At 66.1% G+C, this 55106-nt stretch carries 52 protein-coding genes (1 of these 52 only partly in view); 33 read left to right on the top strand and 19 right to left on the bottom strand.

Features of this window, described 5'->3' with window-relative positions; all coding sequences use genetic code 11:
• The 6 genes from EWH21_RS18065 to EWH21_RS18040 all read left to right on the top strand — a co-directional run.
• Window positions 1–418, top strand: the 3' portion of a protein-coding gene (locus EWH21_RS18065; RefSeq protein ID WP_277698983.1) for a hypothetical protein. 134 nt of this gene lie to the left of the window's left edge; the window shows 418 of its 552 coding nt (coding positions 135–552); its start codon lies off the left edge, out of view; the stop codon is at window positions 416–418.
• Window positions 419–426: 8 nt separating this feature from the next.
• Window positions 427–1716 (top strand): flavohemoglobin expression-modulating QEGLA motif protein, encoded by a 1290-nt coding sequence (locus tag EWH21_RS18060; RefSeq protein WP_277698982.1) that lies wholly within the window; start codon window positions 427–429, stop codon window positions 1714–1716.
• Between the two features lie 42 nt (window positions 1717–1758).
• Window positions 1759–2418: a Bax inhibitor-1 family protein gene (locus tag EWH21_RS18055; protein WP_277698981.1), complete on the top strand. Its 660-nt coding sequence runs from the start codon at window positions 1759–1761 to the stop codon at window positions 2416–2418.
• A 70-nt stretch (window positions 2419–2488) separates the two neighbouring features.
• The gene (locus EWH21_RS18050) at window positions 2489–3235 is read left to right on the top strand and encodes a TIGR00266 family protein (protein WP_037049368.1); all 747 of its coding nucleotides are present in this window, start codon (window positions 2489–2491) and stop codon (window positions 3233–3235) included.
• Window positions 3225–4118, top strand: coding sequence for an alpha/beta fold hydrolase (locus EWH21_RS18045; RefSeq protein WP_277698980.1), 894 nt, complete (start codon window positions 3225–3227; stop codon window positions 4116–4118). The genes EWH21_RS18050 and EWH21_RS18045 overlap by 11 nt, the downstream gene beginning before the upstream one ends.
• Window positions 4115–4438: a hypothetical protein gene (locus EWH21_RS18040; protein ID WP_037049362.1), complete on the top strand. Its 324-nt coding sequence runs from the start codon at window positions 4115–4117 to the stop codon at window positions 4436–4438. Before EWH21_RS18045 ends, EWH21_RS18040 begins: the two co-directional genes overlap by 4 nt.
• A gap of 82 nt (window positions 4439–4520) precedes the next feature.
• On the opposite strand, the gene EWH21_RS18035 is transcribed toward EWH21_RS18040, so the two are convergent.
• The 3 genes from EWH21_RS18035 to EWH21_RS18025 all read right to left on the bottom strand — a co-directional run bounded on the left by EWH21_RS18035 (window position 4521) and on the right by EWH21_RS18025 (window position 6512).
• Window positions 4521–5306 (bottom strand): OmpA family protein, encoded by a 786-nt coding sequence (locus EWH21_RS18035; RefSeq protein ID WP_179554758.1) that lies wholly within the window; start codon window positions 5304–5306, stop codon window positions 4521–4523.
• Between the two features lie 47 nt (window positions 5307–5353).
• Complete coding sequence (locus EWH21_RS18030; RefSeq protein WP_134677073.1) at window positions 5354–5767, bottom strand: DUF4398 domain-containing protein; 414 nt, start codon at window positions 5765–5767, stop codon at window positions 5354–5356.
• Window positions 5768–6152: 385 nt separating this feature from the next.
• Window positions 6153–6512: a hypothetical protein gene (locus EWH21_RS18025; RefSeq protein ID WP_037049353.1), complete on the bottom strand. Its 360-nt coding sequence runs from the start codon at window positions 6510–6512 to the stop codon at window positions 6153–6155.
• Window positions 6513–6658: 146 nt separating this feature from the next.
• Between EWH21_RS18025 and ppc the strand changes: the two genes are divergently transcribed.
• The 7 genes from ppc to EWH21_RS17990 all read left to right on the top strand — a co-directional run bounded on the left by ppc (window position 6659) and on the right by EWH21_RS17990 (window position 14010).
• Entirely contained in the window at window positions 6659–9295 is a 2637-nt protein-coding gene (gene ppc, locus EWH21_RS18020) for a phosphoenolpyruvate carboxylase (RefSeq protein ID WP_277698979.1), read from the top strand.
• A 223-nt stretch (window positions 9296–9518) separates the two neighbouring features.
• On the top strand, window positions 9519–10166 hold the full coding sequence (gene adk, locus EWH21_RS18015) for an adenylate kinase (protein WP_047588432.1): 648 nt from the start codon (window positions 9519–9521) through the stop codon (window positions 10164–10166).
• 186 nt (window positions 10167–10352) lie between these two features.
• Complete coding sequence (locus tag EWH21_RS18010; RefSeq protein WP_277698978.1) at window positions 10353–11126, top strand: HAD family acid phosphatase; 774 nt, start codon at window positions 10353–10355, stop codon at window positions 11124–11126.
• Window positions 11127–11233: 107 nt separating this feature from the next.
• Window positions 11234–11917 carry a tRNA (adenosine(37)-N6)-threonylcarbamoyltransferase complex dimerization subunit type 1 TsaB gene (tsaB, locus tag EWH21_RS18005; RefSeq protein WP_037049346.1) on the top strand — a complete coding sequence of 228 codons (684 nt, stop codon included), beginning with the start codon at window positions 11234–11236 and terminating at the stop codon, window positions 11915–11917.
• A 113-nt stretch (window positions 11918–12030) separates the two neighbouring features.
• Window positions 12031–12375 carry a hypothetical protein gene (locus tag EWH21_RS18000; protein ID WP_037049343.1) on the top strand — a complete coding sequence of 115 codons (345 nt, stop codon included), beginning with the start codon at window positions 12031–12033 and terminating at the stop codon, window positions 12373–12375.
• 51 nt (window positions 12376–12426) lie between these two features.
• Window positions 12427–13296 (top strand): DUF72 domain-containing protein, encoded by an 870-nt coding sequence (locus EWH21_RS17995; protein ID WP_277698977.1) that lies wholly within the window; start codon window positions 12427–12429, stop codon window positions 13294–13296.
• 12 nt (window positions 13297–13308) lie between these two features.
• Window positions 13309–14010 (top strand): extensin family protein, encoded by a 702-nt coding sequence (locus EWH21_RS17990; protein ID WP_277698976.1) that lies wholly within the window; start codon window positions 13309–13311, stop codon window positions 14008–14010.
• A gap of 39 nt (window positions 14011–14049) precedes the next feature.
• Here the strand turns inward: EWH21_RS17990 and EWH21_RS17985 are convergent, their stop codons facing one another.
• Window positions 14050–14817, bottom strand: a complete 768-nt coding sequence (locus tag EWH21_RS17985; RefSeq protein ID WP_277698975.1) for a hypothetical protein — start codon at window positions 14815–14817, stop codon at window positions 14050–14052.
• Between the two features lie 106 nt (window positions 14818–14923).
• On the opposite strand from EWH21_RS17985, the gene EWH21_RS17980 reads away from it, so the two are divergent.
• Entirely contained in the window at window positions 14924–15703 is a 780-nt protein-coding gene (locus EWH21_RS17980; protein ID WP_047588464.1) for a class I SAM-dependent methyltransferase, read from the top strand.
• A gap of 13 nt (window positions 15704–15716) precedes the next feature.
• Here the strand turns inward: EWH21_RS17980 and EWH21_RS17975 are convergent, their stop codons facing one another.
• A complete protein-coding gene (locus tag EWH21_RS17975) occupies window positions 15717–16358 on the bottom strand; it encodes a TetR/AcrR family transcriptional regulator (protein ID WP_152489382.1) in 642 nt (213 codons plus the stop codon).
• Between the two features lie 224 nt (window positions 16359–16582).
• Here EWH21_RS17975 and EWH21_RS17970 point away from each other — a divergent pair, with 224 nt between their 5' ends.
• Both EWH21_RS17970 and EWH21_RS17965 read left to right on the top strand, forming a co-directional pair.
• On the top strand, window positions 16583–17686 hold the full coding sequence (locus EWH21_RS17970) for an efflux RND transporter periplasmic adaptor subunit (RefSeq protein ID WP_037049332.1): 1104 nt from the start codon (window positions 16583–16585) through the stop codon (window positions 17684–17686).
• A 5-nt stretch (window positions 17687–17691) separates the two neighbouring features.
• Complete coding sequence (locus tag EWH21_RS17965) at window positions 17692–20766, top strand: efflux RND transporter permease subunit (RefSeq protein WP_150606070.1); 3075 nt, start codon at window positions 17692–17694, stop codon at window positions 20764–20766.
• A gap of 104 nt (window positions 20767–20870) precedes the next feature.
• On the opposite strand, the gene bfr is transcribed toward EWH21_RS17965, so the two are convergent.
• The 3 genes from bfr to EWH21_RS17950 all read right to left on the bottom strand — a co-directional run bounded on the left by bfr (window position 20871) and on the right by EWH21_RS17950 (window position 24063).
• A complete protein-coding gene (gene bfr, locus EWH21_RS17960; RefSeq protein WP_037049325.1) occupies window positions 20871–21341 on the bottom strand; it encodes a bacterioferritin in 471 nt (156 codons plus the stop codon).
• 269 nt (window positions 21342–21610) lie between these two features.
• Entirely contained in the window at window positions 21611–23140 is a 1530-nt protein-coding gene (gene glpD / locus EWH21_RS17955; protein ID WP_152489380.1) for a glycerol-3-phosphate dehydrogenase, read from the bottom strand.
• Window positions 23141–23304: 164 nt separating this feature from the next.
• Window positions 23305–24063, bottom strand: a complete 759-nt coding sequence (locus tag EWH21_RS17950; protein ID WP_047588448.1) for a DeoR family transcriptional regulator — start codon at window positions 24061–24063, stop codon at window positions 23305–23307.
• 99 nt (window positions 24064–24162) lie between these two features.
• Here EWH21_RS17950 and ybaK point away from each other — a divergent pair, with 99 nt between their 5' ends.
• From ybaK to EWH21_RS17935, 3 genes are all read left to right on the top strand, one after another.
• A complete protein-coding gene (gene ybaK / locus EWH21_RS17945; protein WP_037049318.1) occupies window positions 24163–24633 on the top strand; it encodes a Cys-tRNA(Pro) deacylase in 471 nt (156 codons plus the stop codon).
• Between the two features lie 65 nt (window positions 24634–24698).
• Window positions 24699–26186: a glycerol kinase GlpK gene (glpK, locus tag EWH21_RS17940; protein ID WP_277698974.1), complete on the top strand. Its 1488-nt coding sequence runs from the start codon at window positions 24699–24701 to the stop codon at window positions 26184–26186.
• Window positions 26187–26355: 169 nt separating this feature from the next.
• On the top strand, window positions 26356–27162 hold the full coding sequence (locus EWH21_RS17935; RefSeq protein ID WP_152489377.1) for a PhzF family phenazine biosynthesis protein: 807 nt from the start codon (window positions 26356–26358) through the stop codon (window positions 27160–27162).
• A gap of 1 nt (window position 27163) precedes the next feature.
• Here EWH21_RS17935 and EWH21_RS17930 read toward each other — a convergent pair whose 3' ends face one another.
• Together EWH21_RS17930 and argF are read right to left on the bottom strand one after the other, a co-directional pair.
• Window positions 27164–28270, bottom strand: a complete 1107-nt coding sequence (locus EWH21_RS17930; protein WP_277698973.1) for an ABC transporter ATP-binding protein — start codon at window positions 28268–28270, stop codon at window positions 27164–27166.
• Entirely contained in the window at window positions 28267–29187 is a 921-nt protein-coding gene (argF, locus tag EWH21_RS17925) for an ornithine carbamoyltransferase (RefSeq protein ID WP_277698972.1), read from the bottom strand. Before argF ends, EWH21_RS17930 begins: the two co-directional genes overlap by 4 nt.
• Window positions 29188–29523: 336 nt before the next feature.
• Between argF and EWH21_RS17920 the strand changes: the two genes are divergently transcribed.
• The 3 genes from EWH21_RS17920 (at window position 29524) to grxD (ending at window position 32682) form a co-directional block, all read left to right on the top strand.
• Entirely contained in the window at window positions 29524–29955 is a 432-nt protein-coding gene (locus EWH21_RS17920) for a hypothetical protein (RefSeq protein ID WP_047588458.1), read from the top strand.
• Window positions 29956–30098: 143 nt separating this feature from the next.
• A complete protein-coding gene (locus EWH21_RS17915; protein WP_277698971.1) occupies window positions 30099–32204 on the top strand; it encodes a molybdopterin oxidoreductase family protein in 2106 nt (701 codons plus the stop codon).
• 151 nt (window positions 32205–32355) lie between these two features.
• Window positions 32356–32682, top strand: coding sequence for a Grx4 family monothiol glutaredoxin (gene grxD / locus EWH21_RS17910; protein WP_074682640.1), 327 nt, complete (start codon window positions 32356–32358; stop codon window positions 32680–32682).
• Window positions 32683–32753: 71 nt separating this feature from the next.
• Here the strand turns inward: grxD and EWH21_RS17905 are convergent, their stop codons facing one another.
• The 3 genes from EWH21_RS17905 to EWH21_RS17895 all read right to left on the bottom strand — a co-directional run bounded on the left by EWH21_RS17905 (window position 32754) and on the right by EWH21_RS17895 (window position 35942).
• Window positions 32754–33092 carry a YdbL family protein gene (locus EWH21_RS17905; protein ID WP_277698970.1) on the bottom strand — a complete coding sequence of 113 codons (339 nt, stop codon included), beginning with the start codon at window positions 33090–33092 and terminating at the stop codon, window positions 32754–32756.
• A 92-nt stretch (window positions 33093–33184) separates the two neighbouring features.
• Entirely contained in the window at window positions 33185–33376 is a 192-nt protein-coding gene (locus tag EWH21_RS17900; RefSeq protein WP_037049298.1) for a YnbE family lipoprotein, read from the bottom strand.
• Window positions 33377–33380: 4 nt separating this feature from the next.
• Window positions 33381–35942, bottom strand: coding sequence for a YdbH domain-containing protein (locus EWH21_RS17895; RefSeq protein ID WP_277698969.1), 2562 nt, complete (start codon window positions 35940–35942; stop codon window positions 33381–33383).
• Between the two features lie 134 nt (window positions 35943–36076).
• Here EWH21_RS17895 and EWH21_RS17890 point away from each other — a divergent pair, with 134 nt between their 5' ends.
• Window positions 36077–36448: an XRE family transcriptional regulator gene (locus tag EWH21_RS17890; RefSeq protein ID WP_037049292.1), complete on the top strand. Its 372-nt coding sequence runs from the start codon at window positions 36077–36079 to the stop codon at window positions 36446–36448.
• Between the two features lie 73 nt (window positions 36449–36521).
• A complete protein-coding gene (locus EWH21_RS17885; protein WP_277698968.1) occupies window positions 36522–37274 on the top strand; it encodes an RES family NAD+ phosphorylase in 753 nt (250 codons plus the stop codon).
• Between the two features lie 143 nt (window positions 37275–37417).
• Here EWH21_RS17885 and EWH21_RS17880 read toward each other — a convergent pair whose 3' ends face one another.
• Window positions 37418–37714 carry a hypothetical protein gene (locus EWH21_RS17880; RefSeq protein ID WP_152489372.1) on the bottom strand — a complete coding sequence of 99 codons (297 nt, stop codon included), beginning with the start codon at window positions 37712–37714 and terminating at the stop codon, window positions 37418–37420.
• Between EWH21_RS17880 and EWH21_RS17875 the strand changes: the two genes are divergently transcribed.
• Window positions 37713–37964, top strand: coding sequence for a hypothetical protein (locus tag EWH21_RS17875; protein WP_037049286.1), 252 nt, complete (start codon window positions 37713–37715; stop codon window positions 37962–37964). The genes EWH21_RS17880 and EWH21_RS17875 overlap by 2 nt on opposite strands.
• A 180-nt stretch (window positions 37965–38144) precedes the next feature.
• Window positions 38145–39506: a DNA recombination protein RmuC gene (gene rmuC, locus EWH21_RS17870; RefSeq protein WP_167494366.1), complete on the top strand. Its 1362-nt coding sequence runs from the start codon at window positions 38145–38147 to the stop codon at window positions 39504–39506.
• 57 nt (window positions 39507–39563) lie between these two features.
• Here rmuC and EWH21_RS17865 read toward each other — a convergent pair whose 3' ends face one another.
• Both EWH21_RS17865 and EWH21_RS17860 read right to left on the bottom strand, forming a co-directional pair.
• On the bottom strand, window positions 39564–40454 hold the full coding sequence (locus EWH21_RS17865) for a metal-dependent hydrolase (protein WP_277698967.1): 891 nt from the start codon (window positions 40452–40454) through the stop codon (window positions 39564–39566).
• Complete coding sequence (locus EWH21_RS17860; protein ID WP_277698966.1) at window positions 40451–41368, bottom strand: alpha/beta fold hydrolase; 918 nt, start codon at window positions 41366–41368, stop codon at window positions 40451–40453. Before EWH21_RS17860 ends, EWH21_RS17865 begins: the two co-directional genes overlap by 4 nt.
• A 293-nt stretch (window positions 41369–41661) precedes the next feature.
• On the opposite strand from EWH21_RS17860, the gene EWH21_RS17855 reads away from it, so the two are divergent.
• Window positions 41662–42474: a MerR family transcriptional regulator gene (locus EWH21_RS17855; protein ID WP_037049265.1), complete on the top strand. Its 813-nt coding sequence runs from the start codon at window positions 41662–41664 to the stop codon at window positions 42472–42474.
• Between the two features lie 19 nt (window positions 42475–42493).
• Here EWH21_RS17855 and EWH21_RS17850 read toward each other — a convergent pair whose 3' ends face one another.
• Window positions 42494–45982 carry a PAS domain-containing hybrid sensor histidine kinase/response regulator gene (locus EWH21_RS17850; protein WP_277698965.1) on the bottom strand — a complete coding sequence of 1163 codons (3489 nt, stop codon included), beginning with the start codon at window positions 45980–45982 and terminating at the stop codon, window positions 42494–42496.
• Between the two features lie 205 nt (window positions 45983–46187).
• Here EWH21_RS17850 and EWH21_RS17845 point away from each other — a divergent pair, with 205 nt between their 5' ends.
• A complete protein-coding gene (locus EWH21_RS17845; RefSeq protein WP_152489368.1) occupies window positions 46188–46757 on the top strand; it encodes a GNAT family protein in 570 nt (189 codons plus the stop codon).
• 6 nt (window positions 46758–46763) lie between these two features.
• Window positions 46764–47588, top strand: a complete 825-nt coding sequence (locus tag EWH21_RS17840) for an AraC family transcriptional regulator (RefSeq protein WP_150606047.1) — start codon at window positions 46764–46766, stop codon at window positions 47586–47588.
• A 109-nt stretch (window positions 47589–47697) separates the two neighbouring features.
• Here the strand turns inward: EWH21_RS17840 and EWH21_RS17835 are convergent, their stop codons facing one another.
• A complete protein-coding gene (locus tag EWH21_RS17835) occupies window positions 47698–49035 on the bottom strand; it encodes an imelysin family protein (RefSeq protein ID WP_277698964.1) in 1338 nt (445 codons plus the stop codon).
• A 190-nt stretch (window positions 49036–49225) separates the two neighbouring features.
• Here EWH21_RS17835 and EWH21_RS17830 point away from each other — a divergent pair, with 190 nt between their 5' ends.
• Complete coding sequence (locus EWH21_RS17830) at window positions 49226–49798, top strand: LemA family protein (protein WP_037049251.1); 573 nt, start codon at window positions 49226–49228, stop codon at window positions 49796–49798.
• A gap of 10 nt (window positions 49799–49808) precedes the next feature.
• Window positions 49809–50714 (top strand): GIDE domain-containing protein, encoded by a 906-nt coding sequence (locus EWH21_RS17825; RefSeq protein ID WP_277698963.1) that lies wholly within the window; start codon window positions 49809–49811, stop codon window positions 50712–50714.
• Between the two features lie 84 nt (window positions 50715–50798).
• On the opposite strand, the gene EWH21_RS17820 is transcribed toward EWH21_RS17825, so the two are convergent.
• Window positions 50799–52853 carry a GGDEF domain-containing phosphodiesterase gene (locus EWH21_RS17820; RefSeq protein ID WP_037049246.1) on the bottom strand — a complete coding sequence of 685 codons (2055 nt, stop codon included), beginning with the start codon at window positions 52851–52853 and terminating at the stop codon, window positions 50799–50801.
• Window positions 52854–53156: 303 nt separating this feature from the next.
• Here EWH21_RS17820 and EWH21_RS17815 point away from each other — a divergent pair, with 303 nt between their 5' ends.
• Window positions 53157–54452 carry an ammonium transporter gene (locus tag EWH21_RS17815; protein ID WP_277698962.1) on the top strand — a complete coding sequence of 432 codons (1296 nt, stop codon included), beginning with the start codon at window positions 53157–53159 and terminating at the stop codon, window positions 54450–54452.
• A gap of 2 nt (window positions 54453–54454) precedes the next feature.
• Window positions 54455–55099: a hypothetical protein gene (locus EWH21_RS17810; RefSeq protein ID WP_037049242.1), complete on the top strand. Its 645-nt coding sequence runs from the start codon at window positions 54455–54457 to the stop codon at window positions 55097–55099.
• The last annotated feature ends 7 nt before the right edge of the window (window positions 55100–55106 follow it).

The raw sequence follows: 55106 nt of genomic DNA, 5'->3' as shown, positions 1-55106 counted from the left end.
GTGGGGCGATCAGCTGTTCCTGGAGATCACCCGGGCCGGCTCCAACCTGTACGAGGCGCGCATCTACGAAGGCAGCCCGGACAACCTCGACAGTCTCGAGGAGTTCGGCTTCACCGTCGCCCACCACGGCCGCCGCTGGTACCTTTCGGCCGGTCTGCCGAAGAGCCTGGGCGCCAATTTCGCCATCGCCGGCTTCGAGCTGACCAGGGACAACGAGCTGGTGGTGTATAACCTCGACACCGAACGTATTCTTCAGGACATGGACAAGGGCCTGCTGGAAGGCCAGATGGTCTCCATGCCCGAAGCCGATGGTGCCTTGATCACCAGCCCGCTGGACCGGGTGTTCGCTTACCTCGACGATCCGGCCAATGCCGATCTGTTCGTCGAGATCGCGCGCTATCAGCGGGTTGCCGAGTAGGGAGTGCAATGAACAGCCAGCAGAAACTGGACGACTATCAACTCGGTATCCGCGCCCTGAGCGACCGCATCGTCGAGGCGCAGACACCGATCCGCGTGCTCGACGCGGTGAAGTGGGACGACGGTATCCGCGACGGTTTCCTCAAGGCCAAGGGCAAGCAGCCGCCGGCCATCGATCGTGCCTATTACCTGGGCCGTCCGCTGGGCTTCGATGCCGCGGCCAAGCGCCTGGAGTTCCAGAACATCGAGCGTGACATCACCCGCCAGCTGGGGCAGTTCAGCCCGGTGGGGCAGATCATGCGGCGCATGTGCCGCGAGTACCGCATGGTCATCCGCATGCTCGAGGCGCGTGGCACCGAGGATTTCGGCCTGATCAGCCAGGAACTCTACGGTTCGGCCTCCGATGCCTTCCACGCCGGTGATCCGACGCTGGCCGACCTCGGCCTGATGCTCTCCGACTACCTCAACAACATCGACGCCCGTGGCGACCTGGAAGACGAAGCCAAGACGCTGGGCGCCGGTGATGCGGTGAACATGCTGCAGCAGCGCCTGGCCGAGGTGTTCGGTGACGACACGGTGCGGGTGCTGGAGTCCGACGGGATTCTCGCCGACGCCGCCGCCGGCGCCGACTACATCAAGATCCGCAGCGATGCGCGCTTCAACGAGCGTGACGTCAAGGCGCTGGAGGTGCACGAAGGGCTGGTGCACGTAGGCACCACCCTCAACGGCCTGAACCAGCCGATCTGCACCTTCCTGGCCAAGGGGCCGCCCTCGTCGACGGTGACGCAGGAAGGCCTGGCGATTCTCATGGAGGTGATCGCCTTCGCCTCCTACCCGACCCGCCTGCGCAAGCTGACCAACCGCACCCGCGCCATTCACATGGCGGAGGAGGGCTCGGATTTCCTCCAGGTCTTCGAATTCTTCCGCGAGCAGGGCTACGGCCTGGAAGGCAGCTACAGCAACGCCAGCCGGGTGTTTCGTGGCTCCCTGCCGAGCGGCCTGCCGTTCACCAAGGACCTGTCCTACCTGAAGGGCTTCATCCTCATCTACAACTACATCCAGTTGGCGGTGCGCAAGGGCAAGCTGGAGCAGATCCCGCTGTTGTTCTGCGGCAAGACCACCCTGGAAGACATGCGCACCCTGCGCAAGCTGGTCGACGAGGGCCTGGTGCTGCCGCCCAAGTACCTGCCGCAGCAGTTCCAGGACATGAATGCACTGTCGGCCTGGATGTGCTTCTCCAACTTCCTCAACCACCTGAGCATGGACCGCATCGAAGCGGACTACGCCAACATCCTCTAGGTGCCGGACGGGCGCCGCATTTCTCTGTACAGGGAGTACAACATGGAACATTCGGTTTTCGAGCGGCAAGTGCAGCTCACGGATCGCACCATCAGTCCTGCGGTCTACAACCTGGTTATCGGCTTGACCCTGCTCTGGGGCTTCGCGGTCAACTGGTGGATGGTGGGAGCGATCAGCGTCGAGTGGATACGCAGTATCAATATCTGGGTCTTCTTCGGCGGATACTTTGCGTCCTGCATGCTGGGCGTCTACCTGTTCTCCAGCTCCAGCAATCCCCTGGTGAGTTTCGTCGGCTACAACCTGGTCGTGGCGCCGTTCGGCCTGATCATCAACCTGGTCGTCAGCCGTTACGACGCGAACCTCGTTCAGCAGGCGATTCGTCTGACGGCTCTGGTTACCGTGGGCATGATGGCCCTGGGCACCTTGTTTCCCGCATTCTTCCAGCGCATTGCCTCAGCGCTGACGATCGCGCTGCTGCTGGTGATCGTCGTGGAACTGGTGGAAGTCCTGGTGTTCGGTATCCGTCATGGCATCCTCGACTGGATCGTGGTGCTGATCTTCTGCGGCTACATCGGCTACGACTGGGGCCGCGCCAATCAGATTCCCAAGACGCTGGACAACGCGATAGACAGTGCAGCCGCGCTGTACATGGACATCATCAACCTGTTCCTGCGCATTCTGCGGATCCTGGGACGCAAATGAAGGGTGCCGTGCCTGGCGGTTGTCCTGCGTCCGTCACCCGCCTTGATATGAACGATCCAGAGGTCCAGTAATGCCCAGCCATCAACTCGACTACGAAATCCTCGGCAGTTCCGCACAGTCGGTGGAGATCATCCTCGATCCGGGGGAAACGGTGATCGCCGAGGCCGGGGCGATGAACTACATGACCGAGGGCGTGCGCTTCGACACCCGCATGGGCGACGGCTCGTCCAGCGGCCTGCTGGGCAAGCTGTGGAGTGCCGGCAAGCGCATGCTCACCGGTGAGTCGCTGTTCATGACCCACTTCAGCAATGCCGGCAAGGGGCAGGCACGGGTCGCCTTCGCGGCTCCTTACCCCGGTACCGTGGTGCCGATCGAGCTGGCGCGGATCGGCGGCACGCTGATCTGCCAGAAGGACGCCTTTCTCTGCGCCGCCCATGGCACCCGCGTCGGCATCAGCTTTGCCAAGCGCATCGGCGCGGGCTTCTTCGGCGGCGAGGGCTTCATCCTGCAGAAGCTCGAAGGCGACGGCCTGGCCTTCGTGCATGCGGGCGGCACGGTGATCCGCAAGGAGCTGAACAACGAAACCCTGCGTCTCGACACCGGCTGCCTGGTGGCCTTCAGCGACGGTATCGACTACGACATCGGCCTGGCCGGCGGCCTCAAGAGCATGCTGTTCGGTGGCGAGGGCATCCTCCTGACCACCCTCAAGGGCACGGGCAGCGTGTGGATCCAGAGCCTGCCGTTCTCGCGTCTGGCCGAGCGCGTCTACACGGCCACCGTGCAGGCCCGTGAGGAGGTTCGCGCGGGTGGCAAGTAGACTCGGGCGCTGGGCCCTGCTGCTGGTCAGCCTGTGGCTGGCCGGTTGCAGCGGGTTGCTGTTCTATCCCGAGCCGGGATTGCCGATCACGCCCGAGCGCGCCGGCCTGGCGTATCGCGACATCGAACTGCAGGCCGCCGATGGCACCCGCCTGCACGCCTGGTGGTTGCCGGCCAAGGCGGGCACGCCGGTCAAGGGCACGGTGCTGCATCTGCATGGCAACGGCGGCAACCTGGCCTGGCACCTGGGCGGCGTGCACTGGCTGCCGGAGCAGGGCTATCAGGTGCTGATGCTGGATTACCGTGGCTACGGGCTTTCCGCAGGCAAGCCCAGCCTGCCTGCGGTGTACCAGGATATCGACGCGGCGTTCGCCTGGCTCGAGCAGGCACCAGAAGTCCGGGGCCAGCCCCTGTTCGTGCTGGGGCAGAGCCTCGGCGGGGCGTTGGCCGTGCACTATCTGGCTGAGCACCCCGAGCGCCGGTCAGCCGTGCGGGCCATGGCCCTCGATGGCGTGCCGGCGAGCTATCGCGATGTCGCGCGCCATGCGCTGAGCACGTCCTGGCTGACCTGGCCACTGCAGGTGCCGCTGTCGTGGCTGGTGCCGGATGCCGACAGCGCCATTCATGGCATCGACAAGCTCGAGGGTTTGCCGCTGCTGATCTACCACAGTGTTGACGACACGATCGTGCCGCTTTCCAATGGCCGGCGTTTGTATCAAGCTGCGCGCCCGCCACGTGCTTTCCAGGCGACCCGCGGCGCGCACGTGCAAACCTTCGCCGAACCGGCCTGGCGCGCGTCGTTGCTGGCGTTCTTCGAGACGCCGCTGGCCACGCTCGAACGCCTGGAAACGGCTACCGAATCCGCAACAGAGAGTCCGCAATGACCGAACGCAACCCCATCCCGCTGATCATCACCGCCATCGGCAGCATCGTCGGCACCGTCGCCGTGCTCTGGTACTACGGCTACGTGCATTTCGCCAAACCCGAAGATGCCCTGTTGCTGTCCGACTTCACCATGCTCAAGACCATCCCCGGCGAGGACTACAAGGTGTCGCTGAAGCCGGCCAACCAGGTCGCGCAGTGCATCGACGGGGTGCTGGTGCTGTTCGATCTGGAGCAGAAGGGCCTGACCGGCGTGCTGGTGGACAACAAGAAGCAGGCCGTACGCTGCATGGGCGAGGAAACGCCCGCGCTGCAGCAGTAAGGGCTGGCAGAGCCCTGCGACAAGCGAACCCCGGAAAACAAGAAACCCGCCAACAGGCGGGTTTCTTCATGGCGCTCGGCGATCAGGCGTCGCTGGAGGAGCGGGGCGCGACCGGCTGGTTGTCGTTGGAGATGGTCACCTCCACACGGCGGTTCTGCGCTCGGCCGGAGTCGCTGCCGTTGTCCGCGACGGGGTACTCCTTGCCGTAGCCCTGGGCGACGATGCGTGACGGTGCGACACCGGCGCGGATCAGCGCGCGACGGACCGACTCGGCGCGTCGTTCCGACAGGCCCTGGTTGTAGCTGGCGGAGCCGACGCTGTCGGTATAGCCCTCGACGATCACCTGGCGTTCCGGGTTCTTCTGAAGGAAGCGTGCCAGCTCGGTGACGTTGGGCAGGGCACTGCTCTTCAGCTCGGCCTTGTTGAAGTCGAACAGGACGTCACCGAAGGTCACCAGGGTGCCGCGTTCGGTCTGCTTGGCATCGAGGCTGTTCTGCAGCTTGCGAATCTGCGCGTCGCGAGCGTCCAGCAACGCTTGGGCGCGGCGTGCCGATGCGTTCTTCAGTTCGGCTTCGGCGCTGCGCAGGACGATGGTCTGCTTGGCCACCTCGACGCGCTGATTGGTCAGGTAGGCCAGTTGGTCGACCTTCTTCTCGTCTTCCTTCTCCATGTAGGCCTTGTCGGCCTTGTTCAGCCATTCCTGGGCTTCCTTGGTTTCCAGCGCCGCGACCTTGTTGGCCTGCGGGTCGCTCTGCAGCGAAGAGAAATTGCTGCGGGCCGACTCGAGGTTGGCGTTGGGCTGGTGCGAGCAGGCGGCGAGGCCGACGCTCATGGCCAGGAGGGCGGGGATCATCACGTGTTTACGCATGGCGATTCATCCTTATATCTGTCAGCGAATGGGCGAGGTGCGGGCGCTCACTGAGCGTTGCGCATGCCTTCCTCGCGTAGTTCCTGAACACCCTGGCGGGCATCCTGCACGGCACGTTCGGCCTTGGCGGCCTGGGCCTTGCGCTCGGCGAGGCGAGCGTCCCATTCGGCCTGCTCGGCCAGGCGACGGGCTTTCTCGTACTCTTCCTCGTGCATGGCGAATTCGGCTTGCTTGAGCTTGTCCTGCGCGGCTTTCATTTCCACCGGGGCGAACTCGGTACCGCCGGCGCTGATCGCCGAGTTCACGGCGGACTCCGTGACGGCGTACTGCTCACTGGGCGGGTTGCCGGCGCAACCAGCGAGCACGAGGCTGCTGCCCAGGACCAGGGCAGCCAGTTTGATTCCGCGCAGGCTGGTGTTTGGACGCTTCTCGGTATGGGTCTTCATGGCGGCTAACTCCATTTGAAACACTCCTATGAATGACGATATCCGTGACAAGTGGCGCATCGAGGAGCCGTCCCGCGGGAGGCTGGCGTGCCTCGATGACCTGAAATTGGGACCCGCGTGTTTTTTGAATGGTTCAGAAAAAATGACAGTTTGCTCACGATTCGCCTGATGCGGGGGCGTCATTTGGCCAGCTTTCAGCAGTGGTTTCGGGCGCCGGGGCGGCGCGCTGCAACCCCCGTCAGTACTGTGCGGAGGCCGTTTCTACTGGGTTTATGAGGAAGGCTGTGCTGGCTTGACGTGGATCCGTCGATTTTTTGCGCGGTGTCGGTTGAAGCGGCGTAATAGAAAAACGCCTCGAGGGATGCGAGATGATCGGCGAAGTGAGCGATATATTGAACGCTCAGGTGCCGTGGCGGGCCTGCGGGTTCTGCTCGTCCATCTCCGTGATCTCGCGCAGGTACTTGCGCGACAGCGCCAGGAAGCGCGGTGTCGGGCCGACGTCCTCGTAGAGCGGATCGCCCTGTTCGTCCAGGGCCACGACCTTGCTGCCGCGCACGTAGGGCAGGCTGGCTTCCAGTTCCTCCAGGGCCGCGCCGATCAGCTCGCCAAGCAGTTCTTCGCTGTGGTGCTTGGGGTACATCTCGGTGAGCGCAGCCAGGCGGGCGGCCGCTTCGACATCCAGGTGAATCTGGTAGCGGGTCGTCGTCAGGCGGCCCTGGGCATTCTGTTCCCAATGTTCTGCCAGCTCTCGGATTCTCATGCTGTCACTCCTCGCGAACGGGGCAGGCGACCCCTGTGTACAAGCCTAGACCCAGCGCTGTCGCGCGCCCTGCTGCGCGTCGCACCCTTGTAAGAAGTTGGCGCGCTGGGCACTCTGTTGACATCGGTCAGGAGAAGGAGTGCGACATGGCAGAAATCGATGCGCGTCTGCGTGAGGAGGTGCACCTGCTTGGCGAGCTGCTGGGCAAGACCATCAGCACCCAGCTGGGCGACGAGTTCCTCGACAAGATCGAACGCATTCGCAAGGGCGCCAAGGCCGGTCGTCGCGGGACCGCCACCGACACCGAACAGCTGGCCAGCACCCTCGGTCAGCTCGGCGACGATGAGCTGCTGCCGGTGGCGCGCGCCTTCAACCAGTTCCTCAACCTGGCCAATATCGCCGAGCAGCAGCACCGCGTGCGCCGGCGTCGCGCCGACGAACCCGAACCCTTCGAGTTGCGCGTGCTCGACGAGCTGCTCGAACGTCTGCTCGCCAGCGGGCAGGGCGCGGAGGAGCTGGCGCGCCAGCTCGGCCGCCTGGACATCGAACTGGTGCTCACCGCCCACCCCACCGAGGTGGCGCGGCGCACCCTGATCCAGAAGTACGACGCCATCGCCGCGCAACTGACGGCGCTGGATCACAGCGACCTGCTGCCGGCGGAGCGCCAGGCTATCGTCGAGCGCCTGCAGCGGCTGATCGCCGAGGCCTGGCATACCGAGGAGATTCGCCGCAGCCGCCCCAGCCCGGTGGATGAAGCCAAGTGGGGCTTCGCCGTGATCGAGCATTCGCTGTGGCAGGCGGTACCGCAGTTTCTGCGGCGCGCCGACAACAGCCTGCGCGCCGCTACCGGCCTGCGCCTGCCGCTGGAGGCCGCGCCGGTTCGCTTCGCCTCCTGGATGGGCGGTGACCGCGACGGCAACCCCAATGTCACCGCGCGGGTAACGCGCGAGGTGCTGCTGCTGGCGCGCTGGATGGCCGCTGACCTGTACCTGCGCGATATCGACCAGCTGGCCGCCGAGTTGTCCATGCAGCAGGCCAGCGCCGAGCTGCGTGCTCAGGTCGGCGACAACGCCGAGCCGTATCGCGCGTTGCTCAAGCAGTTGCGCGAGCGCCTGCGCGAGACACGCCGCTGGGCGCAGCAGGCGCTCGACGCCGACATCGCGCCGAGCAGCGCAGTGCTGCGCGACAATCATGATCTGCTGGCGCCCCTGCAACTGTGCTACCAGTCGCTGCATGCCTGTGGCATGGGCGTGATCGCCGACGGGCCGTTGCTCGATTGCCTGCGCCGGGCGGCGACCTTCGGCCTGTTCCTGGTGCGCCTGGACGTGCGCCAGGATGCCGCGCGCCATGCTGCGGCGCTATCGGAGATCACCGACTACCTGGGGCTGGGCAAGTACGCCGAATGGGACGAGGAGGCGCGCCTGGCGTTCCTCCAGCGCGAGCTGGAAAACCGCCGGCCGTTGCTGCCCGTCGACTATCGCCCGGCGGCGGACACCGCCGAGGTGCTCGCCACCTGCCGCGAGGTGGCGGCCGCACCAGCGGCATCGCTGGGCTCCTACGTGATCTCCATGGCCGGTGCGGCTTCCGATGTCCTCGCCGTGCAGTTGCTGCTCAAGGAGGCCGGGTTGCGCCGGCCGATGCGTGTGGTGCCACTTTTCGAAACCCTGGCCGACCTCGATCACGCCGGCCCGGCGATCGACCGCCTGCTGGGCCTGCCAGGCTACCGGGCGCGCCTGCACGGGCCGCAGGAGGTGATGATCGGCTATTCCGACTCGGCCAAGGATGCCGGTACTACCGCGGCGGCCTGGGCGCAGTACCGCGCCCAGGAAGAACTGGTGCGCCTGTGCCAGGCGCATCAGGTCGAGTTGCTGCTGTTCCATGGTCGCGGTGGCACCGTGGGCCGTGGCGGTGGCCCTGCGCATGCGGCGATCCTGTCGCAACCGCCGGGCTCGGTGGCCGGGCGTTTCCGCACCACCGAACAGGGCGAGATGATTCGCTTCAAGTTCGGCCTGCCGGACATCGCCGAGCAGAACCTCAACCTCTACCTGGCGGCGGTGCTGGAAGCCACGCTGCTGCCACCACCTGCGCCCGAGCCCAGCTGGCGGGCGATGATGGACCGTCTCGCCAGTGCCGGTGTGCAGGCTTACCGTGGCGTGGTGCGCGAGCACCCGCAGTTCGTCGAGTACTTCCGCCAGGCCACGCCGGAGCAGGAGCTGGGCCGGCTGCCGCTGGGCAGCCGGCCGGCCAAGCGGCGCGCGGGCGGCGTGGAGAGCCTGCGGGCGATTCCGTGGATCTTCGCCTGGACTCAGACGCGCCTGATGCTGCCGGCCTGGCTGGGCTGGGAGCAGGCGCTGGGGCAGGCCCTGGCGGGGGGCGATGGCGAGCTGCTCAAGCACATGCGCGAGCACTGGCCGTTCTTCCGCACGCGCATCGACATGCTGGAGATGGTCCTGAGCAAGGCCGACGCCAGCATCGCGGCACTGTACGACGAGCGGCTGGTCGAGCCGGCCTTGCAGCCGCTGGGTGGGCAATTACGCGACCTATTGTCGCAGGCGTGCTCCGCCGTGCTGGAACTGACCGGCCAGTCTCGCCTGCTTGCGCACAGTCCCGAGACGCTGGAGTCGATCAGCGTGCGCAATACCTATCTCGATCCGCTGCACCTGCTGCAGGCCGAGTTGCTGGCCCGCTGCCGGCTCCGCGAGCAGGCGCCGGAGAGCCCTCTCGAGCAGGCGTTGCTGGTCAGCGTGGCGGGTATCGCGGCGGGTCTGCGCAACACCGGCTGAGGCCGTCGCAGGGGCATGAGGCGCGTGTCGCGCCGCCCCTGCCGGCTGTCGGCACTGCATCGGGCGGAGGGTTTTTATCCGACTTTAGGCGGCTTGTGCGCCTGGGGAGTGCTGTGTATCTTGAGCAGCCTTTTGGCCGCTACAGCTGCCGCACACCATTCAAGAGATTGGCCCCACGAGGCGAGTCCGACCGATTACTAGATAAATCTTGAGGAGCACATCGATGCGCGTGATTCTGCTGGGGGCGCCCGGTGCCGGCAAAGGTACCCAGGCTCGCTACATCACCGAGAAGTTCGGTATTCCGCAAATCTCCACTGGCGACATGCTGCGTGCTGCGGTCAAGGCCGGCACCGAGCTCGGCCTGAAGGCCAAGAGCGTGATGGACGCCGGCGGTCTGGTCTCCGACGACCTGATCATCAACCTGGTCAAGGAGCGCATCGCTCAGGCCGATTGCGCCAACGGCTTCCTGTTCGACGGCTTCCCGCGCACCATTCCGCAGGCCGAAGCCCTGCGTGATGCCGGCGTGGCGCTGGACCACGTGGTGGAAATCGCCGTGGACGACGAGGAAATCGTCAAGCGTCTGTCCGGTCGTCGCGTACACCCGGCTTCCGGCCGCGTCTACCACACCGAATACAACCCGCCGAAAGAGGCCGGCAAGGACGACCTCACCGGTGAGGAGCTGGTGCAGCGCGAAGACGACAAGGAAGAGACCGTGCGTCATCGCCTGTCCGTCTACCATTCGCAGACCAAGCCGCTGGTGGACTTCTACCAGAACCTCTCTGCCGAGACCGGCACGCCGAAGTACACCCACATTCCGGGTGTCGGCAGCGTCGAGCAGATCACCGCGAAGACCCTGGCCGCGCTGGACTGAGTCCACCCCGCCAGTCGTCCTCCTGCCAAGGCCCCGAAAGGGGCCTTGGTCGTTTCTGCAACATGGTATGTTCGGGTCGCTCTCAAGCATGGCCCGCACTACAGGGCCGACTAGTATCGACCGTGCAGCCTCGGGCGGGCGCCTGGGGCGTGTCGACAGGTGAACCAATAAGGAAGAGGGTATTCAATGACCGATAAACGTATCTGGCTGGGCCTTGCCGCATCGCTGCTGGCCGCTCCGCTGGCATTCGCCGATTCCGCAGCACCGAGCAAGACCGACTGTTCCGTTGCCGAGTTCCGCATGGGCCTGCGCTTCCAGCAGCAGTCGGCGGAAATCCAGGCGCTGCAGTTGCAGGCCTACAACATCGCCACGGAGAAACTCGACAAGGCCGTGGCTGCGGCGAAAGACCCCGCCAAGCTGGCCATCGTCACCGACCTCGACGAAACGGTGATCGACAACAGCGCGCTGCTGGCGCGGGACCTGGCCAACTGTCATCAGTACGACGCCTGGGACACCTGGCTGCCCTGGGAGCGTGACGGCACACCGGCGCTGATCCCCGGCGCGAAGAAATTCCTCGAACACGCCGACAAGCTCGGGGTGACCATTCGCTACGTGTCCGACCGCTCCGACGAGCAGAAGAAGTACACCCTGGCCACCCTCAGCAAACTGGGGCTGCCGCAGGTCTCGGCGGACAGCGTGCTGCTGCTGGGCCCGCCGAAGGTCGAGCGCCGCGCCATCGTCAGCGCCGATCACCAGATCGTGCTGCTGCTCGGCGATACCCTGCATGACTTCGATGCCCGTTTCCGCAAGACCCCGCTCGATGCGCAACGCAAGACCGTCGCCGAAGAGGCGGGCAAGTGGGGCACCGAGTGGATCGTCTTCCCCAACGCCGGTTACGGCACCTGGTCCAAGGCGCCGCTCGAGGGCTGGGACGCCGAGACAGTCATCGAGCCCTGGTAAGGCTCCCGTCGGTCGCCCGGCGCAGGCCGGGCACCGTCATGAAACTGGAAAAAAAATCCTCGAGCCGGTCTAATGCCGGCTCTTTTTTCTTCAGCCGTCCGAACCCAATGACCACTCTCCTGGCCCTGGATACCGCCACCGAAGCCTGTTCCGTCGCGCTGCTGCACGACGGTCGCGTGCTCAGCCACTACGAAGTCGCTCCGCGCCTGCATGCCCAGCGCCTGCTGCCGATGATCCAGCAACTGCTGGGAGACGCCGGCATCAGCGCCGCGGCACTGGATGCCATTGCCTTCGGTCGTGGCCCCGGCGCCTTCACCGGGGTGCGTATCGCCATCGGCGTGGTGCAGGGGCTGGCCTTCGCGCTCGAGCGTCCGGTCGTACCGGTGTCCAACCTGGCCGTACTGGCTCAGCGCGCCCTGCGTGAGCGTGGAGTGACACAGGTCGCGGCGGCCATCGATGCGCGGATGGACGAGGTGTACTGGGGCTGCTACCAGGCGCAGGAAGGCGAGATGCGTCTGCTTGGCCAGGAAGCGGTGCTGCCGCCGGAGCAGGCCGAGGCGCCGCGTGGCAGCGCTGGCGAGTGGTTCGGCGCTGGCACCGGCTGGGGCACCTTCGCCGCGCGCATCGCGCTGCAACCGAGTGGCATGGATGGCAGCCTGCTGCCGCATGCCGAGGACCTGCTCGCGCTGGCCCGCTTTGCCTGGAGTCGTGGCGAGGCGCTGCCTGCCGATCAGGCGCAGCCGGTGTACCTGCGTGACCAGGTCGCCACACCCAAGGCGCCGCCGGCGTGACAGCCGGTCGGATGCGCGGCGTCGACGGGCGGATGGTATTTGCCAAGGTCGATACACGCCGCTACATTGCCAACACAATGCCCTGTTCAGCCGAGCCTACCGAGCAGTCCTAGATGCGGATCGACGGTTACCTACCTTCCTACTCGCCAGATCGCGGCCCCCGTTCGGGGACTGCAGTCACGCCCTATCGCGAGGCGCAGCGGGAAGTCGAGGCTCAGCGTGAGCAGCCGGCCGCTCCGGCCAGCAGCCAGGGGCTGGAGCAGACCCCGCAGATTCGCCGGGTCCAGGCCAGCAGCAGTAACGGCGACAGCCTGCCCGCGCGCTCCCAGGACCTGGGCTATCAACAACCTGCGCTGAGTGGTCGTGCCGCTCAGGCGCTGGCCAGCTACAGCACCACCGCCGCCTACGCGAGCGAGTCCGATGCGCAGGAAGTACTCGGTCTCGACCTCTACGCGTAACTCCGTTTCACCGCGTTTTCCGCGCCTCTGCCAGGTGGCTTGCATCGACCGATGACTGCTGCGCTTCCTTACTACCTCGGTTGCCCGTCCTGGAGCGAAGCGGCCTGGCGCGCCACGCTCTACCCTGACGACACGCGGCCGGCCGAGTTTCTCGCGCGCTATGTCCAGGTGTTCAATGCGGTGGAGGGCAATACCACCTTCTATGCCCGGCCCAGCGAGCAGACGGTGGTGCGCTGGGCGCAGCAGATGCCGGAGCATTTCCGCTTCTGTGCCAAGCTGCCGCGAGAGATCAGCCACAGCGACGACCTCTGCCAGCAGCTGGATGAGGTGGCGCAGTTTCGCCAATTGCTGGCGCCGCTCGGCGCACGGGTGCAGCCCTACTGGTTGCAGCTGCCGGCCAGCTTCGCTCCTTCGCGACTGGCGGAGCTGGCGTCGTTCATCGAGCACTGGGGGGACCTGCCGCTGGCGATCGAGGTGCGTCACCCGGAGTTCTTCGCCAAGGGCGATGCCGAACGGCTGCTCAATCGCCTGCTGCACGAGCGCGGCATCGAGCGCGTCTGCCTGGATTCGCGTGCGCTGTTCAGCTGTGAGTCGCAAGCGCCTGCGGTGTTGCACGCCCAGGCCAAGAAGCCGCGCCTGCCCACCCGGCCCACGGCCTTCAGCCAGAGCCCGCAGCTGCGTTTCATCGGCCACCCCGAGCTGCTGGCCAATGATCCTTTCATGCTTCCCTGGCTGGACAAGGTCGCCGGCTGGATCGAACAGGGGCTGCGCCCCTACGTGTTCGCGCATACGTCGGACAACCGCCTGGCCCCCGAACTGGCCCGGCGTTTCCATCAGCAGTTGATGCAGCGTCTGCCCGGGTTGCCCGAACTGCCCGTGTTGCAGGTGGAGCCGGAGCTGGAACAGCTCGGCCTGCTCTGACGGAGAATGTCGATGCTGATACGCAAGGTCGGCTGGCTGTTGCTCGTGTCCGTGCTGCTGGGCGCGGCGCTGCTGCTTGCCCTGTGGCGCGGCTGGCTGGACGTCGCGCCGCGTTTCAACCCCTGGGCACCGCTGGATGTGCGGGACGCGCCGAACCTGCTGACCGGCTTCAAGGTCTGGCGTCTGAGCGAAGATCGCGCGCTGTGCGATCTGGCCCTGGCGACCGCCGGCCTGCGTTTCACCCGCCTGCCTGACAGCACGCCGCAACCCGGTTGTCCGGTACGCAATGCCGTGCGCGTCCAGGGCGGCCGCGTCGGCCTGAGCAGCAGCTTCATGGCCACCTGTCCGCTGGCGGTGAGCTTCGCGCTGTTCGAGCGCCATGGTCTGCAGCCAGCAGCGCAACGCGTGTTCGGCCAGCCGGTAAGCCGTGTCGAGCATGTCGGTAGCTTCGCCTGTCGCAGCATCGCCGGCAGCCAGCGGCCGAGCCAGCATTCCTATGCCAATGCCCTGGACCTGGTCGGTTTTCGTCTGCGCGATGGCCGGCGCATCAGCGTGCTGCACGACTGGTCGGGGGAGGGCGACAACGCGCGTTTCCTGCGCCTGGTACAGGACGCCGCCTGCGAGCGCTTCAACATCACCCTGGGGCCGGACTACAACGCGGCGCACCGTGACCACTTCCACCTGGACATGGGCATGTGGCGGATGTGCCGCTAGGGCGTCGCGTCTGGCTGTTGCAGGGCAGGGTTTACACCGCTAGCGCTTGGCCAGCAGCAGGTCGGCCGCCTGCCCGTTGCGTCCGTCGCTGAACTCGAACCGTCCCAGTTGGGCGATCTGGTCGTAGGCACCCAGGGCGATGCTGACGTCGCGCGCCTGCAAGTCGATGGCGCTGACGCCCGCTTCGTCGAGTGTCTGCAGGTGCTGGCGGCCCTGGGCGTCGAAGCGCAGCAGGCGCAACTGGTCGAACACGGCATCGGCCGCGTCGATGCGGCCATCGCCGTTGTCGTCGAAGCGCGCCAGCTCGGCGAAACCGTTGGCGGCGCCATGCTGGTCGCCGAACAGTTCGCGGCCGTCGTCGATGCGGCCATTGCCGTTGCGATCCAGCGCCAGCAGCGCATCGTCGCCGCTGGGCATGCTGACCGAGTCCGTGCGGCCATCGGCATCCAGGTCGAAGCGTGTCGGGCGGAGCAGGCCGTTGGTGGAGAAGCCGTTGCCGGCCAGGTCCAGCACCAGGGGGTCGACCTGCTGGGGCGTCTGCTCGAGCGTGACGTCGAGTTCCAGCGAGCGCTGGTCGACCACCGCCTGGCTGAGGGAGGCGGCGCTGGCGGATACCGCCGGCGGCTCGACGGTGTCGTTCAGCTCGCGGGCGATCTTGCCGGGCTTCTGTTTGTCCTCGATGCCCAGGGTACGGCGCAGAATCTGGTAATCGAGGGATTCGCGCGCCGCCTTGTCCAGGTCATCGTCGTGCGGGCGTGGGCTCGCCGGACTGCTGAGCGGGCGTGGAGCGGATAGAGCGTCGAACATGATCACACTCGATGCGGCTGTCGGCGGCCGGGTCTGGCAGAATGCCGCTTCTTCGCTATCGGCCTGCGGGCCGATGACTTGAGTGATTTCTGAGCAGACAGAACCAATGACCGACGAGCGGCACAACGCCAGTATCCACATGCAAGCCTTGCATCCCCAGTACGCCGAAGCGGCCGCCCGGTGGGCCGCGCGCCTTGGCCTGGCGCAGCAGGGGGACACCGAGTTCGCCCTGCAGCTCGGCGATGACGGGCTGCAGCTGGTCGAGCTGGGCGACAAGGCGCCCGGGCCGGTGCGGGTGGACTTCGTCGAGGGGGCGGCGGCGCATCGGCGCCAGTTCGGGGGTGGCAGCGGGCAGATGATTGCCAAGGCGGTGGGCGTGCAGTCGGGAATTCGCCCGCGAATCCTCGATGCAACCGCTGGCCTGGGGCGCGACGCCTTCGTGCTGGCCAGCCTGGGCTGCGAGATGACGCTGATCGAGCGTCAGCCGCTGGTCGCCGCGTTGCTGGAAGACGGTCTGCAGCGCGCCGCGCTGAATCTGGATGTCGCCCCCATCGCCGCGCGGATGCGCCTGCTCAACGGCAATGCCATCGAGCTGATGCAGCACTGGCAGGGCGAGGCCCCGCAGGTGATCTACCTCGATCCGATGTTCCCGCATCGCGACAAGAGCGCGCTGGTGAAGAAGGAGATGCGGCTGTTCCGCCCCTTCGTCGGCGACGACCTGGATGCCCCGGCGTTGCTGCAGGCGGCGCTGGCGCTGGCCAGTCACCGGGTGGTGGTCAAGCGACCGCGCAAGGCGCCGGCGATCGAGGGCAGCAAGCCCGGCTACGTGCTCGAGGGCAAGTCCAGCCGCTACGACATCTATCCGAAGAAGAAGCTGGAAGCCTGAGCCCCGGGCCTGTCTAGCGGTCGGCGCGATAGGCGCGCAGGAACAGCTGAACCGAGTCCTGCACGTGGTGCTCTGCCGCTGCCCCCTGCAGCGGGTCGCCACAGCCGATCAGCAGGCGGAAGTGCGCGCCGCCCTTGAGCAGGCTGAAGAAGTGGTCGGCGGCCCGGTGCGGGTCGTCCAGCTGCAGCAGGCCGCGCTCGGAGGCCTTGCGCAGCAGCAGCTCCATCTCCTCCTGGACCCGCTGCGGTCCGGCCTCGTAAAACATCCGCGACAGCTTCGAGCCCTGGCTGGCCAGGCTGACCATCATGCGGTGCATCTCCACGGACTCGCTGCTGTTGATCAGGGCCAGGAAGCCACGGGCGATGCCCAGCAACTGGCTTTCCAGCGGCACGTCATCCGGGAGCTCGAACAGCAGCTCGGGCAACTGCTCCTCGCACTTGGCCTTGATCGCGGCGGAGAACAGCGTCTCCTTGTCGGTGAAGTGGCTGTACACCGTGAGCTTGGACACGCCGGCCTCGGCGGCGATGGTGTCCATGCTGCTGCCATCGTAGCCGTTGCGCAGGAACAGGTTCTTCGCCGCGTCGAGAATGGCGCGGCGTTTGGCGGGGTCCTTGGGTCGACCGGGACCGGAAGGTTGTAACAACTTGTCAGGCATTGGCTGATTTTAATACTGGACTGGCGAGTTTGCTATTTTTACTATACCCGGCAGTACAAATATTCCAAAGGACTCTTCCTGGCGCGTCGACGAGGCGATCAGGGCGGGGCGAGGGCAGATGACGCCGCGGCGCTGAACGCGCTTCCAGTCTGCCTCCGCGTCGCACTGGCGCTGCTGGCCACTCCAGGGGGCAGCCCTCAAACCTTCTCCGAAAGGTCTTGCACATGTCCCGCCACGTCGTTCCTCTCGTTTCGTCTCTGGGTCTTGTCTTGCTGTTGTCTGCCTGTGGCAATGGTCAGCAGGTCGAACAGCCCATTCGTCCTGCCATGGTCGTTCAGCCGCAGCCAGCGACTGCCCTGGTCGACAGCTACCCGGGCGAGGTGCGGGCGCGCTACGAGCCGGAGCTGGCCTTCCGCATCGCCGGCAAGGTGGCCAAGCGCATGGTCGACGTCGGCGACCGGGTGAAGAAGGACCAGCCCCTGGCCGAGCTCGACCCGCAGGACGTCCGCCTGCAGCTGGAGGCCACGCGCGCCCAGGTGGCGGCGGCCGAGGCCAACCTGCAGACCGTGCGTGCCGAGCGCGAGCGCTACAAGGCGTTGCTCGAGCGCAACCTGGTCAGCCGTTCGCAGTTCGACAACGTCGAGAACCAGTACCGCGCCGGTGCCGCGCGGCTGAATCAGGTCAAGGCCGAATACGACGTGGCCCGCAACCAGACCGATTACGCCGTGCTGCGCGCCTCGCAGGACGGCGTGATCGCGCGTCGCTCGGTCGAGGTCGGGCAGGTGGTCGCAGCCGGCCAGACGGTCTTCACCCTGGCTGCCGACGGTGAACGCGAGGTGTCGATCAGCCTGCCGGAACAGAGCTTCGGCCGTTTCGCGATCGGCCAGGCGGTGGAAGTGGAGCTGTGGTCGCAGCCCGATCAGCGTTTCCCGGGACGTATCCGTGAGATGGCGCCGGCCGCCGATCCGCAGTCGCGGACCTTCGCCGCGCGCGTCGCCTTCGTCGAGGGCAAGGTGCCGGCCGAGCTGGGCCAGAGTGCGCGGGTGTTCATCGCCAGCAACGGCGTAGTGCCGCTGTCGGTGCCGCTGTCGGCGCTCAGTGCCGAGCAGGACCAGCCCTTCGTCTGGGTCGTCGATCCCAAGGAGCACAAGCTGCAGCGTCGCCCGGTGCGGATCGGCGCCTATGGCGACGAGCGTGTGCCGGTGCTGGAGGGGCTGAACGCTTCCGATTGGATCGTGGCCGCCGGCGTTCAGGTTCTGCGCGAGGGGCTCAGGGTGCGCCCGGTGGACCGTGACAATCGCAACGTCGAACTGGCCGCCAAGGAGTAAGCCGCATGAGCTTCAACCTGTCGGCCTGGGCGCTGCGTCATCGTCAGATCGTCCTCTACATCATGTTGTTGTTCGCCATCGTCGGGGCGATTTCCTACACCAAGCTGGGGCAGAGCGAGGACCCGCCGTTCACCTTCAAGGCCATGGTGATCCGCACCATCTGGCCGGGTGCCACGGCTGAAGAGGTTTCCCGTCAGGTCACCGAACGCATCGAAAAGAAGCTGATGGAGACCGGCGAGTACGAGCGCATTACCAGCTTCTCCCGTCCGGGGGAGTCCCAGGTCACCTTCATGGCGCGTGACTCCATGCATAGCGCGGAGATTCCGGACCTCTGGTACCAGGTGCGCAAGAAGGTCAGCGATATCCGCCACACGCTGCCGCCAGGCATCCAGGGGCCGTTCTTCAACGATGAGTTCGGCACCACCTTCGGCAATATCTATGCCCTGACCGGCAGCGGGTTCGACTACGCCGTGCTCAAGGACTATGCCGACCGCATCCAGCTGCAACTGCAGCGGGTCAAGGATGTCGGCAAGGTCGAGCTGGTCGGCCTGCAGGACGAGAAGATCTGGATCGAGCTGTCCAACACCAAGCTGGCGACGCTGGGCCTGCCGCTGTCCGCCGTGCAGCAGGCCCTCGAGGCGCAGAACGCGGTGACGGCCGCCGGTTTCTTCGAAACCGCCAGCGAGCGCATCCAGCTGCGCGTGACCGGGCGCTTCGAGTCGGTGCAGGAGATCCGCGACTTCCCCATTCGCGTCGCTGACCGCACCTTCCGCATCTCCGATGTGGCCGAGGTCAAGCGCGGTTTCAACGACCCACCCGCACCGCGCATGCGTTTCATGGGCGAGGACGCCATCGGCATCGCCGTGTCGATGAAGGACGGCGGCGACATCCTGGTCCTCGGCAAGGCGCTGGAAACCGAGTTCGCCCGCCTGCAGCAGACCCTGCCGCTGGGCATGGAGCTGAGCAAGGTGTCGGACCAGCCGGCGGCGGTGAAGACCGGCGTGGGCGAGTTCGTCAAGGTGCTGGTGGAAGCGCTGGTGATCGTGCTGGCGGTCAGCTTCTTCTCGCTGGGCCTGCGCACCGGTCTGGTGGTGGCGCTGGTGATTCCGCTGGTGCTGGCGATGACCTTCGCCGCCATGTACTACCTGGGCATCGGCCTGCACAAGATTTCCCTGGGGGCGCTGGTGCTGGGCCTCGGCCTGCTGGTGGACGACGCGATCATCGCCGTGGAGATGATGGCGATCAAGATGGAGCAGGGCTTCGACCGGCTCAAGGCGGCCAGTTTCGCCTGGACCAGCACGGCGTTCCCGATGCTGACCGGCACCCTGATCACCGCTGCCGGCTTCCTGCCCATCGCCACTGCCCAGTCCGGCACCGGCGAGTACACCCGCTCGATCTTCCAGGTGGTGGCCATCTCGCTGATCGCCTCGTGGATCGCCGCCGTGATGTTCGTGCCCTACCTGGGCGACAAGCTGCTGCCCGACCTGGCCAAGCTGCATGCGGCGAAGCATGGCGGCAGCGCTGCCGGCCACGATCCCTACGCGACGCCGTTCTATCGCCGCGTACGGGCCACGGTGCAGTGGTGCGTGCGTCACCGCATCACGGTGATCATGCTGACCATCGCCCTGTTCGTCGGCTCGGTGGTGATATTCCGCTTCGTGCCGCAGCAGTTCTTCCCGGCGTCCGGTCGCCTGGAGCTGATGGTCGACATCAAGCTGGAGGAGGGGGCGTCCCTCAGCGCCACCGAGGCCGAGGTGCACCGCCTGGAGAAACTGCTCAAGGAACAGACCGGCATCGACAACTACGTCGCCTATGTCGGCACCGGTTCCCCGCGCTTCTACCTGCCGCTGGACCAGCAGTTGCCGGCCGCAAGCTTCGCCCAATTCGTGGTGCTGGCATCGAGCATCGAGGAGCGCGAACGCCTGCGCACCTGGCTGATCCAGGTGATGAACGACGAGTTCCCGACCCTGCGCAGCCGGGTCAGCCGCCTGGAGAACGGCCCGCCGGTCGGCTATCCGATCCAGTTCCGCGTCAGTGGCGAGCACATCGACGAGGTACGCGCCCTGGCCCGCCAGGTCGCGGACAAGGTGCGCGAGAACCCGCATGTGGTCAACGTGCACCTGGACTGGGAAGAGCCGAGCAAGGTGGTGATCCTCAACATCGACCAGGACCGCGCTCGGGCGCTGGGGGTCAACACCGCCGAGCTGTCGCGTTTCCTGCAGGGCTCGCTGTCGGGTACCAGCGTCAGCCAGTACCGCGAGGACAATGAGCTGATCGAGATTCTCCAGCGTGGCACGCCGCAGGAGCGCAAGGCCCTGAGCCTGCTGCCGAGCCTGGCGGTTCCCACCGACAGCGGCCGCAGCGTGGCCCTGTCGCAGGTCGCCACCCTGGAGTACGGCTTCGAGGAAGGCATCATCTGGCACCGCAACCGCCTGCCCAACGTCACCGTGCGCGCCGACATCTATGGCAAGCAGCAACCGGCGACCCTGACCCAGCAGATTCTGCCGACCCTGGAGCCGATCCGCGCCGAGCTGCCCGACGGCTACCTGCTGGAGGTCGGCGGAACGGTGGAGGATTCGCAGCGTGGGCAGAAGTCGGTGAACGCCGGCGTGCCGCTGTTCATCGTGGTGGTGCTGACCCTGCTGATGCTGCAGCTGAAGAGCTTCTCGCGTTCGGCGATGGTGTTCCTCACCGCGCCGCTGGGGCTGATCGGGGTGACCCTGTTCCTGCTGATCTTCCAGCAGCCGTTCGGCTTCGTCGCCATGCTCGGCACCATTGCCCTGGCCGGGATGATCATGCGCAACTCGGTGATTCTGGTGGATCAGATCGAGCAGGACGTCGAGCATGGCCTGGACCGCTGGCACGCCATCATCGAGGCGACGGTGAGGCGCTTCCGCCCCATCGTGCTGACGGCCCTGGCGGCGGTGCTGGCGATGATTCCGCTGTCGCGCAGCGTGTTCTTCGGGCCGATGGCCGTGGCCATCATGGGCGGTCTGGTGGTGGCCACCGCGCTGACCCTGCTGTTCCTGCCGGCACTTTACGCGGCCTGGTTCCGGGTCAAGGAAAGCGAAGCGCGCTGATCTTCGGGCGGCGCTGCCGCGCCCCCTGCGAGGTCGCTCCAGCACGGGCGAGCGGCCACAAAAAACGGGAGCCTTGGCTCCCGTTTCTGTCTTGCCGATGAGGCTTATTCGTCCATCTGCGATTGCAGGTAGTTCTGCAGGCCGACGGCGTCGATCAGGCTGAGCTGGGTTTCCAGCCAGTCGATGTGATCTTCCTCGGAGCAGAGAATCTCTTCCAGCAGTTCACGGCTGGCGTAGTCGCCGATGCTCTCGCAGTAGGCGATGGCGGCCTTGAGGTCACCGTGCGCCTTGTGCTCGATCTTCAGGTCGCATTCGAGCATTTCCTTGGTGTTTTCACCGATCAGGATCTTGCCCAGGTCCTGCAGGTTGGGAATGCCCTCGAGGAACAGGATGCGCTTGATCAGCTTGTCGGCGTGCTTCATCTCGTCGATGGACTCGTGATACTCGTGCTCGCCGAGCTTCTTCAAGCCCCAGTCCTCATACATGCGGGCATGCAGGAAGTACTGGTTGATGGCGACCAGTTCGTTACCGAGAATCTTGTTCAGGTGTTGAATGACCTTCTTGTCGCCTTTCATGTTCGCTCCTGCTGTTTCAATGACCGTGACAGCCTCGAATTTTCTGCCGCGTTTCCATGTCTGTCAAACCTAAGTTCTTGAAACATAAGTAAAAATAAAACTGAATACGAATGTTTTCATTCCGCATCATGGCGCCAAGTTATTGAATTAACGCAATAAAAAAGTTGCGCCAAGTTGTCGCGTTGTTCGTACACCGGGTAACGAGCGCAAGATATTTTTTCTCGCCCAATAAAAAGCCCCGCAGAGCGGGGCATGAGGCACGCAGAATCTCAGGCGGCGTTGGCCGAATGCGGGTCGTGGCTGTGCAGGTACTCCTGCAGGCGGGTCTGTTGCGCCGGGGTCATGAACAGGCCGAGCTTGCTGCGGCGCCAGAGAATGTCGGCACTGCTGCGTGCCCACTCTTCGCGGCGCAGGTAATCCACTTCGCGGGTGTAGAGCCCGGCGCCGAGGTGGTCACCGAGATCGGTCAGATTGTGCACGCCGTCGAGCAGGCGCCAGGTGCGGCTGCCGTAGCTGCAGGCCCAGCGTCGTGCCAGGCTGGTGGGGAGCCAGCCATAGCGGGCGCACAGCGCGTCGACCAGGGCCTCGAGGTTGTCCATGTCTTCACCGCCCGGCAGTGGCGCGTTCGCGGTCCAGGCGCTGCCGAGGTTGGCGAAGAAGGGGGCCAGTTGCTGCATGGCGGATTCCGCCAGCTTGCGATAGGTGGTCAGCTTGCCGCCGAACACCGAGAGCAGCGGCGCCTCGCCTGGCGCGCCGGACAACGACAGGGTGTAGTCGCGGGTGATCGCCGACGGCTCGTCGGATTCGTCATCGCACAGCGGGCGCACGCCCGCGAAGCTGTGCAGCACGTCGCTGCGGCTCAGCGGCTGCTTGAAGTGATCGTTGACCACCTTGAGCAGGTAATCGGTTTCCTCGGCGCTGATCGCGACCTGGGCGGGGTCGCCCTGGTATTCGCGGTCGGTGGTGCCGATCAGGGTGAAACGCTCCAGGTAGGGGATGGCGAAGACGATGCGGCGGTCTTCGTTCTGCAGGATGTAGGCCTGCTCGCCGTCATAGAGCCTTGGCACGACGATATGGCTGCCCTGGATCAGACGGATGCCATAGGGCGACTGCTGCTTGAGGTCCTCGCGGATGAAGCGCGCGACCCAGGGGCCGGCGGCGTTAACCAGGCCACGGGCGCGAATCGAGAACAGGCTGCCATCGGCCCGTTCCAGGTGGATGTGCCACAGCCCCTTGCTGCGCCGGGCGCTGACGCAGCGGGTGCGCGGATGAACGTGCGCGCCGTTCTCCCGTGCAGCCATGGCATTGAGCACCACCAGGCGGGCATCGTCCACCCAGCAGTCGGAGTATTCGAAACCGCGGGTGATTTCCTGTTTGAGCGGGCTACCGGCGCCGAAGCGCAGGCCACGCGACGCCGGCAGGCGCTCGCGCTTGCCCAGGTGGTCATAGAGGAACAGGCCGGCGCGGATCATCCAGGCCGGGCGCAGGTGCGGGCGATGCGGCAGAACGAAGCGCATCGGCTTGACGATGTGCGGGGCCTTGGCCAGCAGCACTTCGCGCTCGGCCAGGGCTTCGCGCACCAGGCGAAATTCGTAGTGCTCCAGGTAGCGCAGGCCGCCGTGGATGAGCTTGCTGCTGGCCGAGGAGGTGTGGCTGGCCAGGTCGTCCTTTTCGCAAAGGAACACGGACAGGCCTCGACCGGCGGCATCGGCGGCGATGCCTACACCATTGATACCACCGCCAACGATGGCGAGGTCATAGACTTCCGCTACGGGGCTGGCGAACTGGTCGTGGGGCATCTGGCACGCTCGGCTATTGGATTCGAATGTGTGAATGTTCACTTTCGAAAATATGCTAGACGAAGATGTGCAGTTCCGCTACCCCGGCGCGCGATCACGCGCCGAGTGGTCATGCAGGATCCACCAAGTGGCCGGGCGGGCAGCTCAACGCCGGGGCGTGGCCATCAGACCAGGTCGAGCTGGACCTTGTGGCTGTGCAGCAGGCGGGTGATGGCGGCCGAGGGCGCGCTATCGGTGAAGACGCGGTCGACCAGGGCGATCGAGCCCAGGCGCACCACGGCGTTGCGCCCGAACTTGCTGGAGTCGACGGCGAGCAGGACCTGTCGCGCGTTGTCGATGATGGCCTGGGAGACGCGGACTTCCTGGTAGTCGAAGTCGAGCAGGCTGCCGTCGTCGTCAATGCCGCTGATGCCGACGATGGCGTAGTCGACCTTGAACTGCTGGATGAAATCCACCGCCGCCTGGCCGACGATGCCGCCGTCGCTGCGTACCGTGCCGCCGGTCACCAGCACCTCGAAGTCGGCCTTGGCACTGAGCAGGGTGGCGACATGCAGGTTGTTGGTGATGACTTTCAGGCCCTTGTGGTTCTGCAGTTCACGGGCGATGGCTTCGGTGGTGGTACCGATGTTGATGAACAGCGAGGCGTGGTCCGGGATCTGTGCGGCCACGGCCTCGGCGATGCGTTGCTTCTCGTCGCGCATCTGCCCGGCGCGCATGCCGTAGGCGGTGTTCTGGATGCTCGAGGACTCGCAGGCCGCGCCGCCATGCGTGCGACGCAGCAGGCCATGCTCGGCCAGTTGGTTGATATCGCGGCGAATGGTCTGCGGGGTGACGGCGAACGCCTGGGCCAGTTCGTCGATGCTGACGTAGCCGCGTTCGCGGGCGAGGTTGAGGATGTCGTGCTGGCGGGGAGCGAGATTCATGAGCGCTTCCTTTGAGGGTCACTCATTATAGGCTGTAGCTATGGGGGTTTTGGGCCTGTTAATGTAGGGCATCTTCACATTGCGTTTTCACATTCGAACATGACTCCAGCAATCGACCTGTTGAAAAAAGCCAAGGCCGAGCACCAGGTGCACAGCTATCAGCATGATCCCAAAGCGCCGTCCTACGGCCTGGAGGCGGCAGAGAAGCTTGGCCTGGCCCCGGCGCGGGTGTTCAAGACGCTGCTCGCTGCCACCGAAAAGGGTGAGTTGCTGGTCGCCGTGGTGCCAGTGGCTGGCAGCCTGGATCTCAAGGCACTGGCCGCTGCGGCGGGCGCGAAGAAGGCCGACATGGCCGACCCGGCTGCCGCGCAGCGCGCCACGGGCTACCTGGTGGGCGGGATCAGCCCGCTGGGACAGAAGAAGCGCCTGCGTACCTTCATCGACGAGTCGGCCCGGCAGCACGCCACTGTTCACGTCAGCGCCGGTCGGCGCGGGCTGGAGCTGGAGCTATCGGCTGATACCCTGGCACAGCACACGCAAGGGCAGTTCGCGGCCATCGGCAAGGCTTGAGCGCGCCGGACGCCCCCGCTGTGGTCAACAGCGACACCATTCACGATAACAACAAGGAATCTTGCATGCCCCAGTACCTGCTAGCCATCGACCAGGGTACCACCAGCTCTCGCGCCATCATCTTCAGTGCCGAGGGGTTGCCGGTTGCGCGTGCCCAGCAGGAGTTCAGGCAGTACTTTCCGCAGGACGGCTGGGTCGAGCATGACGGCGAGGAAATCTGGTCGTCCACCCTCGACGTCTGCCGCAAGGCCATCGCGGAAAGTGGTCTGGACAGTGCGGAGATCGCCGCCATCGGCATCACCAACCAGCGCGAGACCACGCTGGTGTGGGAGGCCGAGACCGGCAAGCCGATCCATCCGGCCATCGTCTGGCAGGACCGGCGCACCGCCGACTACTGTGCGGGGCTGAAGGGCGAGGGGCATGAGGCGATGGTCGCGGCCAAGACCGGCCTGTTGATCGATCCGTATTTCTCGGCCACCAAGTTGCGCTGGATTCTGCACAACGTGCCCGGCGCCCGTGAGCGCGCGCAGCGCGGCGAACTGCGCTTCGGCACCGTCGACAGCTACCTGCTGTGGCACCTGACTGGCGGCAAGGTGCACCGTACCGACGCCAGCAACGCCTCGCGCACGCTGATGTTCAACATTCACCAGCAGTGCTGGGACGAGGAACTGCTCGCGCTGTTCGATATCCCCGCCAGCCTGCTGCCGGAAGTGCTCGACTGCGCCGCCGACTTTGGCCACACCGACAGCCAGCTGCTCGGTGCCAGCATTCCGGTGCTGGGCATGGCCGGCGACCAGCAGGCGGCGTTGATCGGCCAGGCCTGCTTCGAACCCGGTATGGTCAAGAGCACCTATGGCACCGGCTGCTTCATGATCCAGAACACCGGCGAGCAGCCGGTCAGCTCGAAGAATCGCCTGCTCACCACGGTGGGCTACCGCCTCGATGGCAAGGTGACATACGCGGTGGAGGGCAGCATCTTCGTTGCGGGGGCCGCCGTGCAGTGGCTGCGCGATGGCATCAAGCTGATCAGCCATGCGCGCGACAGCGAGGCCCTCGCCGAGGCCACCGGCGATGCCTGCGGTGTCTATCTGGTGCCGGCGTTCACCGGCCTGGGCGCGCCTTACTGGGACCCGAAGGCGCGTGGCGCCATCTTCGGCCTGACCCGCGATACCGGGATCAAGGAGATCGTCACCGCCGGCCTGCAGTCGGTGTGTTACCAGACCTGCGACCTGCTCGAAGCCATGCGCCAGGACGGTGCTGCGGCGCCCAGTGCGCTGCGTGTCGACGGGGGCATGGTGGAGAACAACTGGGTCATGCAGTTCCTTGCCGACATCCTCGGGGTCAGCGTCGAGCGTCCCGAAGTGACCGAGACCACGGCGCTGGGGGTGGCCTATCTGGCCGGCCTGAAACTGGGTATCTACAGCGACCTGCAGGCCATCGCCAGTCACTGGCACCGTCAGCAGCGCTTCGAGCCGCGCATGAGCGAGGAGCAGCGCGCACGACTCTATGCCGGCTGGCTGGATGCGGTGAAGCGGGTGCGCAGCGAGGGCTGAACGTCGAGCCAGATTGGTAGGGGCGGCTTCAGCCGCAACTCACTCAGGCTTCGCGGCTGAAGCCGCTCCTGCCGGCAGGCAATGAGCATCTGGAAAACGCCAACTGTACCTGTTGCGCGGCGTGGCATGCAGGCATGCTGGCCGCTCCCGTACGGTCAGGAAGATCCTCATGCCCCTCGCGTTTCATCAGGTCGACGCCTTTACCGACCAACCCTTCGCCGGCAATCCGGCCATGGTCTATCGCCTCGATGCCTGGCTCGACGACGGCCTGATGCAGCGCATCGCCGCCGAGCACAACCTGGCGGAAACCGCCTTCATGGTGAGGCAGGGGAGTGCCTGGCACATCCGCTGGTTCACGCCTGCCAGCGAGGTGCCGCTCTGTGGCCACGCCACGCTGGCCGCCGCCAAGGTGCTGTTCGATATCTACCAGGAACCCGCCGAGGTGCTGCACTTCACCTGCCTGTCCGGCGACCTGCAGGTGGCGAGGCGGGGCGGGCGCCTGGAGCTGGATTTCCCGGTGCGTCGTGCCGAGTCCGTCATGCCGGTGCTGCGCGACGAGGCTGCGCGGGCCCTGGGGCTCGAGGTGGAGCAGGTGCTGGCCTTGTTCAACGCCGACGGCAGTGTGCAGGAGCTGATGGTGGTGCTGGCCTCGGAGGCCGATGTGCGTGCGTTGCAGCCGGATCTGCGGGCCCTGGCCACGCTGCCGGGGCTTGGCGTGCTGGTCACCGCCGGTGGGCAGCAGCATGATTTCGTCTCGCGCTACTTCGCACCGAGCATCGGCATCGACGAGGACCCGGTGACCGGTTCGACGCACTGCATCCTCATGCCCTACTGGGTCGAACGCCTGGGGCGCACGACGCTGAACGCCTTCCAGTGTTCGGCGCGGGGCGGAGAGCTGCTCTGTCGCCTGGACGGCGAGCGGGTGAAGATCGCCGGCCACGCCCGGCACATCGCCAGCGGTCAGCTGCTGCTCTGACTCAGTCGCTGCTGACCCGGCGCACGCCCGGTGAGTCGCTCAGCTGCAACTGCGCCGCGACACTGCCCAGAGCGGGGAAGGCCACCAGGTGGTCGGCGGCGATGCGGATACCCACCTCGTCGCCCTGCTGGTGATCGGCGTGGCTGGGGAATATCGACTCCAGCTGGCTGCCGGTCGGCAGTTGCAGGCGATACAGGGTGGCGGCGCCGAGGAAGGTCTTGCCGACGATGCGCGCCTTCAGCTCGCTGCCCTCGTCCGGCACGATGTCGTCGGGGCGCAGCAGCACATCCACCGCGCTGCCGTTGGCCCAGGTATAGGCACGGTTGCCACGGATCAGGCCCAGTTCGGTCTGCACCGCCTCGGGGCTGAGCAACTGGCCACGGATGAAGTAACCCTGGCCGATGAAGCTGGCCACGAAGGGGGTCAGCGGCTCGTGGTAGAGGTTGAAGGGCGTATCCCACTGTTCCAGGCGGCCATCCTTGAACACGCCGACGTGGTCGCTGACGGCGAAGGCTTCCTCCTGGTCGTGGGTCACCAGAATCGCGCTGGTACCACGGGCCTTGAGAATCTCGCGGACCTCATGGCTGAGGCGCCGGCGCAGTTCACCGTCGAGGTTGGAGAAGGGTTCGTCGAGCAGCAGCAGCTGCGGCTCCGGCGCCAGGGCGCGGGCCAGGGCGACGCGTTGCTGCTGGCCACCGGACAGCTCGTGCGGGTAGCGCCTGGCCAGGTGGCCGAGCTTGACCAGTTCCAGCAGCTCGTGCGTCACGCGCTCGGCGTCGGGTTGCTTGCGGATGCCGAAGGCGATGTTCTCCGCGACGCTCAGGTGCGGGAACAAGGCGTAGTCCTGGAACACCATGCCGATGCGGCGTTTTTCCGGTGCCAGGGTAAAGCCGGCGCGCGAGATCACGGTGCCGGCCAGCTCGATCTCACCTTCGAGCACCGGTTCGAATCCGGCGATGGCGCGCAGGGTGGTGGTCTTGCCGCAGCCGGAGGGGCCGAGCAGGCAGCCGATGTCACCGGCATTGAGGTGCAGGTCGAGGTCCTGCACCACCTTGTGGGCGTGGTAGCCGCAGTTCAGCCCGCGCAGCTGCAGCAGAGGCTGGCTCATGCGTGGTGATAGGCCGGTTCGACCAGCATTTCCAGCAGCGCCTTCTGCGCATGCAGGCGGTTCTCGGCCTGGTCCCAGGCGACCGAACGCTTGTCGTCGAGCATGTCGATGCTGATTTCCTCGCCGCGGTGCGCCGGCAGGCAGTGCATGAACAGCACGTTGTCGGCCGCGTCGTCGAGCAGGGCAGGGGTGACCTGGAAGGGGCGGAACAGCGCCATGCGCTGCTCGGCCTCGTCTTCCTGGCCCATCGAGGCCCACACGTCGGTGCTGACCAGGTGAGCGCCGGCCACGGCTTCGCGCGGGTCACGCACGACCTGCACACGGTCGCCGGCCAGGGCGAGGAAGCGGGCGTCCGGTTCGTAGCCCTGCGGGCAGGCGACCCGCAACTGGAAGTCGAACTGGATCGCCGCCTCGATATAGGAGTTGCACATGTTGTTGCCGTCGCCGATCCAGGCCACCGTCTTGCCGGCGATGCTGCCGCGATGCTCGAGGTAGGTCTGCATGTCGGCGAGCAGCTGGCAGGGGTGCAGGTCATCGGACAGGCCGTTGATCACCGGCACCTTCGACTTGGCGGCGAATTCGATCAGGTTGCTGTGGGCGAAGGTGCGGATCATCACCGCGTCGAGCATGCTCGACATGACGATGGCGGCATCGCCGATCGGCTCGCCACGGCCCAGCTGGGTGTCGCGCGGGGAGAGGAAGATGGCCTGGCCGCCGAGCTGGATCATGCCGGCTTCGAACGAGAGGCGGGTACGGGTCGAGGCCTTCTCGAAGATCATGCCCAGTACGCGATTCTTCAGCGGCTCGAAGAGTACGCCGCGATTGCGCAGGTCCTTCAGCTCGATGCCTCGGCGGACCAGCCCCACCAGTTCGTCCGGTGTGTAATCCATCATCGAGATAAAGTGTCTGACGCTCATCGTTAACTACCTTTTCACTACAGTTCGCAAGCCCGCTGCCGGTACTGATTCCGGCAAAAACAGCAGTGCTTGCGGCAGGAGGCCGCAGGGTGCGACGAAACAGGGGGAAGGCGCGATCTTATAAGGAAATGACGAGCAGGCGCAAATTGCGCCCGGATAACTGACAAATTCATGTTTTGTAAGCCTTTTCCCAAAGCTACGTGCGAGATGTCACAAAACTGACATCGGCGCTTGCGCCGCTCTAGATCGGGGACCTAGGATGCCGCCGCCTTTCCAAGGCAATGCATTGCCCCCGTAATTGGGGTACCCATGGAAAATTGTGCAAAGGAGTTTTGCATGAAACACGTAGCCTACGCCGCAGCCTTCTCCGCTCTCGCCCTGCTGACTGGCTGTGCCAGCCAGAACGTTAGCCAACCGACTCTGCCACTGGGTGGTGGTGTCGAGACTAACCTGAAGGCAGACGTCAAGGTCGGCGAGTCCATCTCGGGTCAATCTTCGGTGAACATCCTGTTCGGTGTTCTGAAGCTGGGTGGTGACACTCAGTTCGCCGACGGCGTGACCTACGGTGGTGGCGAAGGTGGTTTCGCACTGGGTCTGGACCCGGTCGCTTCCGCCAAGTCCGCAGCTGCTTACAAGGCAGTCAAGGCCTCGGGTGCTGACGTGATCGTCGCCCCGCGTTACGAAGTGAACGTTCAGGATTACTTCGTATTCAAGACCGTTAACGTCAGCGTTACCGGCAAGAAAGGCACCGTTACCTCCATCCGTTAATCGGATCGGTACGCGCCTGAATCGGCAGGCTTGATGCCTGCCGATTCATGAGACGAACGCTGCTGGCGTCGTCTTCCCTCCCGGCCCATAGTTCCCTCCTGCGACCTGACCGGTCGTCTCGGATCAGAACAAGAGGCCAGGCCATGACCAAGTCCCTCCATTACCGTGCATGCCACCTGTGCGAAGCCATCTGTGGTCTCGCCATCGAAACCGAAACCCAGCCTGACGGCAGCACGCAGATTCGCTCGATCAAGGGCGACGCCCAGGACAGCTTCAGCCGTGGCCATATCTGCCCCAAGGCCGTGGCGCTGCAGGACATCCAGAACGACCCCGACCGCATTCGTCAGCCCATGCGCCGTATCGGCGAGCAGTGGCAGGCCATTGCCTGGGACGAAGCGTTCGAGCTGGTGGCCGAACGCCTGAGCGCGATCCAGGCTGCCCACGGGCAGAATGCCGTGGCCGTGTACCAGGGCAATCCCAGCGTGCACAACTACGGGTTGATGACGCACAGCAATTACTTCCTCGGTCTGCTGAAGACCCGCAACCGCTTCTCCGCCACCTCGGTGGACCAGTTGCCGCATCACCTGACCAGCCACCTGATGTACGGCCATGGTCTGCTGATCCCGATTCCCGATATCGATCACACCGACTTCATGCTGATCCTCGGCGGCAACCCGCTGGCGTCCAACGGCAGCATCATGACCGTGCCGGATGTGGAGAAGCGCCTCAAGGCCATCCAGGCCCGTGGCGGCAAGCTGGTGGTAGTCGACCCACGGCGCAGTGAAACCGCGGCGATTGCCGACCAGCACCTGTTCGTGCGTCCGGGCAGTGACGCGGCGCTGCTGCTGGCACTGCTCAACACCCTGTTCGAGGAGGGCCTGACCCGCACCAGCCACCTGGCGGTCGAGGGGCTGGAGCCGGTGCGTGCCGCCATTGCCGGTTTCGATGCCGAGCGCATGAGCGCCCGCTGCGGTGTGCCGGCGCCGACCATTCGCCAGCTGGCGCGGGACTTCGCCGCAGCCGACACGGCGGTGTGCTACGGCCGCATGGGCGTGTCCACCCAGGCATTCGGCACCCTGTGTCAGTGGCTGGTGCAGCTGATCAATCTGGTTACCGGCAATCTCGATCGCAGCGGTGGCGTACTCTGCACCACGCCTGCGGTGGACCTGGTGGCGAGCACCTCGGGCGGCCATTTCGACCGCTGGCAGAGTCGGGTGTCCGGGCTGCCGGAGTACGGCGGCGAGCTGCCGGTCTCGGCCCTGGCCGAGGAGATGCTCACTCCGGGCGAAGGCCAGGTGCGTGCGCTGGTGACCGTGGCCGGCAACCCGGTGTTGTCCACGCCCAATGGCCGGCAGCTGGAGCAGGCGCTGGACGGCCTGGACTTCATGCTCGCGGTGGATTTCTACATCAACGAGACCACCCGTTACGCCGACCTCATCCTGCCGCCCACGGCGCCGCTGGAGCACGACCACTACGACACCACCTTCAACGTCTTCGCCGTGCGCAACGTCACGCGCTTCAACGAGGCGATCCTGGCCAAGCCGGAAGGCGCGCTGCACGACTGGGAAATCTTCGTTGGCCTGGCCAAGGCGTTCGCGGCGCGCAACGGCCTGGAGCTGAAGCCGAGCATGGCGCCGGAGCAGATGATCGACATGGGCCTGCGCTTCGGCCCCTACGGTGATCGCAGCGAGCGCAAGCTCAGCCTGGCGGCGTTGCGTGACCAGCCGCATGGTGTCGACCTGGGGCCGCTGCAACCGAACCTGGCGGCGCGCCTGAAGACCCCGAACAAGACAGTGCAGGCCGCACCCGCGCAACTGCTGGCGGACCTGACGCGCTTTGCCGAGCAGGCGCAACCGGCGGACCAGTTGCTGTTGATTGGCCGGCGCCATGTGCGCAGCAACAATTCCTGGATGCACAACTACCACCGCCTGGTGAAGGGCAAGCCGCGTCACCAGTTGCTGATGAACCCGCAGGACCTGGCCAGTCGTGGTCTGGCCGACGGTCAGCGGGTGCAGGTGCGCTCGCGCGTCGGCAGCATCGAAGTGGAGGTGGCGGCCAGCGACGAGGTCATGGCCGGCGTGGTCAGCCTGCCGCATGGCTGGGGGCATGCCCGCCCCGGTGTGCAGATGGACATTGCCCGTGCCCAGCCCGGGGCCAGTGCCAACGACCTGACCGACGAGCGCCAGCTCGATGCGCTGTCAGGCAATGCCGTGCTCAATGGCGTGCCGGTGGAGGTGGTGGCCGCGTAGCGCGGATGCGACGCGGGGTCGTACCGAATACGCCGCCGAATGGCCTGCTGGCCAGGCGGCGATGGCAAGGCCGAGCATTGTGCTCGGCTTTTCGCTACAATCGCGCCACCGTGGCGACCGTCGGGTCGCGAAGTCTATGCTGAGGTGCCCCATGGATATCATCGAAACCATCAAAGAGCAGATCGCCAACAACACCGTTCTGCTGTACATGAAAGGCTCGCCCAACGCCCCGCAGTGTGGCTTCTCCGCCCGTGCTGCCCAGGTCGTGATGGGCTGCGGCGAGAAGTTCGCCTACGTCGACATCCTGCAGAATCCGGAAATCCGTGCGAACCTGCCGAAGTACGCCAACTGGCCGACTTTCCCGCAGCTGTGGGTCGGTGGCGAGCTGGTCGGCGGCAGCGACATCCTCACCGAGATGTACGAGAAGGGCGAGCTGCAGACCCTGATCAAGGATGCCGTGGGCAAAGCCGACGCCTGATCGCTGCTCCGGCAGACAAAAAAGAACCCGCCTCGGCGGGTTCTTTGCTTTTCGGCGTGCGGCAGGCGCCTCTACTTCTTCACCCACTGCCCGCCAAGCTGGATGAACTGGCCTGCGGGCGTGCGGTCGATGGCCTTCTTGCCGGCGATCGCTTCCACGTCGCTCAGGCTGATGCCGTTGTCCTGCGCTACCTTCTGGTATTCGGCGCGGCGCGCCTGGTTGATCAGGCGGGCGATCTCGTCGGCCTGGCCGCCGGGTTGGACCACGCCCAGGTAGCCGTTGGGTTGCTCGCCCAGCTGGCCGCTGGCCTTGGCGTCACTCAGGGCGCTCATCGCCTGGTTCAGGGTCAGGGCATAGGCCGGCAGGCTCAGGGTCAACGCCAGCAGCAGGGTCGAAAGGTATCGGATCATCATGTTTCTCCTTGAGGAAACGCTGCGCTATCGGGTTTCCGTCATTTCCGTTCGGGCGGCTATCCAGGGGCCTCGGGTACGTGTGGACAGCCTCAGAACAGGCCGCTGTCTTCGTTGAAGACGTTGTCCAGTGCCTTGTCCACCTTGATATAGATTTCGTGCTCGACCTTGACGTTCAGGTTGATGTTGATCGGCTCGTTGGGCATGGCCAGCTGCACCGTCGGCGTGCAGGCCTGGCACAACAGCCCCAGGCTCAGGACTGCGAGGAGGCGGTATAGGGGCATGGCGCTACTCCTTGGGCTCTTGAGGGACACGCTGGCGCATCCATCGTTGAATTCGTTGCTGGATGATGTCGTTGACCTTGTCGGTCAGTTGCAAGCTGGCCAGCAGGCTGGGAACGTCTTCCTGCAGGTTGATGTTGAAATTGATCGGCCGGCCCTGCTCGATGGCCGGGTTCTGCCCGTGCAGACGCAGACCCAGCTGCAGTGTGCCGGAGGTCGTGTAGTCGACGCTACCGTCGAGCAGATCGTAGTGGAAGTCTTCCAGCGCGTCGGTGACCAGTTTCATGCCCGGGTTGGCCTGGCCCATGGCGCGGATGCGCGGCGAGTGAAAGCGTAGCTGCCCGCCCGGCGCGCGCGCCTCGATCCTGCCTTGCTCCACGCTGATGCCCTGGCCAATGCGCAGCGGCAGGCTGCCGTCGATCAGGCCGTTGCCCTCCAGGCCCTCCGCCGGGTACACGCGAAACAGCGCCTGCAGGTCCAGGCCTTCGAGGCGCAGCGGCAGCAGCTGACTTGGCTTGTCCAGCGCCCAGCTCGCCGGCGCCAGGCTCAGACTGCCGCCAAGAATGCCCAGTTCGGCGCGGCGATGTTCCAGGGTGCCGGCCAGCGGCTGGCGGAGGCTGGCCTGGTAGCTGGCTTGCAGGTGCAGCGGGCCGAGAGGGATGCCGGGGTTGATCTGTTCGGCGCTGAGGTTGGCCAGCTCCAGCGTCAGGCGGTCGCCGTTCACGCGCAGCTGCGGCTGTGCATCGACGCCGCCGAACGTGCTGCGGTCATAGATGCCGGCCAGGTTGCGGCCGTTCAGATTGGCCAGCAGCACCGGCGCTTTGCCCTTGGCCAGGCGCAGTGTGGCGTCGCCCTGGATACGGCCGTTGTCGAGCGTCAGCAGGCCCGGCCAGTTGGCCAGGGTCTGGGCCAGCGGATTGCCGGCGCGCAGGAAGAGTTCATCGAGTCTGGCCGCGAGGCTCAGTCCATCGGCCTGGTTGCGCAGGTTCAGCGCCATGCTCAGGCCCGAGTCCGCCAGCAGCGCACCGTCGAGCGCCTGGCTCGCCTCGCTGGCGTCGAGGCGGCCTTGCCACTGCCAACCCTGCGCCTGCAGTGGCGGGTATTGCAGGCGTCGTGCGCGTAGCGCCAGCGGCCCGGACAGACGTGTGGAGCCTGGCGTGCCACTCAGCTCGATGCCATCGAGCGTGGCCTGGACGTGCTGCAGGTCGAGTTCATCCACGCGCAGGCGCTGGACAGTCAGGCCTGTGTTCCTGTCGAGGGTGAACTGCCATTGCTGCGCCGTGGCATGGCCGCTCAGGTTGAGGTTCAGGTGCAGGTCATCGAGGCGGCTGCCGGCCAGCGTCAGGCGCTTGCTGCGCGCATCGAGCTGCAGCTGGCCGACGTTGAGCGCCCAGTTCTCTGCGGCCTGGCGCAGGCCGAGCGTGGCGTCGGCCTGCAGTTCGAGTGGCCCCTGGGCGGCGAGCGTGAGACGCAGGGCCAGTTCATCGTCCGTGGCGCTGTCCATGGGCGCTATCCCCAGCTGCAGCTGCTCGGGGCGCAGGCCGGCCGGGACGTTCTGCAGCCAGGCCGCTTCGCGGCTGTCCAGCTGCAGCTCGCCGTGCGCCTGATACGCCTGCCAGCGGCCGCCGGTATTGCGCAGGTCGAGCGCCAGCGTACCGCTGATCGGGCCCACGCCGGGGAGCGGCCAGGGCTGCGGCAGGCGCGCATCGATCCGCAGCCAGCCGGGGGCTGTCAGCAGTGCGTCGAGCTGCCGGGCCTCGCTAGGCAACTGCAGTTGCCATTGCGCGCTGACGCCGGCCTGCTGTGGCGTGCTGGGCAGCTGCGGGCTGGCGGCTGGCAGCCACTCGCTCAGCCAGGTGCTGACCCAGGCCAGGTCGGGCAGGGGCGCGACCTCCAGGTCGCCGCTCCAGCGCATGGTGGCATCGGCCTGGGGCCTGAGGTCACTGCGCAGATCCAGTTGCGGCTGATCGTCCAGGCGCATGCTCATCTGCAGCTGGCGGCTGCTGTCCGGCGCGCTGCCCAGCCCCTGCAACTGTGCCTGCAGCGTGGCGCTGTGGCCTGCCCGCAGCAGTTGCAGTTGCACCTGTAGCGCATCGTCCAGCCGTTGCAGGGTGAGATGCCCGTCCAGGGTGCAGCGACCGCTTGCGCAGGGCAGCTGCGCCGCCATCTCGCGCACGCTGATCTGGCGTGGCAGCCAGGGCAGGGCGTCGAGCAGGTCGCGCAGGGTGCGGGCGGGCTCGTTAGTGTCCGGGCTGTCCTGCTGTGCCTGTGGCGCCTGCCAGTCGGCCTGCAGCCCCTGCACCAGCAGGCGGTAGCGCGGCGCCTCGCTGGCCAGCCAGTCGAGCTGCACCTGATCGGCCTGCAGCTGGAGTTCGCTGTCCTGGCGCCGGGTCAGGCTGACGTCGCTGAAGCGTACCCCGCGCCAGGACAGGCTCAGGCGCTGCCAGTCGAGCTCGACATGCTGCTCCGCGAGCAGTTGCTGCACGCGGTAGCCGGCGTAGCAGGCCAGTAGCGACAGCAGCGCCAGTATCGCTGCGCAGGTGCTCGCCCAGAAACGCCGGCGGCTCATGAGTTCTCCTTGCTCGATGCACTGTCGCCGACGTTAACCGATGCTCCCCTGGGTGCCAAGCCGCTTTCCGTGCTATGGTGTGTTCATGGCTTTTCACATATTTTTTGTTGAAAACAAGCTGAAGGGAGGATGTGATGAGTGCATTGATTCGCAGCCAGCCTGATGCCGATGCGGTGCTGGCCAAGGCGTTGCTCAATACCCGTGAGCAGCTGGGCCTGACCCAGCAGGAGCTGGCCGATATCGTCGGTGTGCACCGCAGCGCCATCAGTCGCTGGGGGGAGCAGGGTGGCTTGCGTCCGCAGAGCAAGACCGGTGAGCTGGCGTTGTTGCTGATCCGCGCCTACCGTGCGTTGTTCGCCCTGTTTGGCGGCAACCTGCAGGACATGCGGCACTTCCTGCGTACCGAGAACCGTCATCTGGCTGGCGTGCCACTGCAACAGATGGGGCAGGTACAGGGCCTGGTGCGTGTCGTCGAGTACCTGGACGCCATTCGCGGCAAGGTCTGAGCCGCCACTCGCAGCCTGCTGCGCGCCGGCCGTGCCGCGTCGAGTACAGGCTCTACTCTCGGGAGTGATCGCCATGGACATCTGGCAACAATGCGCGGGCGAACGGCAGGTTCGCCCGCTACGCGGCAAGCTGCTGCGCATGGTGGAAAGCCAGGCGCAGGTGGCCACCTCGCAACTGGTGGACAACCTGGCGGAGCAGGCGCTGCTCGAAGACCTGCTGGAGAACAGCAAGCCGCCGCTGCCCGAGGCTGCCGAGCCGCTGCACTATCTGCTCAAGACGCCGTTCCGTTATCCACCGCTGCGCTGGGGCTCGCGCTTCGGCACGGTGCACGAGCCGAGTCTGTTCTACGCCGCGCAGCATCTGCAGACGGCGATGGCCGAGGCGGCGTACTACCGTTTCGTGCTGTGGAACGGCATGTTCAGCCCGCCGCCCAGTGGGCGCATCCTCTCCGAGCACTCGACCTTCGAGGCGCGTTATCGCGTCGAGCGCGGTATCCAGTTGCAGTTGCCGCCCTTCGATGCGCATGCCGCGCAGCTCGCGCATCCCAGCGACTACAGCGTCGCCCAGCGGCTGGGCGCGGCGATGCGCGCGGCGGACATCCAGGCGTTCGAGTACCGCTCGGCGCGTTGCCCCGCAGGTGGCAGCAATGTCGCGCTCTATGTGCCGCAGGCGTTCGCCGAGAAACGGCCACGCAATCTCACGGCCTGGTTGTGCGAAACCACGGGCGACTACGTGGCGTTCAAGCCCGCTCAGGTTCCCGGACAGCCGCGACTGTTTCGCTGGGAGCAGTTTCTGGTGCAAGGGCAGTTGCCACACCCCGCATGAATGCTGCCGCAGCGCTGGCGATGCCCCGAAACAGAGCGCTGCGCGGATATGTCGCACGGAGTTGTGCACAATGCTGAGGCAGCCTGTCATCTCACTGTCAGAACCGCCGCTAAACGTTTGATTTTTCGTAGTTGATTTTTAAGTCAATGAAAAATATGCATTTTTTTCATTGGTGAAAAAATCGTCAGTTTGACCGGAGCGCCCATGGCATCGGGCCTGACGGCGCTTTCGCCCAAGTTGTGCACGGAGTTATCCACAGGTTCTGTGGATTGTGTGGCGGGGCTGGCGGAGTCGCCCGAAACAATCGCCTGACGGGACTTTACCTTGGCAAAAAAAGGAGTAGAGTGGCGCGCCCCGGCAGTTACCCCCGTTTTTCTTATGCCTCGCGCTTTACCGTCGTCATCCTCCGCAGCCCGTCCAAGCTCTTCTCGTCTGCCCATGCGCGTCGCGCTGTGGCTGCTCGACAATCCGCGTCTGGGCAAGACGCCCAGCGTCAAGCGCATCGCCGGCAACCTGCTCAAGCAGCCTGCTCGCAAAGGCTGCGTGCAGGCGCAGAGTCGCCTGGGTCAGCTGCTCTGCCGTGACTGCGGCAACACCCGTGACCGCCGCATCGGCTACGAGCTGCTGCGCCAGGCCGCCCGCGCGGGTGATCGCGGTGCCCAGCAGGAACTGCAGCGTCTGTCGCGCTGACCGCGTACTGGCCCCGTGTGAATCGTCCGCTGGGTATACTGCTCGGCGGTCAAACATGGAGCGTCTATGCCAATCGATCCCCTCTCTCTTGCCATCGGTGCCGTCGCGGCGCTGGTGCCGCTCCTGGCCGGCATCTGGTCACTGCAACGCCGGCTGGCCCGCGAACAGAGCGAACAGGCGCTGTTGCAGGAACGCCTGGAACACGCACAACTCGGCCAGGCCGGTGTGCTCGCGCAGCTCGATGCCTGCCGGGCCGAGCTGGCCGAGGTCAGTGAGATCAAGGTCGATCAGCAGACCGAACTGGCTGGCCTGCGTCGCGAGAACGAGTTGCTGCAGCAGGAGCGGCAGATCTCGCGCGAGGCCGCACAATCCTGGAACCAGCAACGTGAGCGCAACGAAGCCGAACTGCGCCGGCTGACCGCCGAGTGCGCGGCGCTGGCCGCCGAGCTGCAGGAGAATCGCGACAACCAGCAGCAGCGGCTCGATGACCTGCAGGGGGCACGCAACGAGCTGCGCGCGCAGTTCGCCGAGCTGGCCACGGCGATCTTTGACGAGCGTGAGCAGCGCTTTGCCGAGACCAGCCAGCAACGCCTCGGGCAGTTGCTCGATCCGCTCAAGGAGCGCATCCAGGCGTTCGAGAAGCGTGTCGATGAGAGCTATCAGCAGGAGGCGCGCGAGCGCTTCTCCCTGGGCAAGGAGCTGGAGCGCCTGCAGCAGCTCAACCAGCGCCTGGGCGACGAGGCGACCAACCTGACGCGAGCGCTGAAAGGGCAGAAGACCCAGGGCAACTGGGGCGAGCTGGTGCTCGAACGTGTGCTGGAGCATGCCGGCCTGGAGAAGGGCCGCGAGTACCAGACCCAGGTCAGCCTGAAGGGCGCCGGTGGAGAGCGTTTCCAGCCCGATGTGCTGATTCGCCTGCCGGGCGACAGGCAGGTGGTGGTCGATGCCAAGGTCAGCCTCAGCGCCTACCAGCACTATGTCGCAGCCGCTGACGAGGCGGTACGCCAGCAGGCGCTCAAGCAGCATCTCGTCTCTTTGCGCAGTCACCTGAAGGGCCTTTCCGGCAAGGACTACCAGCGTCTCGAAGGCCTGCACAGCCTGGACTTCGTCCTGCTCTTCGTGCCGATCGAGGCGGCCTTCGCGGCTGCTTTGCAGGCCGAGCCGGACCTGTTCCAGGAGGCGTTCGAGCAACAGGTGGTGATCGTCAGTCCGACCACCCTGCTGGCCACCCTGCGGGTCATCGACAGCCTCTGGCGCCAGGAGCGCCAGGGCCAGAACGCCCGCGAGATCGCCGAGCGCGCCGGCCAGCTGTACGACAAGTTCGTGGCCTTCGTCGCCGACCTGGACGAGATGGGCAGCCGCCTCCAGCAGCTGGACAAGGCCTATGCCAGCGCCCGCAACAAGCTGGTCGAAGGGCGTGGCAACCTGGTTGGCCGGGTGGAGAACCTCAAGCTGCTGGGCGCACGCGCCAGCAAGAGCCTGCCGGGCGAACTGCTCGAGCGTTCCGCCGATCTGCCGGCGCTGGATGAGCTGGGCGAGTGAGCGGCGTTCGGCGCTGATCCAGGCCGCCGCACCGTTGCACTTGCACTGCCCAGGCGTTCACGCGGCGCCTTTCTCCGCAGCTGCGCGCAGGGCCGCCGGCGAGCTGGCCAGATAGTCCAGCGCGGCCTGCAGGTCGCCCTCGATGCGCGGGTGAAAGCGCGGATCGAAGTAGCGCAGCACGGAACGTCCGACGCTGGCGGTGCTCGGCAGCAGGCCGCGCTTGCCCAGGTCGTGCCACATGCGCAGGAACCCCGGGCGATAACGCGTGGCCGGGTCCTGGCGCATCATCACCTTCATCGCATCGCTGAACAGGTAGAGCAGCGCCGGAGAGGCGATCAGCATGAACAGCCAGCGCATCGCCAGGCTGCCGCCCAGGTGGACGTGCAGGTCGTGGGCGACGCAGCGGTGTTCCACTTCCTCGGCGCCGTGCCAGCGCAGCAGGTCGAGCATCACCGGGTCGGCGTGATCGAGCCCACGGCTGTTGACCACCCAGTCTCCCAGCACGCAGGTGAAGTGTTCCACCGCCGCGATCAGGCCGACGCGCTGGCGCAACCACCAGGCCTGCAGACGCCGGCTCAGGCGGTTTTCTCCCAGGGGGTAGTCGCACAGCAGCTTGTCGAACAGCCAGTCGACCTTGCGTGTGAAGGGGCGCGGATCGATGCCGTGGCGGCGCAGGTAAGGGGTCAGCGCGCTGCCGTGGGCACGGGCGTGCTGCGCCTCCTGCAGCACGAACCCGCGCACGTCCTCGCGCAGCCCGGGGTCGCTGACCTGCGGCAGGGCCTTGTTGTACACCTTGCAGAACCAGAACTCGCCGGCCGGCAGCAACAGGTGCAGGCCGTTCATGATGTGCGAGGCCTCCGGCTCGTTCGGCACCCAGTGCAGGGGCGTGTCGCTGAAATCGAAGCGTACCTTGCGCTGTTGCAGGGCGGGTTGCTTGCCTGGGTTCATGGTTGCGCTCGTTCCAGTTCGTTGACGTAATCGCGCAGCCAGCCGGCCAGCCTGGCCGGTTTGGCCAGCAGCTGCCAGTGGCCGGCGCGCACTTCGCGGCGCGTCAGCAACGGCGCCCAGTGCTGCAGGTCGTCGAACAGCTGCGGGCGCACGAAGCGGTCGTTCAGCGCCACGATCAGCTGCAGGGGCACACGGGTACTGCGCGTACGCGGATGCAGCAGGCTGCGGATGAAGTTGGCGCGATACAGCTGCACGCCGCGCATGCCGTCGGCGCGTTGCGTGCTGCTGGGGGGCAGCTCGCTGACGCCCTCCAGGCGGCTCAGCAACCAGGGCCAGGCGCGATCCAGACCCAGGCGCCAGCACAGCTCCGGCAGCAGCGGGGTGTGGAAGAAGGCGATGTACCAGGAGCTGAGCAGCTGACCCAGTGCCTGCAGCAGCGCCCTGGGGCGGCGCAGGCTCAAGCGTTCGCGCAGCCAGTGGCCGACATGGTCGAGGCACGGTCCGGAGAGGCTGGTGTAGGACGCCAGCAGCGGCTGGATGCGCGGTTCGGTCACCGCCTCCCAGCTCTGGATCGAGCCCCAGTCGTGGGCGACCAGGTGCACCCGGCGACCTGCGCTGGTGGCGTGGATGACCGCTTCGAGGTCGCGCGCCAGCTGTGGCAGGCGGTAGTCCTGCACCCGTCGCGGCACCTGCGACGCGCCGCAGCCACGCACGTCGTAGGCGACGATGCGGTAGTCGTTGGCCAACTCGCGGATCAGCGGCAGCCAGACCTCGTGGTTGTCCGGATAGCCATGCACCAGCAGCAGGGTCGGGGCATCGGCCTTGTCCCAGATGTAAATGCGCAGGCGCAGGCCGTCGCTGTGAACGTCCAGTTGCTGCGGCGGCAGGTCGTGGCGTTGCAGGGGCGCGTTCATCGGCTAGGACCGACGAGCAGGATGAACGGGAACATGGCAGGCTCCGGGTAATGACGATTACATTGTTTGATGTAACTGTCATTGTTGAGCGCCAGGTGGCCTTTGCCTAGTCGTTGCGCCAGCGTTCGAGCGCAAGCGTTACGGCGTTACCGGCGTGTGTCGAAGCGCTCTGCAACGGGGGACAGCGCCAGCAACGGCGGTTTTCGGGCGGGGCAATGGTGAGCAAGTCCAGCCCTTGGTTGGGGCGCCGGCAACGGTTGGCGACGGCCTCGGCGCCAGACTATGATCGGCGCATGACTGAGGTTTCCCTGTTCTTTCAGCGCCTGCTCGGCAGCGCCGCGCCTGCGTCGGCGGCGGTCGTCGCCGAATACACGGTCGACGAGCTGGCCCAGGCCGCGCAGACCACCGTGCGCAACGTGCGCGCCTATCAGGATCGCGGGCTGCTGTCGCCGCCGGAGCGGCGTGGGCGTGTCGGCATCTACAGTGGCGAGCACCTGGCGCGGCTGCGCCTGATCGGCCAGTTGCTGGAGCGCGGCTACAGCATCGCCAGCATTCGCGAGCTGTTCGACGCCTGGTCCCAGGGGCGCGATCTGGCCCACGTGCTGGGGCTCGAGCAGGCCATCCGTGGCCCAGGGGAACCGGAGCAGCCGGGGCGGCTGGAGTTCGCCGAGTTGCAGGCGATCTTCGCTGACGACCTGGATGACGCGCTGATCGAGCGGGCGCAGGCCATGGGCCTGCTGCAGTTCGCCGGCGATCACCTCAGCGTGCCGAGCCCGCGATTGTTCTCGGCCGGGGTGCAGCTGTATCGCGCCGGCATTCCCCTGCCGGCGCTGCTCGATGAGCTGGAGTCGATCCGGCGGCATGTCGAGCAGGTCTCCACCGGCATCGTGCAGATGATCGCCGGTCATCTGGTCAACCCGCTGTTGCAGACCTCGCTGCCGCATGCCGACCAGCTCGAGGGCCTCAGCGCCCAGCTGCTGCAGCTGCGTCCGCTCGTCGAGCAGGTGGTCGAGGCCGAGCTGGCGCGTGGTCTGCCGGTGGCCGCCAACCGCGAACTCAGCGAGCGCGTGCATCAGCTGCTGCAGGGCTTCCTGCAGCGCAGCTAGTCGTCCGCCGCCCGCCCGATCAGCCGCGCAGGACCAGATGACGGCTGAGCAGGGCGCGCAGGGCGGCGGGCTTGACCGGCTTGGGCAGGTAGTCGAGGCCCGCGGCATGCACGGCGGCGACCAGCTCGGGGCGGCCGTCGGCACTGATCACCACGCCGGGCACCGGCTCGCCCAGGCGGGTGCGCAGCCAGGCCATCAGTTCGGTGCCGGTCTCTCCCTCGTCCAGGTGGTAGTCGACCAGGGCCAGCTGCGGATGCACTTCCTCGCTGAGCAGGTGCTCGCACTCCAGGCGGTTGCGCGCCGTCCACACCTGGCAGCCCCAGCGCGACAGCAGGCTGTACATGCCGGTGAGGATGCTGTCCTCGTTGTCGATGCAGATCACCTGGATGCCCTGCAGCGGCTGGCCGTCCGCCGCGGACACGGCGGGGCCCTGGGGCTTCGCTGCGGGTTTTCTGGCCAGTGGCACGCTGACGCTGAACACGCTGCCCTTGCCCGGCCAGGAGCGCACTTCGAGGCGGTGTGATAGCACCCGGCAGAGCCCGTCGGCAATCGCCAGGCCCAGGCCCAGGCCTTTCTCGGCGCGCGTCTGGTGGCTGTCCAGGCGCTTGAACTCCTCGAAGATCACCTTGCGCTTGTCCTCGGGAATCCCCGCGCCCCGGTCCCAGACCTCCAGGCGCAGCTGCCCACCCTCGCGGCGCACGCCGAGCACGACACGGCCCTTGGCGTAGCGGAAAGCGTTGGTGAGGAAGTTCTGCAGTACCCGGCGCAGCAGCTTGATGTCGCTGTCGACCCATTCGCGACTACCGTGCACGCGCAGGTCGATGCCCTGTTCCGCGGCCAGTACGCCGAATTCGGCGGCGAGGGTATCGAACAGGTTGGAGAGGGCGAACGGATGGCGATCCGGGGTGATGCGGCCGTTCTCCAGGCGCGAGATGTCCAGCAGGTCGGTGATCAGGTCCTCGGCCGAGCGCAGCGAGCTGTCCAGGTGCCTGACCAGCTCCTGGGCCTCGCCAGGCAGTGCATCGTCCTGGTGGGCCAGCGCCGCGGAGAACAGGCGCGCGGCATTCAGCGGCTGCATCAGGTCATGGCTGACCGCCGCGAGGAAGCGCGTCTTCGACTGGTTGGCGGCCTCGGCGTGCGCCTTGGCCTCGGTCAGCGCCTGGTTCAGTTTCGACAGCTCGTGGGTACGTTCGGCGACACGCCGCTCCAGGCTCTCGTTGGCATCCTTGAGGGCGCGCTCGGCTTCGCGGAATTCGGTGATGTCGGTGAAGCTCATGACGAAGCCGCCGCCGGGCATGGGGTTGCCGATCAGCTCGATCACCCGGCCGTTGGGGAACACCCGTTCGTAGCTGTGCGCGGTGCCCTGGCGCATCCAGTACAGGCGCTTGGCCACGTTCTCCTCGACATCGCCGCCGCCGAGCATGCCGCGCTGGGCGTTGAAGCGGATGATCTCGGCAATCGGTCGGCCGACGTAGATCAGCCCTTCGGGGTACTCGAACAGTTCCAGGTAGCGATGGTTCCAGGCCACCAGGCGCAGGTTCTGGTCGACCACGCTGATGCCCTGGGTGATGTTCTCGATCGCCCCCTGCAGCAGGGCGCGGTTGAACTGCAGCACCTCGCTGGCCTCGTCGACGATGCGCACCACGTCCTCGACCTGCATTTCCCGGCCTTCGATCGCGGCCTTGACCACGGCGCGGGTCGAGGAGGCCCCCAGGACCCCGGCGAGCAGGCGCTCGGTATGCGCGATCCATTCGCTGTTGGCCGGCTGGTTGGGATCGAAGTCCTTGCCTTTGCCCTGGCGCAGGGCGAAGCGGGTGAAGCTCTGCCGCGCCCGCTCTTCGCCGACGAAGCGGCTGGACAGCATCAGCAGGTCCGCTACCTGCACGGCCAGCAGGCTGCGCCCGCTCGGCTTGGTGCCCAGGTCATGGCCGATGAAACGACCGGCTTGCCAGTGCTCGGAAACGCGCGTGCGGGAGAACCAGGAGACCCAGGCGAACAGCAGCATGTTGCCGGCCAGCGACAGCACCACGCCACGGGTCAGCGGGTCGACGTGCAGGCCGATGGGGGCGTACAGCAGAGTGGTCAGCCCGGGGAAACCGTGCAGCGACCAGCCCATGCCACGGGCGGCCAACGGCAGCACCAGGGTGTAGAACCACAGCAGCGCGCCGACGATCAGGCCGGCGAAGACGCCGCGACGGTTGGCCTGTTTCCACACCAGGGCGCCGAACATGGCCGGCGCGAGCTGGCCGATGGCGGCGAAGGACACCTGGCCGATGGTGGCCAGGCTGGTGCCTTCACCGAGCAGGCGATAGCAGACGTAGGCCAGCAGCAGGATCAGCACGATGCTGACCCTGCGGGCAGTGAGCATCCAGTGGCGGAAGGCCTCGAACGGGCGCTCGGTGCTCTGCCGGCGCAGCAGCCAGGGCAGCAGCATGTCGTTGGAGATCATGGTCGACAGCGCCACCGAGGCGACGATCACCATGCCGGTGGCGGCCGAAGCGCCGCCGATGAAGGCCAGGACCGCCAGGCCCGGATGCGCTTCGGCCAGGGGCAGGCTGATGACGAAGGAGTCGGGGGTGACGCCGGCCGGCAGCAGCATCTGCCCGGCCAGGGCGATGGGCACGACGAACAGCACGGCCAGCACCAGGTAGGCCGGAAACACCCAGCGTGCCAGGCGCAGGTCCTTGGGCTCGATGTTCTCGACCACGGTGACATGGAACTGCCGTGGCAGGCAGACGATGGCGATCATCGCCATGCCGGTCTGCACCAGCATGGCCGGCCAGTTCACCGCCTCGTTCCAGAAGCTGTCCAGCTCGGGGGTGCTGTGGGCCTGGGCGAGCAGGTCGTTGAAGCCGTTGTACAGGCCGAAGGTGACGAAGGCGCCCACGGCGAGGAAGGCCAGCAGCTTGACCAGCGACTCGAAGGCGATCGCCAGCACCATGCCCCGGTGGTGTTCGGTGACGTCGAGGTTGCGCGTGCCGAACAGGATGGTGAACAGGGCCAGTACCAGGGACACGATCAGGGCGGTGTCCTGCGCGCTGGTGCCGGTGTCCAGCGCATGCTCGCCGATCAGCAGGTTGACCCCGAGCACGATGCCCTTGAGCTGCAGGGCGATGTAGGGCAGCACGCCGACCAGGCAGATCAGCGCCACGACGATGGCCAGCGACTGCGACTTGCCGTAGCGCGCGGCGATGAAGTCGGCGATGGAGGTGATGTTCTCCTGCTTGCTGATCATCACCATCTTCTGCAGCACCCAGGGCATGCTCAGCATGAGGATGATCGGCCCGAGGTAGATGGGCAGGAACGACCACAGCTGCTCGGCGGCCTGGCCCACGGCGCCGAAGAAGGTCCAGCTGGTGCAGTACACGGCCAGCGACAGCGAGTAGACCCAGGCGCGAATCTTCGGCGGCATGGGCGTGCTGCGGCGGTCTCCATAGAAGGCGATGGAGAACAGGATGGCCATGTAGAGTAGGGCGACCGCGGCGATCAGCCCGGGGGACAGCGACATGCAGGCTCCGGAACGCAGGGTGGAATGAGGTGAGCCTGGCACCCGAGGCGAGGCTGATGATGACCAGTGTTGCACAAAGCGGCAGTTCGTCGGCTGCGACCAAGGTCGCAGGCTGCCCGGCGCACTTTGCGACAGGACTTGATTGTGCCGCAGGCATTGGCCTGATAGCGTGCCGGGTTTGCGACTCTGTCCGAGGAAGGACCCTATGTTCAAGCCGCAACTGGTGACGTTGCAACGGGGCGCCCTGCGCCTGGAACCGCTGTCCGATGCCGACATCCCGGCGCTGGTGGCGCTGGCCGAAAGCAATCGCGACGAACTGCTGTACATGAGCGGCACTCAGCGCCTGGACTGGTACCGCAGTGCGCTGGCCGATCTGCGTGAGCAGCGCGCGTTGCCGTTCGTCGTGCGTCTCGGTGACGAACTGGTCGGCACCACGCGCTTCGCCGAATTCATGAACACCCTGCCGGCCTGCGAGATCGGCTGGACCTGGCTCGACCGCAGCCAGCACGGCACCGGCCTGAACGGCACGATCAAGTACCTGATGCTCAGGCATGCCTTCGACAACTGGGGCATGGTGCGCGTGCAGTTGAAGACCGCCGGCAGCAACCTGCGCTCGCAACGCGCCATCGAGAAGCTCGGCGCCGTGCGTGAAGGGCTGCTGCGCAACCACCGCCGGCTGGCCGATGGCCGCCTCGACGATACCGTTCTCTACAGCATGACCGACCTGGAATGGCCGGCCGTGCGGGAAGCCCTGGAGGCACGCTTCGGCGCCTGAGCCCTGATGGAGAGTCGCGAGCAGACCCGTTTCTGGCAGGCCTCGGCGCTGTGTGGCGTCGAGCTGCTACAGGCGCGCTATCTCCAGCAACGCTTCGCCCCGCACGTGCACGAGGGGTTCGTCTTCACCGTGATCGAGCACGGCGCCCAGCGTTTCCGCCACCGTGGCAGCGACCACCTGGCGCCGCAGGGCAGCATGGTGCTGATCAACCCGGACGAGGTGCACACCGGCTCCAAGGCGCACGACGACGGTTGGCGCTACCGTGGCTTCTATCCCGACAACGCCCAGGTGCTGGGGGCGTTGCAGGAACTCGGGCTGGCCAGGTCCGGCATGCCCTCGTTCGCCGTCAGCGTGCTGGATGACCCGCGTCTGCACACGGCCTTCCTGCAGCTGCATCGCCTGCTGGAGGACGGCGCCGAGGCCCTGCAGCAGCAACTGGCCTGGCGCGAGGCGATTCTGCTGTTGTTCCAGCACCACGGGCGGGTCGGCGAGGCGGCCGCGCCGGGGCGCGAACCCTGGGCGGTGTCCTGCGCCAAGCAGATGCTCGCCGAGCAGTTGCTTGAGCCGCCATCGCTGGAAGAACTCGCCGCCGCGGTCAATCTGTCCCCCTTCCACTTCGCCCGGGTGTTCCGCCGTGCGACGGGCTTGCCCCCCCATGCCTGGCTCAAGCAGCGGCGTCTCGAACAGGCGCGGGCGCTGCTCAGGAGTGGTTGCTCCGCGATCGGCGTGGCCACGCAGCTGGGCTTCGCCGACCAGAGCCACCTGTCGCGGCAGTTCAAGCAGGTCTATGGCGTCAGCCCCGGCGAGTACCGCAAGGCCTGCCTGAGCTGATCCCTGTTCAGGCCAGGTCGGGCTCGCAGAGCCGTTGTGTTCCCGGCATCCAGGCATAAAAAAACCGGCGCTCCTCACGGGTACGCCGGTTCTTCACGGGCAGGGTCGATCAGAATTCGTGATCGGCGGTGTCCGGATTCAGGTCGCTGATGCCCAGCTTGCCGGCTGCCTGCTCGATGGCGCCGGTCTGCTTGACCAGGGCGGCGATGGCGTCGCGTACCAGTTGCTGGCCTTCGGCGTTGTCGGCGGCGATCAGCTGATCGAAGTGCACGTTGTTCTTCTCGGCGCTGTCGACCAGGGCCTGCAGCTTGGCTTCGGTGTCCTGCAGGTCGGCCTTGAGCGTGGTGTCGGCCTGGGCGTCGGCCTTGGCCACCAGGTCGGCCAGGCTCGGGCCGGTCAGGGTGCTGCCGTCGACCTTCTTGTACTCGCCCAGGTAGACGTTGCGAATGCCCTTGCCGTTGTAGAAGTGCGAGTTGTGCGTGTTGTCGCTGAAGCAGTCGTGCTCGTCTTCGGTGGAGTTGGCTTCCAGCGCGACCTTCATGCGCTCGCCGGCCAGTTCGCCCAGCGACAGGCTGCCCATGCCGAACAGCATCTTGCGCAGGCCGTTCTCGCCCGAGTCGGCGACCAGCTCGCTGCGGTAGTTGCCTTCGACGCCGTCCTTCCACTGCTCGACCATGTCATTCAGGTCGCTGACCAGCAGATCGGTCGCGGCCTTGAGGAAGGCACGGCGACGCTCGTTGTGGCCACCGGTGGCACCATCGCCAACCAGGTAGTCGGTGTACGGACGCTCGCCGGCACCCGGGTTGGTGCCGTTCAGGTCCTGGCCCCAGAGCAGGAATTCGATGGCGTGGTAACCGGTGGCGACGTTGGCCTCGGAACCGCCCAGCTCGTTCAGGCTGGCCAGCAGCTCACCGTTGATCTCGGTGACGTCGAGCTTGTCTTCGCCGACCTGGATCTCGGTGTTGGCGATGATGTTGGCTTGCGCGCCCGGGTTGCCCAGTGCGTGCTGGTAGTCGTCGGCCACGTAGTCGATCAGGCCTTCGTCCAGCGGCCAGGCGTTGAGCTGACCTTCCCACTCGTCCACCACCGGGTTGCCGAAGCGGAACACTTCGCTCTGCATGTAAGGCACACGGGCCGCCAGCCAGGCTTCACGCGCGGCTTTCAGGTTGGCTTCGCTGGGCTCGGCGAGCAGGGTGTCGACCGCGCTCTGCAGCGCCTTACCGGTGCTGGCGGCGTCGCTGAAGACCGCGAAGGCCAGGTCGGCGTAATGATTGACCACGGCCTTCGCAGCAGCCTCGTCGACCTTCGCGGCAGGCGCAGGGGCCGCGCTCTCGGTGGCGGCGGCAGGTGCGGCGGCCTGGGGAGCGGGGGCTTTGTCTTCGCCGCAGCCAGCGAGGGAAATGGCGATGGCCAGCAGGCTGGCGGAGGCCAGGGGCATACGAATCATGGCGGGGTCCTTTGCGTTAACGAAATGGGCCTGATACTCGGTGGTACCTGAAAAACTGCGACATAATGCAAATGTTTCGCATTATGTGTAAAGGCCATTATGCGTCGCTGTGCAGGATATCGCTGTCGAGAGGCGCGGCTGCCGCTAGAATGCCAGCACCTGATTCGCAGTTCTGCATGGAGAAAACTGCATGAGCCTGACCACCGTGATCGTGATCGTTGTCCTCGTCCTGCTGGGTGCCTACGCGGTGTCGTTGTACAACGGCCTGGTGCGCCTCAAGCATGGCGTCAGCAAGGCCTGGTCGAACATCGACGTGCTGCTCAAGCAGCGCCATGACGAGCTGCCCAAGCTGGTCGAGACCTGCAAGCAGTACATGCAGTACGAAAGCGCCACGCTGGAGCGCGTCATCGCTGCGCGCAGTGCCGTGGCCAGTGCGCGCGAGCAGCACGATGTCAGCGCCCTGGGCAAGGCCGAGAGCGGCTTGCGCGCCGGCCTCGGCCAGTTGTTCGCCCTGGCCGAGAACTACCCCGAGCTCAAGGCCAACGACAGCTTCCAGCACCTGCAGCAGCGCATCAGCGGCCTGGAGAACGGTATCGCCGACCGCCGCGAGCTGTACAACGAAGCGGTCAACCTCAACAACGTGCGCATCGAGCAGTTCCCGGACGTGATCGTCGCGCGCATGTTCAACTTCCGCGAGGCCGAGCTGCTGGTGTTCAGCGATGCCGAGAAGGCCGACGTCGACATGAAATCGCTGTTCGGTTGAGCATCCGCCGGTGATGCAGGGTGATCCTTTCGGTTTCTTTGTAACGCTGGCCTTCGCCCTCGGTGCTTTTCTGGGTGGGGCCTGGTGGTGCCTGCGGCGCTGGTCGCAGGCGCGTCATCTGCTCGATACGCCGACCTCGAAGATTCGTTCGGCGGCGCAGGGCTACGTCGAACTCTACGGTGTGCTCGAGGCGCTGCCGGACATGCAACTGAGCGGGCCGCTGACCGGCAAGCCGTGCCTGTGGTGGCGCTTTCGTATCGAGGAATACCGCTCCAGTGGCAGCAAGCGCAGCTGGCGGGTCGTCGAGAGCGGGGCCAGCGATGCCTGGCTGCGCCTGGTCGATGGCACCGGCGAGTGCCTGATCGACCCGCGTGGTGCGGAGATCCGCGCGGCGGTACGCGAGGTCTGGGAGGGCAACCTGCGCCATCCGCTGGGGCCGGCCAAGACCGGCCTGCTCGGTTTCCTCAGCAGCGGCCAGCGTTACCGCTACAGCGAGGAGCGCTTCCACGTCGGCCAGCCGCTGTACGCCATCGGCGACTTCAGCACGCATGGCGCCGCGCAGCAGGGCTTCGACATGCAGTCGGCGCAGGGCGAGGTGATCCGCGAGTGGAAGGGCGACTACGTCGGCCTGCTGCGGCGTTTCGACAGCGATGGCAATGGCCAGCTCGATGAGCAGGAGTGGAACCGCGTGCGCCTGGCCGCGCAGCTGGAGGCCGAGGACCGCCATCGACTCAAGGCGGCGGAACCGGCGCAGAACCAGATGGCCAAGCCCGGAGAGCGCCAGCCCTTCATCCTTTCCAACAGCGGTGAGGACGAGCTGGCCCGTGGCTTCTACTGGCAGGCAGCGGCTGGCGCCGTGCTGTGCCTGGTCGGCGCGCTGGCGACGGCCTGGTTGTTCGGCGTGCAGAGCTGGTAGCGCCTGGCATACCGACTGGCGCACATGCAAACGCCGCGTCCCTGCAGAGGGGCGCGGCGTTTTCGTTTGCGGGTCTGTACGCGCTCAGAGCGTGGCGGCGGAGCTCAGGCGCCTGGCCTGCTTGAGGAAGAGGGTCAGGTCGCGTGCCGGCAGCGGCTTGCTGTACAGGTAGCCCTGACCTTCGTGGCAACCCTGGGCGATGATGTAGGCCTCCTGCTCGGCGGTTTCCACGCCCTCGGCGATGACCTGCATGCCCAGGCTCTTGCCGAGCTGGATGATGGCGCGAACGATGGTGGCGTCATCCTCGTCTTCCAGCAGGTCCTGCACGAAGCTCTTGTCGATCTTGATCTTGTCCAGCGGCAGGCTCTTCAGGTAGCTCAGCGAGGAGTAGCCGGTACCGAAGTCGTCGATGGCGATCAGCGCGCCGGAGCGGCGCAGGCTCAGCAGGTGCTGGGCGGCGGTGCTGATGTCTTCCATCAGACCGGTCTCGGTCACCTCCAGCTCCAGGCTCTTCGGCGGCAGGCGATAGACCTGCATCAGGTTGTTCACCACCCGGGGCAGCTCGGCATGGTGCAGCTGCACCGTGGACAGGTTGACCGCCATGCGCAGGTCGCTGAAACCCTGGTCGTGCCATTCACGCAGCTGGCGGCAGGTCTGATCGAGAATCCACTCGCCGATGGGGATGATGGTGCCGTTCTGCTCCGCCAGCGGGATGAACAGGTCGGGCGGGACGAACCCGTGCTGCGGATGCTGCCAGCGCAGCAGGGCTTCGACGCCGACGACGCGATGGTCACGGTAGTCCACCTGCGGCTGGTAGACCAGGTGCAGCTGGTTCTGCGCCAGTGCGTCGCGCAGGTCCTTCTCCAGCTCGCGACGGCGACGCATCTCGCTGTCCACGCTGGCGATGTAGAACTGGTAGCGGTTGCGCGAGCGGCTCTTGGCCAGGGTCATGGTCTGTTCGGCTTTCTGCAGCAGCTTCTCGGTGCTGTCGCCGTCTTCGGGGAACAGGGTGATGCCGATGGTGGCGCGCAGGCGCACTTCGTGCTGGTCGAGCAGGAAGGGCAGCTCCAGGTCGTCGAGCACGCTCTGCGCCAGCTCGGCGGCCTCGTAGGGTTGTTCGATGTCGGCCTGAACCAGAGCGAACTGGTCACCGCCCAGGCGCGCCAGTGCGCCGAGGCGACCGCTGTGGCTGCGCAGGCGGTCGGAGAGGGCGAGCAGCAGCTGGTCACCGCTCTGGTAGCTGAATTGCTCGTTGATGCCCTTGAAGTCGTCCAGGCCGACGCAGAGCACGGCGACGCGGCGTTGCAGACGGCCGGCGTCTTCGAGGATCTGGTCGAGTTGCTGCTGCAGTTGCTGGCGATTGGGCAGGCCGGTGAGGAAGTCGTACTGGGCCATGCGCAACAGGCTGTTCTCGGCCTCGCGGCGCAGGTGGGTATTGCGCTCGATGGAGGCCAGCAACTGGTTGGCGGTATTGATCCACAGCCCCAGTTCGTTCTGCTCGTTGCCCTTGAGCATGGGCAGCTTGTGTTCGCTGGGGCGGTCGGGGTTGATGTTGGTCAGGTGCTCGATGATCTTCGACAGCGGCTTGGTCAGCAGCCAGTGATAGACCAGATAGAGCACCAGGCCCATGGCCATGGCCCGTAACACGCCGGAGACGAAGATGATCACCGAGTTGGTGACGAAGCTCTCGCCATAGGCGGCGGTGTCGAGGGTGATGTTGAGGTCGCCGTAGTACTCGCTGTAGGGACCGCGCCCCACCAGCTTGGTGGAGAACTGCTGTTCCTGGCCGAGGATCGGGTCGGTCAGCCAGCGTGTCGGTATCTGCGCCAGATCCCGGCTGCGCTCGGCGAGCATGGGTTCGTTGGGATGGCCGATGGCGGCGTAGCGCACCGACTCGTGCTGGAACAGCCCCTCGATGACCTGCATGCCCATTTCCCGGTCCAGGCTGTACACCGCCTGGGTCGAGGGGTCCCGGAACATGCCGAGGATGCGCTGGGCGTCGTTGGATACTGCCTGTCGCGTCTTGTAGGCATCGAACACGATCTGCGCGCAGCTCAATACCACCCCGACCACCAGTGCCGAAAGCAGCACTACGCGGAGCAACTTGAGCGACAAGCTGTTTTTCAATTCCAGCTTCAAAGGCAATTCCTTATGTCGATGCTTACAGCGTCAGTCAGACGAGAGTATTGGCAATCTCGTTCTAGCCGTCAAAGGGCCATCATGCCTGGTGGCACTTTTTATTCCATAAGGAACGGTCCTGGTGCGAATCGATGCCATCGGCATCACTCCCTGCTTTATGTCGGTGCGATTCTGCCGGACTTGAGGCCCTTGGTCGCCTTGGCCGTTCGTCGGCCCCGTGCCGGCTGAAGCGCGACATCCCTTGGCACTGGATGCTGGCACAAGAGTTGCGAAGTCCGGGCATCGATCGGAAGGGGGTTCGTGATGAAAACACTCGTGCTGTTGCTCGTCGCCGTCGGCTTCGCCCCTCAGGCCCATGCCGCCTCGGAGGAGGCGGCCAATACGGCCTGGCTGGTGCTGGCCAGCGTGCTGGTGTTCTTCATGCAGGCGGGCTTCGCGTTGCTGGAGAGCGGCATGTCGCGGGCCAAGAACGCGGTCAACGTGATGATGAAGAACTACATGGACTGCTGTGTCGGCGGCATCGTGTTCTGGCTGCTGGGCTTCGGCCTGATGTTCGGCGCCAACCTCACCGGCTGGTTCGGCATGAGTCACTTCGCGCTGAACCAGGCCGAACCCTGGGATTACACCTTCCTGCTGTTCCAGATGATGTTCGCCGCGACCGCCGCCACCATCGCCAGCGGTGCGATGGCCGAGCGTACGCGCTATGGCGCCTACCTGGTCGGTGCGTTGCTGATCAGTGGCGTCATCTACCCGATATTCGGCAGCTGGGTATGGGGCGGGATGTACGGTGGCCAGGGCTGGCTGGCCAAGCTGGGGTTCGTCGACTTCGCCGGGTCCACCGTGGTGCACAGCATTGGCGCCTGGTGCGCGCTGGCCGGAGTCCTGGTGCTCGGACCGCGCCTGGGGCGTTTCGCCGCCGATGGCACGCCGCGCATGATTCCCGGGCATAACCTCGGCCTGGTGGCGCTGGGTGGCTTCATTCTCTGGGTGGGCTGGTTCGGCTTCAATGCCGGCAGCAACCTGGCGGTCAGCAGCAGCCTGGGGCTGATCGCCCTGAACACCCATCTCGCCGCCGCCGCCGGGGCGCTCGGTGCGTTGCTGGCACAACGCAGCACCGCCAGCCCGATACTGCTGACCACGACGGTCAACGGCTCCATCGGGGGGCTGGTCGGCATCACGGCGGGGTGTGCCAGCATGGCGCCGGGGTTCGCGCTGCTCAGTGGCCTGGTCGCCGGTTTCGTGGTGGTCTACGGCATGCGCCTGCTCGACCGCCTGCAACTCGACGATGTGGTCGGCGCGGTGCCGGTGCACGGCTTTGCCGGTATCTGGGGCACGCTGGCCGCCGGGTTGTTCTACCAGGGCGACCTGTTCAACTGGGCGCGGGTCGGCGTGCAGGCCCTGGGGGTCGTGGCGGCTTTTCTCTGGGCGTTCCCGCTGTCCCTGCTGGTCTACCTGCTGTTGGCCAAGACCATCGGCCTGCGTGTCTCCACGCAGCACGAACAGCGTGGGCTGGATTTCGCCGAGCATGCCGAGGTCGGCTACCCGGAGTTCAACCAGACGCAGACCTTCGATAGCGAGCAGTGGTCGAGGAGGGGCTGAGGATGAGACTGAGTCTGCGGCGTCGGGCGATCTACACCGGGCTGGTCGGGCACTTCTCGGAGGAAGAGGTATGGCCGTTGCTGGCGCTCTGGGAAAACAAGTACGCGGAGCAGCCACCTTTCGCCCTGAACGAGTTCCTCGCCGAGGTGGTGCTGCGCACCGAGCGCAAGCTGGAGCGCGCCCGCCTGTACCGGGAGCTGGTGGGGGCGTTGACCGGCCCGCCTTCGCAGCTGCTGCCGGACCCGGAGGAGCAGCTGGCGGCATGGCGCCAGGGGCGCAACGAGGCGGTGAGGCGGGTGGCGACACCCGATGCGGCGGCGCAGGCGACCTTCCTGGCCCTGGGCCAGGCCTTGCTGGAGCAGCTCGATGCGGCGCAGCAGGCGGCCTTGCGCGGGTTCGCCGCCGGCAATCTGGCTGGCATGGAAGTGGGGCCGGAACTGACCACGCAGCTGCGCACCTGGTTCGAGCAGGGCAGTGCCGATGGCATCGCCGCACTGGGCCTGGAGCAACTGCGCAAGCTGCTCAATCTGCTCTATATCGGCTTGTGCGAGTTTCTCGGGCCGGTGCGCGCCGACCGTGTACTGAGCCAGGCGGTCAGTCGCGTGGAGGAGCGCGGGGCGGCGTTCTCGCCGAGGCGCCTGCTGTGAATGCAGG

The organism is Pseudomonas sp. REST10 (assembly GCF_029542605.1).
Classification (GTDB): Bacteria; Pseudomonadota; Gammaproteobacteria; order Pseudomonadales; family Pseudomonadaceae; genus Aquipseudomonas; species Aquipseudomonas khazarica.
This window is presented reverse-complemented; position numbering and strand designations above follow the sequence as displayed.

What these genes read in the sequence shown, in the direction of transcription:
- argF (WP_277698972.1), bottom strand. Translation starts at nt 29,187, where the DNA reads ATGAGCGTCAGACACTTTATCTCGATGATGGATTACACACCGGACGAA.
- EWH21_RS17865 (WP_277698967.1), bottom strand. Translation starts at nt 40,454, where the DNA reads ATGAACCCAGGCAAGCAACCCGCCCTGCAACAGCGCAAGGTACGCTTC.
- EWH21_RS18055 (WP_277698981.1), top strand. Translation starts at nt 1,759, where the DNA reads ATGGAACATTCGGTTTTCGAGCGGCAAGTGCAGCTCACGGATCGCACC.
- EWH21_RS17920 (WP_047588458.1), top strand. Translation starts at nt 29,524, where the DNA reads ATGAAACACGTAGCCTACGCCGCAGCCTTCTCCGCTCTCGCCCTGCTG.
- EWH21_RS17845 (WP_152489368.1), top strand. Translation starts at nt 46,188, where the DNA reads ATGTTCAAGCCGCAACTGGTGACGTTGCAACGGGGCGCCCTGCGCCTG.
- EWH21_RS17935 (WP_152489377.1), top strand. Translation starts at nt 26,356, where the DNA reads ATGCCCCTCGCGTTTCATCAGGTCGACGCCTTTACCGACCAACCCTTC.
- EWH21_RS17815 (WP_277698962.1), top strand. Translation starts at nt 53,157, where the DNA reads ATGAAAACACTCGTGCTGTTGCTCGTCGCCGTCGGCTTCGCCCCTCAG.
- EWH21_RS17880 (WP_152489372.1), bottom strand. Translation starts at nt 37,714, where the DNA reads ATGGGCAGACGAGAAGAGCTTGGACGGGCTGCGGAGGATGACGACGGT.
- EWH21_RS17915 (WP_277698971.1), top strand. Translation starts at nt 30,099, where the DNA reads ATGACCAAGTCCCTCCATTACCGTGCATGCCACCTGTGCGAAGCCATC.
- EWH21_RS17905 (WP_277698970.1), bottom strand. Translation starts at nt 33,092, where the DNA reads ATGATCCGATACCTTTCGACCCTGCTGCTGGCGTTGACCCTGAGCCTG.
- EWH21_RS18035 (WP_179554758.1), bottom strand. Translation starts at nt 5,306, where the DNA reads ATGCGTAAACACGTGATGATCCCCGCCCTCCTGGCCATGAGCGTCGGC.
- tsaB (WP_037049346.1), top strand. Translation starts at nt 11,234, where the DNA reads ATGACCACTCTCCTGGCCCTGGATACCGCCACCGAAGCCTGTTCCGTC.
- adk (WP_047588432.1), top strand. Translation starts at nt 9,519, where the DNA reads ATGCGCGTGATTCTGCTGGGGGCGCCCGGTGCCGGCAAAGGTACCCAG.
- EWH21_RS17900 (WP_037049298.1), bottom strand. Translation starts at nt 33,376, where the DNA reads ATGCCCCTATACCGCCTCCTCGCAGTCCTGAGCCTGGGGCTGTTGTGC.
- ppc (WP_277698979.1), top strand. Translation starts at nt 6,659, where the DNA reads ATGGCAGAAATCGATGCGCGTCTGCGTGAGGAGGTGCACCTGCTTGGC.
- EWH21_RS17950 (WP_047588448.1), bottom strand. Translation starts at nt 24,063, where the DNA reads ATGAATCTCGCTCCCCGCCAGCACGACATCCTCAACCTCGCCCGCGAA.
- bfr (WP_037049325.1), bottom strand. Translation starts at nt 21,341, where the DNA reads ATGAAAGGCGACAAGAAGGTCATTCAACACCTGAACAAGATTCTCGGT.
- EWH21_RS17885 (WP_277698968.1), top strand. Translation starts at nt 36,522, where the DNA reads ATGGACATCTGGCAACAATGCGCGGGCGAACGGCAGGTTCGCCCGCTA.
- EWH21_RS18030 (WP_134677073.1), bottom strand. Translation starts at nt 5,767, where the DNA reads ATGGAGTTAGCCGCCATGAAGACCCATACCGAGAAGCGTCCAAACACC.
- EWH21_RS17875 (WP_037049286.1), top strand. Translation starts at nt 37,713, where the DNA reads ATGCGCGTCGCGCTGTGGCTGCTCGACAATCCGCGTCTGGGCAAGACG.
- EWH21_RS17850 (WP_277698965.1), bottom strand. Translation starts at nt 45,982, where the DNA reads ATGTCGCTGTCCCCCGGGCTGATCGCCGCGGTCGCCCTACTCTACATG.
- EWH21_RS17830 (WP_037049251.1), top strand. Translation starts at nt 49,226, where the DNA reads ATGAGCCTGACCACCGTGATCGTGATCGTTGTCCTCGTCCTGCTGGGT.
- EWH21_RS17930 (WP_277698973.1), bottom strand. Translation starts at nt 28,270, where the DNA reads ATGAGCCAGCCTCTGCTGCAGCTGCGCGGGCTGAACTGCGGCTACCAC.
- EWH21_RS18060 (WP_277698982.1), top strand. Translation starts at nt 427, where the DNA reads ATGAACAGCCAGCAGAAACTGGACGACTATCAACTCGGTATCCGCGCC.
- glpK (WP_277698974.1), top strand. Translation starts at nt 24,699, where the DNA reads ATGCCCCAGTACCTGCTAGCCATCGACCAGGGTACCACCAGCTCTCGC.
- EWH21_RS17810 (WP_037049242.1), top strand. Translation starts at nt 54,455, where the DNA reads ATGAGACTGAGTCTGCGGCGTCGGGCGATCTACACCGGGCTGGTCGGG.
- EWH21_RS17895 (WP_277698969.1), bottom strand. Translation starts at nt 35,942, where the DNA reads ATGAGCCGCCGGCGTTTCTGGGCGAGCACCTGCGCAGCGATACTGGCG.
- EWH21_RS18000 (WP_037049343.1), top strand. Translation starts at nt 12,031, where the DNA reads ATGCGGATCGACGGTTACCTACCTTCCTACTCGCCAGATCGCGGCCCC.
- EWH21_RS18040 (WP_037049362.1), top strand. Translation starts at nt 4,115, where the DNA reads ATGACCGAACGCAACCCCATCCCGCTGATCATCACCGCCATCGGCAGC.
- EWH21_RS17990 (WP_277698976.1), top strand. Translation starts at nt 13,309, where the DNA reads ATGCTGATACGCAAGGTCGGCTGGCTGTTGCTCGTGTCCGTGCTGCTG.
- EWH21_RS17975 (WP_152489382.1), bottom strand. Translation starts at nt 16,358, where the DNA reads ATGCCTGACAAGTTGTTACAACCTTCCGGTCCCGGTCGACCCAAGGAC.
- EWH21_RS17840 (WP_150606047.1), top strand. Translation starts at nt 46,764, where the DNA reads ATGGAGAGTCGCGAGCAGACCCGTTTCTGGCAGGCCTCGGCGCTGTGT.
- EWH21_RS17965 (WP_150606070.1), top strand. Translation starts at nt 17,692, where the DNA reads ATGAGCTTCAACCTGTCGGCCTGGGCGCTGCGTCATCGTCAGATCGTC.
- grxD (WP_074682640.1), top strand. Translation starts at nt 32,356, where the DNA reads ATGGATATCATCGAAACCATCAAAGAGCAGATCGCCAACAACACCGTT.
- EWH21_RS18025 (WP_037049353.1), bottom strand. Translation starts at nt 6,512, where the DNA reads ATGAGAATCCGAGAGCTGGCAGAACATTGGGAACAGAATGCCCAGGGC.
- glpD (WP_152489380.1), bottom strand. Translation starts at nt 23,140, where the DNA reads ATGCCCCACGACCAGTTCGCCAGCCCCGTAGCGGAAGTCTATGACCTC.
- EWH21_RS17995 (WP_277698977.1), top strand. Translation starts at nt 12,427, where the DNA reads ATGACTGCTGCGCTTCCTTACTACCTCGGTTGCCCGTCCTGGAGCGAA.
- EWH21_RS17970 (WP_037049332.1), top strand. Translation starts at nt 16,583, where the DNA reads ATGTCCCGCCACGTCGTTCCTCTCGTTTCGTCTCTGGGTCTTGTCTTG.
- EWH21_RS18050 (WP_037049368.1), top strand. Translation starts at nt 2,489, where the DNA reads ATGCCCAGCCATCAACTCGACTACGAAATCCTCGGCAGTTCCGCACAG.
- EWH21_RS17855 (WP_037049265.1), top strand. Translation starts at nt 41,662, where the DNA reads ATGACTGAGGTTTCCCTGTTCTTTCAGCGCCTGCTCGGCAGCGCCGCG.
- EWH21_RS18010 (WP_277698978.1), top strand. Translation starts at nt 10,353, where the DNA reads ATGACCGATAAACGTATCTGGCTGGGCCTTGCCGCATCGCTGCTGGCC.
- EWH21_RS17835 (WP_277698964.1), bottom strand. Translation starts at nt 49,035, where the DNA reads ATGATTCGTATGCCCCTGGCCTCCGCCAGCCTGCTGGCCATCGCCATT.
- EWH21_RS17860 (WP_277698966.1), bottom strand. Translation starts at nt 41,368, where the DNA reads ATGAACGCGCCCCTGCAACGCCACGACCTGCCGCCGCAGCAACTGGAC.
- EWH21_RS17980 (WP_047588464.1), top strand. Translation starts at nt 14,924, where the DNA reads ATGACCGACGAGCGGCACAACGCCAGTATCCACATGCAAGCCTTGCAT.
- EWH21_RS17890 (WP_037049292.1), top strand. Translation starts at nt 36,077, where the DNA reads ATGAGTGCATTGATTCGCAGCCAGCCTGATGCCGATGCGGTGCTGGCC.
- EWH21_RS17985 (WP_277698975.1), bottom strand. Translation starts at nt 14,817, where the DNA reads ATGTTCGACGCTCTATCCGCTCCACGCCCGCTCAGCAGTCCGGCGAGC.
- ybaK (WP_037049318.1), top strand. Translation starts at nt 24,163, where the DNA reads ATGACTCCAGCAATCGACCTGTTGAAAAAAGCCAAGGCCGAGCACCAG.